The 47,693-nt window shown below is 67.0% G+C and carries 39 protein-coding genes and 1 other RNA gene; 9 read left to right on the top strand and 31 right to left on the bottom strand.

Going from position 1 to position 47,693, the window contains the following annotated elements:
* From KQI11_RS10275 to KQI11_RS10240, 8 genes are all read right to left on the bottom strand, one after another.
* Positions 1–258 (bottom strand): nucleoside hydrolase (locus KQI11_RS10275; protein WP_216402055.1); only part of this gene is annotated, 258 nt, incomplete at its 3' end.
* 19 nt (positions 259–277) lie between these two features.
* Complete coding sequence (locus KQI11_RS10270; RefSeq protein ID WP_216402054.1) at positions 278–1,249, bottom strand: nucleoside hydrolase; 972 nt, start codon at positions 1,247–1,249, stop codon at positions 278–280.
* A 256-nt stretch (positions 1,250–1,505) separates the two neighbouring features.
* Positions 1,506–2,648 (bottom strand): RNA polymerase sigma factor RpoD, encoded by a 1,143-nt coding sequence (rpoD, locus tag KQI11_RS10265; protein WP_059003991.1) that lies wholly within the window; start codon positions 2,646–2,648, stop codon positions 1,506–1,508.
* Between the two features lie 11 nt (positions 2,649–2,659).
* Positions 2,660–4,414, bottom strand: a complete 1,755-nt coding sequence (dnaG, locus tag KQI11_RS10260) for a DNA primase (RefSeq protein WP_216402053.1) — start codon at positions 4,412–4,414, stop codon at positions 2,660–2,662.
* 153 nt (positions 4,415–4,567) lie between these two features.
* Complete coding sequence (locus KQI11_RS10255) at positions 4,568–5,575, bottom strand: deoxyguanosinetriphosphate triphosphohydrolase (RefSeq protein WP_216402061.1); 1,008 nt, start codon at positions 5,573–5,575, stop codon at positions 4,568–4,570.
* A 156-nt stretch (positions 5,576–5,731) separates the two neighbouring features.
* Positions 5,732–6,358 carry an IMPACT family protein gene (locus KQI11_RS10250; RefSeq protein WP_059003995.1) on the bottom strand — a complete coding sequence of 209 codons (627 nt, stop codon included), beginning with the start codon at positions 6,356–6,358 and terminating at the stop codon, positions 5,732–5,734.
* A gap of 84 nt (positions 6,359–6,442) precedes the next feature.
* Positions 6,443–6,646 (bottom strand): 50S ribosomal protein L31, encoded by a 204-nt coding sequence (gene rpmE, locus KQI11_RS10245; RefSeq protein WP_044992125.1) that lies wholly within the window; start codon positions 6,644–6,646, stop codon positions 6,443–6,445.
* Between the two features lie 120 nt (positions 6,647–6,766).
* Positions 6,767–7,801 carry a threonine aldolase family protein gene (locus KQI11_RS10240; protein ID WP_216402052.1) on the bottom strand — a complete coding sequence of 345 codons (1,035 nt, stop codon included), beginning with the start codon at positions 7,799–7,801 and terminating at the stop codon, positions 6,767–6,769.
* 281 nt (positions 7,802–8,082) lie between these two features.
* On the opposite strand from KQI11_RS10240, the gene KQI11_RS10235 reads away from it, so the two are divergent.
* A complete protein-coding gene (locus KQI11_RS10235) occupies positions 8,083–10,713 on the top strand; it encodes a cation-translocating P-type ATPase (protein WP_216402051.1) in 2,631 nt (876 codons plus the stop codon).
* 1,190 nt (positions 10,714–11,903) lie between these two features.
* Here the strand turns inward: KQI11_RS10235 and KQI11_RS10230 are convergent.
* On the bottom strand, positions 11,904–15,152 hold the full coding sequence (locus KQI11_RS10230; protein ID WP_216402050.1) for a hypothetical protein: 3,249 nt from the start codon (positions 15,150–15,152) through the stop codon (positions 11,904–11,906).
* A gap of 166 nt (positions 15,153–15,318) precedes the next feature.
* Here KQI11_RS10230 and KQI11_RS10225 point away from each other — a divergent pair, with 166 nt between their 5' ends.
* On the top strand, positions 15,319–16,470 hold the full coding sequence (locus tag KQI11_RS10225) for an RNA polymerase sigma factor (protein WP_216402049.1): 1,152 nt from the start codon (positions 15,319–15,321) through the stop codon (positions 16,468–16,470).
* A 1,244-nt stretch (positions 16,471–17,714) separates the two neighbouring features.
* On the opposite strand, the gene KQI11_RS10220 is transcribed toward KQI11_RS10225, so the two are convergent.
* A complete protein-coding gene (locus KQI11_RS10220; protein ID WP_216402048.1) occupies positions 17,715–18,551 on the bottom strand; it encodes a metallophosphoesterase in 837 nt (278 codons plus the stop codon).
* 208 nt (positions 18,552–18,759) lie between these two features.
* On the opposite strand from KQI11_RS10220, the gene KQI11_RS10215 reads away from it, so the two are divergent.
* Positions 18,760–20,286: a YifB family Mg chelatase-like AAA ATPase gene (locus KQI11_RS10215; protein WP_216402047.1), complete on the top strand. Its 1,527-nt coding sequence runs from the start codon at positions 18,760–18,762 to the stop codon at positions 20,284–20,286.
* 69 nt (positions 20,287–20,355) lie between these two features.
* Here the strand turns inward: KQI11_RS10215 and KQI11_RS10210 are convergent, their stop codons facing one another.
* The 9 genes from KQI11_RS10210 to KQI11_RS10170 form a co-directional block, all read right to left on the bottom strand.
* Positions 20,356–20,619, bottom strand: coding sequence for a hypothetical protein (locus KQI11_RS10210; protein ID WP_021660245.1), 264 nt, complete (start codon positions 20,617–20,619; stop codon positions 20,356–20,358).
* Between the two features lie 35 nt (positions 20,620–20,654).
* Positions 20,655–21,509: a GNAT family N-acetyltransferase gene (locus KQI11_RS10205; RefSeq protein ID WP_216402046.1), complete on the bottom strand. Its 855-nt coding sequence runs from the start codon at positions 21,507–21,509 to the stop codon at positions 20,655–20,657.
* A 1,645-nt stretch (positions 21,510–23,154) separates the two neighbouring features.
* Positions 23,155–23,619, bottom strand: a complete 465-nt coding sequence (locus tag KQI11_RS10200; RefSeq protein ID WP_185916463.1) for a 23S rRNA (pseudouridine(1915)-N(3))-methyltransferase RlmH — start codon at positions 23,617–23,619, stop codon at positions 23,155–23,157.
* A gap of 1 nt (position 23,620) precedes the next feature.
* Positions 23,621–24,421: an MBL fold metallo-hydrolase gene (locus KQI11_RS10195; protein ID WP_021660249.1), complete on the bottom strand. Its 801-nt coding sequence runs from the start codon at positions 24,419–24,421 to the stop codon at positions 23,621–23,623.
* Between the two features lie 31 nt (positions 24,422–24,452).
* Positions 24,453–25,709, bottom strand: coding sequence for a UDP-N-acetylglucosamine 1-carboxyvinyltransferase (murA, locus tag KQI11_RS10190; protein WP_185916464.1), 1,257 nt, complete (start codon positions 25,707–25,709; stop codon positions 24,453–24,455).
* A 401-nt stretch (positions 25,710–26,110) separates the two neighbouring features.
* On the bottom strand, positions 26,111–27,316 hold the full coding sequence (locus tag KQI11_RS10185; RefSeq protein WP_216402045.1) for a M20 metallopeptidase family protein: 1,206 nt from the start codon (positions 27,314–27,316) through the stop codon (positions 26,111–26,113).
* Between the two features lie 157 nt (positions 27,317–27,473).
* On the bottom strand, positions 27,474–29,249 hold the full coding sequence (locus KQI11_RS10180) for a M23 family metallopeptidase (RefSeq protein ID WP_216402044.1): 1,776 nt from the start codon (positions 29,247–29,249) through the stop codon (positions 27,474–27,476).
* Positions 29,250–29,482: 233 nt separating this feature from the next.
* Complete coding sequence (locus KQI11_RS10175) at positions 29,483–30,403, bottom strand: RluA family pseudouridine synthase (protein ID WP_216402043.1); 921 nt, start codon at positions 30,401–30,403, stop codon at positions 29,483–29,485.
* Positions 30,404–30,559: 156 nt separating this feature from the next.
* Positions 30,560–32,878, bottom strand: coding sequence for a beta-glucosidase family protein (locus tag KQI11_RS10170; protein ID WP_216402042.1), 2,319 nt, complete (start codon positions 32,876–32,878; stop codon positions 30,560–30,562).
* Between the two features lie 190 nt (positions 32,879–33,068).
* Between KQI11_RS10170 and KQI11_RS10165 the strand changes: the two genes are divergently transcribed.
* Both KQI11_RS10165 and KQI11_RS10160 read left to right on the top strand, forming a co-directional pair.
* Complete coding sequence (locus KQI11_RS10165) at positions 33,069–33,977, top strand: AraC family transcriptional regulator (RefSeq protein ID WP_216402041.1); 909 nt, start codon at positions 33,069–33,071, stop codon at positions 33,975–33,977.
* A gap of 19 nt (positions 33,978–33,996) precedes the next feature.
* Positions 33,997–34,302: a hypothetical protein gene (locus KQI11_RS10160; RefSeq protein ID WP_216402040.1), complete on the top strand. Its 306-nt coding sequence runs from the start codon at positions 33,997–33,999 to the stop codon at positions 34,300–34,302.
* 61 nt (positions 34,303–34,363) lie between these two features.
* Here KQI11_RS10160 and KQI11_RS10155 read toward each other — a convergent pair whose 3' ends face one another.
* The 3 genes from KQI11_RS10155 to gdhA all read right to left on the bottom strand — a co-directional run bounded on the left by KQI11_RS10155 (position 34,364) and on the right by gdhA (position 37,451).
* Positions 34,364–34,825 carry a YbhB/YbcL family Raf kinase inhibitor-like protein gene (locus KQI11_RS10155; protein WP_216402039.1) on the bottom strand — a complete coding sequence of 154 codons (462 nt, stop codon included), beginning with the start codon at positions 34,823–34,825 and terminating at the stop codon, positions 34,364–34,366.
* Positions 34,826–34,937: 112 nt separating this feature from the next.
* Positions 34,938–36,011 (bottom strand): branched-chain amino acid aminotransferase, encoded by a 1,074-nt coding sequence (locus KQI11_RS10150; protein WP_185916472.1) that lies wholly within the window; start codon positions 36,009–36,011, stop codon positions 34,938–34,940.
* An 87-nt stretch (positions 36,012–36,098) separates the two neighbouring features.
* The gene (gene gdhA, locus KQI11_RS10145) at positions 36,099–37,451 is read right to left on the bottom strand and encodes an NADP-specific glutamate dehydrogenase (protein WP_216402038.1); all 1,353 of its coding nucleotides are present in this window, start codon (positions 37,449–37,451) and stop codon (positions 36,099–36,101) included.
* A gap of 335 nt (positions 37,452–37,786) precedes the next feature.
* On the opposite strand from gdhA, the gene KQI11_RS10140 reads away from it, so the two are divergent.
* Both KQI11_RS10140 and rnpB read left to right on the top strand, forming a co-directional pair.
* On the top strand, positions 37,787–38,284 hold the full coding sequence (locus KQI11_RS10140) for a TM2 domain-containing protein (RefSeq protein ID WP_185916474.1): 498 nt from the start codon (positions 37,787–37,789) through the stop codon (positions 38,282–38,284).
* A 14-nt stretch (positions 38,285–38,298) separates the two neighbouring features.
* Positions 38,299–38,645, top strand: an RNA gene (gene rnpB, locus KQI11_RS10135) — RNase P RNA component class A.
* A 59-nt stretch (positions 38,646–38,704) separates the two neighbouring features.
* Here rnpB and KQI11_RS10130 read toward each other — a convergent pair.
* From KQI11_RS10130 to KQI11_RS10110, 5 genes are all read right to left on the bottom strand, one after another.
* Positions 38,705–40,009: a hypothetical protein gene (locus KQI11_RS10130; protein WP_216402037.1), complete on the bottom strand. Its 1,305-nt coding sequence runs from the start codon at positions 40,007–40,009 to the stop codon at positions 38,705–38,707.
* Positions 40,006–40,533, bottom strand: coding sequence for a sigma-70 family RNA polymerase sigma factor (locus KQI11_RS10125; RefSeq protein ID WP_216402036.1), 528 nt, complete (start codon positions 40,531–40,533; stop codon positions 40,006–40,008). The genes KQI11_RS10130 and KQI11_RS10125 overlap by 4 nt, the downstream gene beginning before the upstream one ends.
* 120 nt (positions 40,534–40,653) lie before the next feature.
* Positions 40,654–41,730, bottom strand: coding sequence for a nucleoside hydrolase (locus KQI11_RS10120; RefSeq protein ID WP_216402035.1), 1,077 nt, complete (start codon positions 41,728–41,730; stop codon positions 40,654–40,656).
* Between the two features lie 70 nt (positions 41,731–41,800).
* Complete coding sequence (locus KQI11_RS10115) at positions 41,801–42,781, bottom strand: ATP-binding protein (protein ID WP_216402034.1); 981 nt, start codon at positions 42,779–42,781, stop codon at positions 41,801–41,803.
* Between the two features lie 3 nt (positions 42,782–42,784).
* Positions 42,785–43,732 carry a DnaD domain protein gene (locus KQI11_RS10110; protein ID WP_216402033.1) on the bottom strand — a complete coding sequence of 316 codons (948 nt, stop codon included), beginning with the start codon at positions 43,730–43,732 and terminating at the stop codon, positions 42,785–42,787.
* Between the two features lie 217 nt (positions 43,733–43,949).
* On the opposite strand from KQI11_RS10110, the gene KQI11_RS10105 reads away from it, so the two are divergent.
* Together KQI11_RS10105 and KQI11_RS10100 are read left to right on the top strand one after the other, a co-directional pair.
* Positions 43,950–44,795, top strand: coding sequence for a PHP domain-containing protein (locus tag KQI11_RS10105; protein ID WP_216402032.1), 846 nt, complete (start codon positions 43,950–43,952; stop codon positions 44,793–44,795).
* A 1-nt stretch (position 44,796) separates the two neighbouring features.
* Positions 44,797–45,051 carry a TIGR03905 family TSCPD domain-containing protein gene (locus KQI11_RS10100; protein WP_021661194.1) on the top strand — a complete coding sequence of 85 codons (255 nt, stop codon included), beginning with the start codon at positions 44,797–44,799 and terminating at the stop codon, positions 45,049–45,051.
* A gap of 124 nt (positions 45,052–45,175) precedes the next feature.
* On the opposite strand, the gene KQI11_RS10095 is transcribed toward KQI11_RS10100, so the two are convergent.
* The 4 genes from KQI11_RS10095 to KQI11_RS10080 all read right to left on the bottom strand — a co-directional run bounded on the left by KQI11_RS10095 (position 45,176) and on the right by KQI11_RS10080 (position 47,340).
* Entirely contained in the window at positions 45,176–45,358 is a 183-nt protein-coding gene (locus KQI11_RS10095) for a hypothetical protein (RefSeq protein WP_216402031.1), read from the bottom strand.
* Positions 45,355–46,062 (bottom strand): SDR family NAD(P)-dependent oxidoreductase, encoded by a 708-nt coding sequence (locus KQI11_RS10090; protein WP_286172720.1) that lies wholly within the window; start codon positions 46,060–46,062, stop codon positions 45,355–45,357. The genes KQI11_RS10095 and KQI11_RS10090 overlap by 4 nt, the downstream gene beginning before the upstream one ends.
* A gap of 289 nt (positions 46,063–46,351) precedes the next feature.
* Positions 46,352–46,882: a hypothetical protein gene (locus tag KQI11_RS10085; RefSeq protein ID WP_216402029.1), complete on the bottom strand. Its 531-nt coding sequence runs from the start codon at positions 46,880–46,882 to the stop codon at positions 46,352–46,354.
* A complete protein-coding gene (locus KQI11_RS10080) occupies positions 46,879–47,340 on the bottom strand; it encodes a hypothetical protein (protein ID WP_216402028.1) in 462 nt (153 codons plus the stop codon). Before KQI11_RS10080 ends, KQI11_RS10085 begins: the two co-directional genes overlap by 4 nt.
* Positions 47,341–47,693 lie beyond the last annotated feature (353 nt).

Below are 47,693 nucleotides of genomic sequence, written 5' to 3'. Positions count from 1 at the left end.
CATCCCGTCGGCCCCGTGGATCTGGTCGGCCGTCTCCAGCTCGCAGAGGAGGGGGCCGGGGGCCCCCACATAGACCGGCGGCCGATAGGTGCCCGCCCGCTCCACCGAGAGGAGGGCGTTTTTGACCGCCAGGGGCAGCTCCACATTCCCCGCCACGGCGGTGATGGCCAGCACCTGCAGGGTGGGGTCCCGCAGGGCCGCCACCAGGGCAACCGCGTCGTCGGACGCGGTGTCGGTGTCGATGATGATCTTTCTCACTGCGCATTCCTCCTTCACGCTATTTCACCAGCTCGTACAGGTATTGGAAAAAGCCCTCCGGGTCCATCTCGTAGACCACCTTTGCCTGGAAGGGCTGGCGGGGCCCCTCGTGTTTGGAGACCGCCCCATACTCCGGCGGGCGGCGGTCGCAGACCATCATCCCGTAGGTCAGGTCCGACCCCTGGGTCTCCACCCGCACGTGGGCGTCGAAGGAGCCGGTGATGAGTTCGGGCCGGGTGAGGGCCGCCAGGGCGATGGGGTCGGGCAGCCCGATCTGGGGATAGCCCCGGCTCCGGATGCTGTTTTGCAGCATGGTGTCGTTGCAGGTCACGCAGAACCACCCCCGCTCGGAGGCGGCCTCCAACTCGGCCATCTGCTGGGGGCCGAATTCCCCCGCCCCGTGGCAGGCCTCGATGGTGGCGATGGTCAGGGGGATGCCCGAGCGGCAGACGATGTCCGCCGCCTCGGCGTCCACCCAGAAGTTGAACTCGGCCGTAGGGCTGGTGTTGCCGTAAAAGGCCGCGCCCCCCATGGCGGTGATCCGCGGCACCCGCTTCATGGTCTCCGGCTCCTGCAAGATGGCCAGGGCCAGGTTGGTCAGGGGACCCAGGGTCACGATCTCAACGTCCCCCTCCCCCTCTCTGACCAGCCGCAGGATGGCGTCCACCGCGTGGGTGCGCTCGGCCTCCACCTCCGGGGCCCGAAAACAGGTCTGGTCCCCCATCCCGTCTTTGCCGTGGATCCCCTCGGCGCAGCGCAGGGGGCGGCAGAGGGGCCGGTCCGCCCCCGGGTAGATGGGCGGGCGCGCCCCCCCGGCGTAGGTAACGCTGAGGCAGGCGTTCTTGGTGGCCAGCTCCAGCGGGACGTTCCCCGCCACCGTGGTGATGGCCAACACCTGTAAGGTGGGCTCCCGCAGGGCCATCACCAGGGCAACCGCGTCGTCGGACGCGGTGTCGGTGTCGATGATGATCTTTTTGCGCGCTGTCTGCATGTGCACTTGCTCCTCTCAAAACCACTTTGTCAGCCAGAGGGTCCTCCTCCCCCGCCGCAAGGGGGGAGGAGGACCCGGCAGCTCTGTGCCCCGGCTGCACTTACAGTATAAAGGGGGGCCCGCGAAAAGAAAAAGACCGCCGTCTATTTTTTTGCAAAATAAAAGGCGCTCTTTTTGTGCATTTTTTCTGCGCCCCCGGCGCAAAAAAAGCCCCTCTCCGCCGGGGCGGGAGGGGCTTGCCGGGGGGAGGGGCCCCCTAGTCCAAAAAGTCCTTGAGTTTTTTGCTGCGGCTGGGGTGGCGGAGTTTGCGCAGGGCCTTGGCCTCGATCTGGCGGATGCGCTCGCGGGTGACGTTGAACTCCTTGCCCACCTCTTCCAGGGTGCGGGAGCGGCCGTCCTCCAGGCCAAAGCGGAGGCGGAGGACCTTCTCCTCCCGGGGGGTGAGGGTCTGCAGCACCTCGCCCAGCTGTTCGCGCAGCAGGGTGTGGGAGGCGGCTTCGGCCGGGGCGGGGGCGTCGTCGTCGGGGATGAAGTCGCCCAGGTGGCTGTCCTCCTCCTCGCCGATGGGGGTCTCCAGGCTGACCGGCTCCTGGGCGACCCGCATGATCTCCCGCACCTTGTCGGCGGGCATGTCCAGCACCTTGGAGATCTCCTCGGCGGAGGGCTCGTGCCCGTTTTGGTGGAGCAGTTGGCTGGAGACCTTTTTCACCTTGTTGATGGTCTCCACCATGTGCACCGGGATGCGGATGGTGCGGGCCTGGTCGGCGATGGCCCGGGTGATGGCCTGGCGGATCCACCAGGTGGCGTAGGTGGAGAACTTGTACCCCTTGGTGTAGTCAAACTTCTCCACCGCCTTGATGAGGCCCAGGTTCCCCTCCTGGATCAGGTCGAGAAACTGCATCCCCCTGCCCACGTACCGCTTGGCGATGGAGACCACCAGCCGCAAGTTGGCCTCGGAGAGGCGCTTGCGGGCGTAGGGGTCGCCCTCGGCCATCCGCTTGGCCAGCTCCACCTCCTCGGCGGAGGTGAGCAGCTGCACCCGGCCGATCTCCTTGAGGTAGACCTTGACCGGGTCGTCGATGTTGGCCCCGTCGGCGGCGGTGGCGTAGCGCTTGCCCTCCTCGATCTCCTTGGAGGAGATCTTCTCCTCGGGGAGGGCGGTCTCGGCGGCAGCCACCAGCTTGAAGTCCTCCTCCGGGTCGATGTCCTGGTCGGGGACCAGGTCGTCCATGATCTCGACCTTTTTGGATTCGAGCAGCTCGTAGAGCTTGTCCACCTCCTCCACATCGAAGTCGTACTTCTCGATGAGGTCGGTCAGCTCCTGGGTGGTGAGCTTTCCCTTTTTGACCGCCATTTCGGCGATGGTGAGCATGGCTGCGGCGTTTTCGGTTTTCGACATATTCGCTTCTCCTATTTCTTTTTGTCCTTCAAACCGGCGATGAGATCGCCCAGTTGGGTTTCCGGTGTCTGCGCGATGCGCTCTGCCGTGAGCTTGCGGCTCTCCTCTTTCAGGTTGCGGATGTTGAAGTCCACGTCCTCTTTCCCCACCTTGAGCCCGGCGCTCTTGGCCAGCATCCGGGAGACCCGGGCCAGCTCTTCGGGGGTGAGGAATTTGGTCAGATAGGTCAGATCCGGCCCCTCGGGCAGGGGGCAGCTCTTGAGCAGGCCGTAGAGCCGGCGGTCAAAGTCGGTGACAAAGTCCCCCTCCTCCACCGCGGCAAAGATATACCTGGCCCACTGGCCGTCCCGCACGGCGGTGGCGATGAGCATCTCCTCGGCGGTGGCGGCCCGGGGGTTGGCGGCCGCCTGGGGGTTGACGGTGTCCCGCCGGTCGAGGACGGTGTTCACCAGCTCCTGCCGCTCCCTCTTTCGCTCCTTGCGGTTGCGGGCGCGGCGGATGTCCTCGACTTGCAGGAGGACGTTGTCCTTTTTGACCCCGCTCTTCTCGGCGGCGACCCCGGCGTAGACGTCCCGCTCCCCCGGGGTGGGGAGGGCGGCGATGGCCTGGGCGGCCTCCCGCAGGTAGGCGATGCGGCCCTCGGGGTCCTCCAAGTTGTAGCGGCCCTCGATGCGGGAGAGCTCGTGCTCGGTAGAGCCCTTGGCCTCGTCCAGCAGCCGCTGGAAGCGGTGGGCGCCGTTTTTCTTGATGAACTCGTCCGGGTCCTTGGCCCCGGGGATGGTGAGGATGCGGATCTTCAGCCCGGTCTGGGCCAAAAAGCCCACCGCCCGCTTGGTGGCCACCTGCCCCGCCTCGTCGGCGTCGTAGGAGACGATCACCTCACCGGTGTACTGGGCGATCAGCCGGGCCTGGCTCTCGCCGATGGCGGTGCCCAGGGTGGCCACCGCCGTGGGGAAGCCCGCCTGGTGCATGGCGATGACGTCCATGTACCCCTCGGCGAGGATGAAGGGTTCGCCCTTGTGGTTTTTGGCAAAGCCCAGGGCGAAGAGGTTGCGGTTTTTGTGAAAGACCGGGGTCTCGGCGGTGTTGAGGTACTTGGGCTTTTCGTCCCCCAGGTTGCGCCCGCCAAAGGCGATGACGTTGCCCCGCACGTCGATGATGGGGAAGATGACCCGATTGCGGAACTTGTCGTAGGTCCCGCCCTTTTTGGAGCGGGCCACCAGGTCGGCCGCCAGCAGTTCGCTGTCGGAAAAGCCCTTTTGGCGCAGGGCGTCCCGCAGGGACGACCAGCTGTCGGGGGCGTAGCCCAGGCCGAAGTGCTTGATGGTCTCGTCGGTGAGGCCCCGGCCCCGCAGGTAGTCCAGCCCCGGCTTTCCGGCCGGGGTCTTGAGGACGGCGTAGAAAAAGCGGGCGGCGGCGCGGTTTGCCTCGAGGATGCGGAGCTTGAGCTTGCCCATGGAGTCGTCGACCCCCTGCTCGGGCACCTGCATCCCGCAGCGCTGGGCCAGCCACTTGACCGCCTCCACGTAGTCGAGGTTTTCGATGTTGCGGATGAAGGTGATGACGTCGCCCCCCGCCCCGCAGCCAAAGCAGTAGTAGGACTGGGTGTCCTTGTAGACCACAAAGGAGGGGGTCTTTTCGGAGTGGAAGGGGCAGAGGCCCTTGACGGTGTTGCTCCCCGCCCGCTTGAGGGGGACATAGGGGGAGATGACGTCCTCGATGTCGTTTCGGAATTTCAGTTCGGTGATAAAGCTGTCTGGGATCAACGGTCTCTCCCCTCCTTTTCTGCCATATTTTGAACCGTTTTGGCGCTATGATGTAAGCGCAATCCCCCGCGGGCCAAAAAGGGGCCGTCCAGCCCACCCCGCGGGAGAGGGGGCGCGGCCGCGCGGCTCTCTGCAAAGAGCGGGGGGCGGGCCCTAGAGGCTGTCCTCCAGCCGCCAGGAGCGGGGCACAAAGATGCGCTCAAAGGCGGTGACGGCAAAGCCGTCGGTCATGCCGGAGATGTAGTCCACCGCCGCCCGCTCGGCCCCCTCGTCCCGGGCGATCTGCCGGTAGAAGTCCGGCATCTTCTCGGGGTGTTTGACCAGGTGGCCGTAGAGGAGGGCCACCAGTTCGCAGGCCTTCCCCTCCTCCCTCTTGGCGGCGGAGTTGGTGTAGACCACCTGGTACATGAACTGGTGCAGGGCGTCAAAGGCGCGGTAGACCTCCGGGTCCATGCGGATGTCCTCGCCGCTGTTTTCCAGCAGGGAGCGGACCATGGTGGTGATGCGGGGATTCTTCCCCCGGCCCAGCACCGCCACGCAGTCGTAGGGGAGCTCGTTTTCCTCCAGGATGCCGGCGGTGATGGCGTCCTCGATGTCGTGGTTGATGTAGGCGATCTTGTCGGCAAAGCGGACCACCCGCCCCTCCAGGGTGCAGGCGTCCTTGCCGCGGGTGTGGCAGGCGATGCCGTTTTTGGTCTCAAAGGTCAGATTGAGGCCCCGCCCCTCCTTCTCCAGCCGCTCCACCACTCGCACCGACTGCAGGTAGTGCTTGTAGCCGAAGGGGGCCAGCTCGTTGAGGGTGCGCTCCCCGGCGTGGCCGAAGGGGGTGTGCCCCAGATCGTGCCCCAGGGCGATGGCCTCGGTCAGGTCCTCGTTGAGGCGCAGGCCCCGGGCAATGGTGCGGGCGATCTGCGACACCTCCAGGGTGTGGGTGAGCCGGGTGCGGTAGTGGTCGCCCTGGGGGGAGAGGAAGACCTGGGTCTTGTGCTTGAGCCGCCGGAAGGACTTGCAGTGCAAGATCCGGTCCCGGTCCCTGGCGTAGGGGGTGCGGATCCCGTCCTCCGGGGCGGGGGCGCGCCGGCCCCAGCTCTCCTCCGACAGGGAGGCGTGGGGGGACAGGGTCTCCCGCTCGATCCTCTGGGTCATCTCGCAAACGGTCATCTTCATTCACCCCTTTACCTCTATATACGCCAACTGCCGGGCGGTTTCCTTCTTTCCGGGACCCTTTTTTTGCAAATTTTTCTCCCCCCGCGGCGCCCCTCCCCCTATTTAAGAGGGCGAAAGGGGTCGATTTCTGTCACCCGGCCGCGAGAATTTTTACAGGTGGGAGAAGACGACCTCCCCCAGCTGGGGGGTCACCCGGCCTCCACTGCGCTCCACCAAGTCGGCGCAAAGGCCCTCGGCCGCGTCGGCGCGGACGGTGAGGCGCAGGGTCACCTGCTCCAAGAAGTCGCACCCCTCCTGGCGCAGGGGGTAGTTTGGCAGCAGGTTCTCCACGATCGGGTAGAAGTCGTAGGGCAGGGCGACCACCACCTGCCTGCAGGCGCAGACGGTGACGATGTCGGCCGCCGCCACCGCCAGGGAGGCGGCTTTGGAATAGGCCCGCAGCAGCCCCCCGGCCCCCAGGAGGACGCCCCCGAAGATGCGGGAGACCACGATCACCGCGTCGGTGATCCCCCCCTTTTGCAGCACCTCCAGGGTGGGCTTGCCGCCGGTGCCCTGGGGCTCGCCGTCGTCGCTACAGCGCTGGCCGTTTTGGCAGCGCAGGTCGTAGGCAAAGACGTGGTGGCGGGCGTCGCGCAGCTCCCCCCGCACCCGCTCGACAAAGGCCATGGCCTCCTCCGGCGAGGAAGCCGGGGCGATCTGCCCGATGAACTGGGACTTTTTGATGGTGACGCTGTCGCCCGCCTCCCCCGCCGGGGTGCGGTAGCTCTGCTGGTCCACGCTGGGCCCTCCTCCCCTCTTTGGCGGGACAAAAAGAAAGGCGGTGTGAACCACACCACCCTCATTTTTTGGACACGCCAAAAGCTATTTATCCAGATTAAAACGCCGTTTGAAGCGGTCAACACGTCCGCCGGTATCAACCAGTTTCTGTTTGCCGGTATAGAACGGGTGGCATTTGGAGCAGACCTCGACGCGGATGTCGCCCTTCGTGGATCTGGTCTCGATCACTTCGCCGCAAGCGCAACGGATGGTCGCTTTGTCGTAGTTCGGATGAATCCCCTGTTTCAACGCAGTCACCTCTTTCACCAAAGAAACGTTACTCTCAAGATAATAGCACAACCGTTTTTAAAATGCAAGACGGTTTGTCCCACTTTTTTGAAAAAAATCGCCCTCCCATGGGCTTTTTTGCTAGAGGGCGGCGATGGCCCCCACCAGGGCCTGCACGTCCTCGTCCCGGGTGGCCCAGCTGGTGCAGAAGCGGACCGCCGTCCGCCCATCATCCAGCTCCCCCCAGCTCTCGAAGGCAAAGTCTTGCCCCAGGGCCTCCCCCTGCGCGGGGGTGAGGACGAAGAACTGCTGGTTGGTGGGGGAGTCGAAGTAGAGGGGCACCCCCGCGACGAGGAAGGCCTTGCGGATGGCCATGGCCTGCTCCACCGCCCGCTCGCAGATGGAGCGGTAGAGCCCGCCCTCGAAGAGGACGTCGAACTGGATGCCCAGCAGCCGCCCCTTGGCCAGCAGCCCGCCCCGCTGCTTGATGAAGTAGCGAAAGTCCTTTTTGAGGGCCGGGGCGGCGATCACCACCGCCTCGCCGAAGAGGGCGCCGCACTTGGTGCCGCCGATGTAGAAGACGTCGCAGAGCCGGGCCAGGTCGGGCAGGTCCAGCTCGCTCTCCGGGCTGGCGAGGCCGTAGCCCAGCCGCGCCCCGTCCAGGTAGAGGGGCAGCCCCCAGCGGCGGCAGACGGCCGCCAGCTCCTCCAGCTGGGCTTTGGTGTAGAGGGTGCCGTTTTCGGTGGGGTGGGAGATGTAGCAGGCCCCCGGCTGCACCATGTGCTCGCTGACGTCGCTCGTGAAGTGGGCGCGGCAGTAGTCGTCCACCTGGGCGGCGGTGATGGTGCCGTCGCGCGAGGGCAGGGGCAGCACCTTGTGGCCGGTGGCCTCGATGGCGCCGGTCTCGTGGCAGGCGATGTGCCCGCTCTCGGCGCAGAGGGCCCCCTGGTGGGGCCGCAGCAGGGCGGCGAGGACGGTGGTGTTGGCCTGGGTCCCCCCCACCAGGAAGTGGACGTCCAGGTCCTCCCTTCCGCAGGCGGCGCGGATCTTTTGGCGGGCGCTCTCGCAGTAGTGGTCGGCGCCGTAGCCGGGGGTCTGTTCCAGGTTGCTCTCGCACAGTTTTTGGAGGATGGCCGGGTGGCAGCCCTCCACGTAGTCGCACTGAAAGTAGGTCATGGTCTCTCTCCCTCTCCGGTGGGGCGGGGCGCGGGGCCCTCCCCTCGTTTTTCCTATATAAGAGAGGATACCCGCCCCGGCCGGGGCTTGTCAACACGGGCGGGGGCAAAAGGCGGAAAAAAGGGCCGACAGAGCCCGCCAATAGTTGCCAAAAGGAGAAAAGAAAGCTATGATGGTGGTATTCCCCCGCGCCAACCTTTGCATACTGATAACAGCCGGTTTTCCCCCGCGCCCCCGGGGCGCGGCGGGGCGGCGGACAGCAAAAAAGGAGTGTTGTAAACGTGACATGGCACAGCCAGACCCCGGAGCAGATCGCCGGGCAGCTCGACTCCGACCTGGAAAAGGGCCTCTCCCCCAGCCAGGCGGCCGACCTGCTGGGCCGGGTGGGAGAGAACAAGCTGCAGGGCAAAAAGCCCAAGACCCTGCTGCAGCGATTTTTGGCCCAGCTCAAAGACACCATGGTCATCATTCTGATGCTGGCGGCGGTGGTCTCCACCGTGATGGCCTTTGTGGATGAACACGGCGACTTTTTGGAGCCGGTGGTGATCGTGGGGATCGTCCTCCTCAACGCCTGCCTGGGGGTCGCCCAGGAGAGCAAGGCCGAAAAGGCGCTGGAGGCCCTCAAGGACATGAGCACCCCCCACGCCCGGGTCATCCGCGGCGGCCAGGCGGAGGTCATCTCCTCCACCGAGCTGGTGCCCGGCGACATCATCGTGCTGGAGGCGGGGGACTTTGTCCCCGCCGACGCCCGGCTGATTTCCGCCTCCAGCCTGCAGTGCGAGGAGTCGGCCCTCACCGGCGAGTCGGTGCCGGTGCAGAAGGAGGCGGCCGGCACCGTGCCGGAGGACGCCCCCCTGGGCGACCGGCACAACATGGTGTACAGCGGCTGTAGCGTCAGCTACGGCCGGGGCACCGCCATCGTCACCTCCACCGGCATGTCCACCCAGATGGGGAGCATCGCCGCCCTCCTCTCGGGGGAGGAGGACGGCCAGACCCCCCTGCAGCACAAGCTGGAGCAGATGGGCAAGATCCTGGGGCTGGTGGCCCTGGCCGTCTGCGCGGTCATCTTCGTCATCGGGCTGCTGGGGGGCACCCCCATCGGCGAGATCCTGCTGACGGCCATCTCCCTGGCGGTGGCCGCCATCCCCGAGGGGCTGCCCGCCATCGTCACCATCGTGCTGGCCATGGGCGTGTCGCGGATGGTGAAGAAAAACGCCATCATCCGCCGGCTGCCCGCGGTGGAGACCCTGGGCAGCGCCTCGGTCATCTGCTCGGACAAGACCGGCACCCTGACCCAAAATCGGATGACCGTGTTGCAGACCTGGGTGGACGGCGAGGACCGGGCCGAGGACATCTCCCGGGAGGAGCGGCCCTCCGACCCGGCGGTGGCCCTGCTGAAACTGGGCACCCTCTGCTGTGACGGCACCGTCTCCGCCCAGCCCGACGGCACCCTCAAGCACATTGGCGACCCCACCGAGACGGCCATCGTCGCCGCCGCCCTGCGCGCCGGCGAGGAGCAGGAGGCCCTGAACGCCGCCTACCCCCGCCAGTTTGACCTGCCCTTCGACTCGGACCGCAAGCTGATGACCACCGTCAACCTGATCGACGACCAGCTGCACGTCATCGTCAAGGGGGCCTTCGACATCCTCAGCGAGCGCTGCGTGGCCGGGGACGTGGAGACCGCCCGCCGCATCAACGAGGAGATGGGGGGCGAGGCCCTGCGGGTCATCTGCGTGGCCCACAAGGTCATCTCCCTCCTCCCCCTGCCGGAGGACGCGGCCGAACTGGAGCAGGGGCTGACCCTGATGGGCCTCATCGGGATGATCGACCCGCCCCGGGAGGAGGCCAGGGACGCCATCGCCACCTGCCTGAAGGCGGGCATCCGCCCGGTGATGATCACCGGCGACCACGTGGTCACCGCCTCGGCCATCGCCCGGCAGATGGGCATTTTGAAGGAGGGCGAGCGGGCCATCACCGGCGCGGAGCTGGCCGCCATGAGCGACGAGGAGCTGGACCGGCGCATCGCCGAGTTCTCGGTCTACGCCCGGGTCACCCCGGAGGACAAGATCCGCATCGTCAAGGCCTGGCAGAAAAACGGGCAGATCGTCTCCATGACCGGCGACGGGGTCAACGACGCCCCCGCCCTCAAGGCCGCCGACATCGGCTGCGCCATGGGGATCACCGGCACCGACGTGGCCAAGGGCGCGGCGGACATGGTCCTCACCGACGACAACTTCGCCACCATCGTGGTGGCCGTCAAAGAGGGGCGGGGCATCTTCCAGAACATCGTCAAGTCCATCGAGTTTTTGCTCAGCTGCAACATCGGCGAGATCTTGACGGTGCTGGGCTCCATGCTCCTCTCCTTCGGCTCCCCCCTCACTGCCATCCAGCTGCTCTGGGTCAACCTGGTGACCGACGGGCTGCCGGCCCTGGCCCTGGGGATGGACCCGGTGGACAAACACGTCATGGACGAGCCGCCCCGGCCCAAGAGCCAGGGGATCTTCAACCCCGCCCTCTGGGTGCACATTGTGTTGCAGGGGCTGATGATCGCCGGGCTCACCGTCACCGGCTACGCCCTGGGCCGCTACGTCTTTGGCAGCGACCTGGTGGAGGAGGGGCGGACCATGGCCTTTTTGGTGCTGGCCTGCAGCCAGTTGGTGCACGTCTACAACATCCGCGCCAAGGGCTCCCTCTTCGCCCAGAACCCCTTTGCCAACAAGTACCTCAACGGCGCGGTGCTCTGCAGCCTGGCGCTGATTTTGCTGGTCTCCCTGATCCCGCCGGTGGCGGGGGTGTTCGGGATGTACCTGCTGCCCGCCAAAGCCTGGTTGGCCGTGGCGGGGCTGAGCCTGCTGCCCATCCCCCTGGTGGAGCTGGCCAAGCTGGTTTCCAGGGTGTTTGCCAAAAAGTAGGGCGGTTTTCCCCTCCGCATTTGATAGAGGGCCCGGCCGGGGCGTTTCCCGGCCGGGCCCTCTTTGGATTTTACCTTTTTGCGGGGGGTGGCAGGGGGAGATTTGCCGGTTTTGTCCCCTGTATTCTGTAAACTGTGGCTTCGGCGGGGGGCAATTGGCGGGGAACGGAAGGCGGGTTTTTGGGGGCGCGGGGGGGCCGGGCCGCGGCGGCGGAGGAGGATATTCCTGCCGCCGGTTTTTTGCCTCTCATTTTTTGCCCCGCATTTTATAAGCTATCGATTCGGCGGCGAGAGCAATTGATGGGGAATGGAGGGCGGGTTTTCGGGGGCGCGGGAGGGCCCATGTCGGCGGAGGATGTCCCTGCCGCCGATTTTTTACCCCGTATTCTGATAACTATTGATTCGGCGGGAGGGCAATTGGCGGAGAATGGGGCGGGTTTTCGGGGGTGGTGGAGGTTTGGCCCACGTCGGCGGAGGGGGGAGGTCCCCGCCGCCAATTTTTTGCCCCGCATTCTGACAACTGTCGATTCGGCGGGGGGCAATCGGCGGGGAATGGGGGCAGGTTTCCGGGGGCGCGGGGGGTCCGGCCCACGTCAGCGGCGGATGTCCCTGCCGCCGATTTTTTGCCCCGTATTCTGACAACTGTCGATTCGGCGGGAGGGCAATTGGCGCGGAATGGGGGCGGGTTTCCGGGGGCGTGGGAGGGCCGGGCCGCGTCGGCGGCGGAGAGGGAGGTCCCCGCCGCCGGTTTTTGCCTTGCATTTTAAAAAACTGTCAATTCGGAGGAAGGGCAATTGGCGGGGAATGGGGGGCGGGTTTTCGAGGGCGGTGGAGGTCCGGCCCGCATCGGCGGCAAAGGGATATCTCTGTTGTCCATTTTGTCCCCTACATTTTGCAAGTCGCTCCTTCGGCGGTAGGGGGCGAGGACAGATTGCCCGGCCCGCCTTTCGCCTCCAGCCCCTGCAAAAGGGAAATGAGGAGGAAGAGGGCCGCCCTTCGGCGTTCATCCGTCAAAACTGCCCGCTTCTCTGCGGAAACACCCCATCCGCGTCTTGGGGGAGGAGGGCGCACTGGGATGGGAGAAAAGGCCTGGCTGCCGCGGTCCCTTTTCCGGCGGAAAGAAGGGGCCCCCCTCCCCCGATCTGTTGGGTGGCAACCCAAAAAGAGAGGCCCCTTGAGGGCCTCTCTTTTTTACTGGCGCAGGGGGCGGTCTTCGGCTTGGCGGCCGGCCGATTCGGCCAGCAGGGCCGCCAGGGCCACCAGGAAGGCGCCCAGCACCACTGCCGGGAGATCGAGGGGGCAGCGGGCCAGCAGGAGCACCAGCCCCTCAAACCCGCCGGCGGCCAAAAGGGCCAGGTTGTCCCACCAGCGCAGCCGCTCCCTCCCCCGCCGCAGCAGCAGGGCGTAGAGCAGGGAGACAGCGCCCACCAGCAGGGCCAGCCAGTGCAGCCCACAGCTGGAAATCAGAGCGCCCTCCCCGGTGTAGGGGCCTGTCCCCTCTCCGCCGCCCTGGCCCCCGCCGTTGCCGCCGTCGGGCAGGGGGGTCACGTCGCCGGAGGCGCTGCCGTCGGTCAGGGTGTAGGTCAAATAGAGGGTGGCGGTGTTTCCCTTTTCATCGCTCACCCGGTAGGCGATGAGGCAGGAACCAGCCCGGTCGGTGGCAAAGCCCTGGGAGGTGATATCCTGCCCGTTTTGGGAGAGGGTGAGCCCCTCCTCCCCCAGGCCCGCGCCGCCGGGGAGGATATGGTAGTTCTGCCGCACCCAGTCCAGCGCCTTTTCGGCGGTGAGGGTCCCGTCAAAGGCCGGTGGATAGGCCACCGGCTCGGTGACGCTCTGCCGGTAACTGTGGTGGACCGCGCCGCCTTTGTCCACCGTCTCCTCCGGCGCGGGCAGGGGGCGCTCCGGGTCGGCCGGTGCGATGACCGGCGGCTCGGTGCGCTGGGCAAAGGCGTAGGTGAGGACGAGGGTGGTGGTGTTGCCGCCCCGGTCCTTCACCGTGTAGGTGATGAGGCAGGAGCCGGGCACGGCGGTGGAGATCCCCTCCACCGGCGCGCCGCCCTGCTCCATGTGCAGGGTGTGGTCTATCAGGCTGCTGCCCTGGGCGGCAAAGTCGTAGTGGTCGCGGATGTACTGCAGGGCGTCGCTGCGGGTGAATCTGCCGCCGTGGGCCGGCGGGTCAGTGATCAGCTCGGTCACCCGGTCGGTGTAGGTGTGGTGGACGGTGTTGTCCGGGTCGATCACCTCCTGGGGGCCCTGGGGCGGGTCCTCCGGGTCGGTGGGGAGGATGGCGGGCGGCTTGGGTTTCTCCACAAAGGCGTAGGTCAGCTGGAGGGTGGTGGTGTTGCCGTCCGCGTCGGTCACGGTGTAGCTGCCCAGGCAGGCGCCGGGGGCGGTGGTGGGCAGGCCGATCGCCGAGATGTCCCGCCCGTCCCGGGTCATGGCGAGGGTGGCCGATCCCGCGCCGAAGGTGTAGCGGGAGGCGATGACCTCCCGCAGTTTGTCCGCCGTGAGGGTGCCGCCAAAGGCCGGCGGGTCGGTCACCAGTTGGGTGATCTGGTCGGTGTAGACCGCGTGCACCAGCCCCTCCTCATCCGTCTCGGTCTCGGGGCCGCAGGGGCCCGGCCGGTCCGGGTCGGCGGGGTCCACCGACGGCGGGTCGCTCACCGTCACCGCCAGGGGGGCGGAGGGGTTGCCCGCCGCGTCCAGCACCCGGTAGAGGCCGTTTTTGGCGGGGGCAACAGTCTGGGTGGCGGCCCCGCTGCCATCGGTCAGGGCAAAGGCCTGCACCGTCTCCCACGCCTTGGTGGCGGGGTTTTGCCGCTCCAGTTTCCAGACGCCGGAGAGGCCGTCTGTCAGGGTCAAATCCCCGCCGGCGGCGGTCAGGGCGGGGGCGGTGACGTCCACCCGGATGGTGTCGCTGGCGGTGGTGGAGACGGCCCCGGACCCGCTGTCCCGCGCCTGATAGGTCACCGAGATGCCGTCGGTCTCCTCCGCGTACTGCTTTTGGGGGGTGGCGGCGTCGAGGGTGGCCTCCAGGTCGGTCCCCCTTTTGATGTGGAACTGGTCAAAGGTGCCGGGGCAGAAGGTCACCTCCACCGGCCCCCGGTTCCAGCCGTTTTCGTTGGCCGGGGTGCGGGTGTAGTGGTAGTCGGTGCCGGGGACGGGGGTGGGCTTGTCCGGCTCCGGCTCGGCGTTCGGGTCAAAGGGCACCAGCTCCACCGCCGGCACCAGCTCGGCCTTGGAATAGCACCGGGACTGAAAGAAGGTGTCGGCAATCTGCTGGCCCACCGTCACCGCCGCGCCGGTGGGGTTTTGGATCTTGGCCCTGTAGGTGATGACGTTGTTTCCCGCGCCGGTCATCTTGAAGGGGATGCCCGCGTTGGCGATGTCGGTCCCGGCGTCCACCGCCGCGCCGTTGGCCTTGATCTCCTGCCCCTCGGCCTTGGTCAGGGGGACGATGCCGGCGGTGGGGTAGTCCTTGTTGCCCTGCAGCAGCTTGAGGGTACAGGGGACGGCCTGGCCGGCGGTGTTTTTGTTGATATTTCTCACCGTGGCCTGGACGACGACGGTGTCGCCGTCCACCGGCACCTCGCCCTCGTCGAACGCGCTGCCGTCCGCCTTGAGGAGCTTAGTCTCCACAAATTCCGGGTAGTAGCGGGTATAGGCCGCGGAGTTGAATTTCATCGAGAGTTCAAACCCGCCGGGAAAGGTGAGTTCTTTGGGGTAGTCCACCCCGCCAGTGATGGCGAGCTGGGCCGTCTCCGTCCCCGCCGGCAGGATGACGTAGGGGCTGCAGGAGAGGGTGGCTTTCTGCCCGCCGCTCTGCAGGGTGGCTGTCACCTGCTGGGTTGCGCTGCTGTACTGCAGCTGGAGCTTGCCCGGCTGGTTGAAATAGTCTTTCGTCAAGTCGACCTTCTTCACCAGCGTCTGCGGCTGGGTGGGACTCGGCATACTGTAAAAGGCCATCTCGTAATTGCCGTTTACCTTCCAGACCAGGAGGGAGAGGATCTTTCCATTGGGCACCGCGAGGGCGATGCTGATGTGCTCACTGCCGGTAGTGAGGGCGGTCATGATCATCGTGAAGTCAACGTCCACCGTCCAGTCCGATTGGAGGGACAGCCACCCCTTGCTGTGCACCTGGCTGATGGAGGTCTTGAGTCTATCCGGCGCGCTTCCGTGCGGCGTCCAAACGGTGGCGTCTGAAATATACACGTTGTTGTCGTGCACCCCGTATTTGTCCCCCACAAAGCCGCTGACGTTGTTCCAGGTAAACACCTGAGTCAAATCCGTCGCGCCGATAAACTGGTCGGTGGTCTCACCGGCGGCGCCCGCCGTCCCCCGCCCGCCGGTGAGGGAGAGGGCGCCCAGCAGGGTCAGGGCCGCCAAAGAGGCGGCGAGCGCCTGCCCGCCCCTCCGCTTTGCCCGCTTTTGTTGTCGCATTGCAATCGCTCCTTTTCTCTGTCTGCACTACACCTTACTTATTTATAATGTCTGAAGGCGACAGAATGCGACAAAATAAAAAGGAAATTTTTGATCCTCTTTTTCCGGCCGTAAAGCTGCTATAATGGCAGTTGAAACGATGTCGGGAGAGAGGGGAAATGAAGCGATGCTGTCACACCGGGAACTGGGGGAGCTGCTGGACCGGGCCAAGGCCGGAGAGCAGGCCGCCTTTGACCAGCTCTACCGGGCCACCGCCCCCATTCAGCTCAGCCAGATCCGCCGCTATTTGGGAGAGGAGGAGGGGGCCGAGGACCTGTTGCAGGAGGCCTATCTGGTGCTGTGGAAAAACCTTCACAAGCTGCGCCAGACCGAGGGGCTGGTGGCCTATCTCAACCGCGTCACCTACAACCTCTGCATGAACCGGCGGCGCAGCAAGTCCAAGGAGCGGGCGCGGCTGCGCTCCCTGGAGGAGCTGCCCCCCTACCAGGAGAGGGCGGAATCGGTCAGCGCGCTGGAGGACTGGGAGGCCCAGGAACTGCTGCGGGAGGCCATGGGCTGGCTCGGGGAGGAGGAGTTGGAGGCCGTCTCCCTGCGCCACTTTCAGGGAAAGACGGTGCGCCAGATCGCCGAGGTCATGCACCTGTCGGAGCGGACGGTGCAGAGGCTGCTCAAATCGGCGGGCCAAAAGATGAAGAGGGGGGTCCTCCCCGCCTTCCTCCCCCTGCCGCTGGCCCTGGGGGGACGGCGCGCCCGCCCGCAGACCGGCCACAGCCGCTGGCTCCTCCCCGCGGCGGCGGTGGGGGCGGGGGTGCTGGTGGCCGCCGGGGGCGCGGCCCTCCCCCCGCCATTTTCGGCCGCCCTCTCCCCCGAGGGGACGGCGCGGGAGAAGGTCGTCTCGGTGGAGGGGAAAACCGCTCTCACCCGCGCCCGGCTCATCGCCCCGGACGGCGCGGCCCTCCCCCTGGAGCGGGGGGAGGACGGCGTCTACCGGGCGGCGGTGCGGGAAAACGGCCGCTACCGGCTCGAGGTCTCCGGCCCCCTCGCCACTGCCGCCCGAGAGGTGGCGGTGGCAGACGTGGACCGGGAGGGGCCCCGGCTGATTTCCGTCCGCCGGGAAGGGGGGCTGGTGAAGCTGACCTTTGCCGAAGAGAACGGGCTGGCGGAGGCCCGCTGCACCGGGGAGGACGGCGCCGTCTACCTGCCGGTGCGCAGCGAGGGGGACACCCTCTCCTTCGCCCTGCCCGAGGGCGCCTACCGCGCCGAGATCGCCGACGGGCTGGGCAACCGCTCGGCAGGCGAGGTGACGGTCGCCCCCTGAATGGCCGCAAAAGAGATGGAGAGCCGCACGGCCCAGACGGGCGGTGCGGCTCTCTCGCTGGATGGGGCGGCTCGGTTGGGCGATGGGGTCTCTGTTTTTTAGGGAGAGGGGGGGCGGATGTTTGGGCAGCAGAGGGGGTCGATTCCCTGCACCCAGGAGGAGCGCAGGGAGTCCCTCTCTTCTAAAGGGGCGCAATCCGGCTTAGCGGTGCCTCTCCTCTTTCCCTGGAAAGAGAGGACAGGATGCCTCTGGACGTGCCGAGGGGGAAACGGTCTTTTCCCCGTACCCGGCAGCGGGCATGGCCCCTTCTTGCGGAAGAAGAAGGGGGCTGCCCTCTGCTGTGGAGGAGGCTGCGGGGGTGGATGTTTGGGCGGTGGAGAGGGGCGATTCTCTGCACCCAGGAGGAATGCAGGGCGTCCCTCTCTTCTTAAAGGTCACAATCCGGTTTGGCGATGCCCTCTCCCCTTCCCCTGGAAAGGGGGGACAGGATGCCTCTGGACGTGCCGAGGGGGAAACGGTCTTTTCCCCGTGCCCGGCAGCGGGCATGGCCCTTCTTGCAGAAAAAGAGGGAGACAGCCCTCTGCTGTGGAGGAGGGAGGCTGTGGGGGCGGATGTTTGGGCAGTGAGGGGGACCGGTTTTCCTCGTACCTGGGACGCTCCCCCCTGAAAGGAGCCACTCGATTTGGCGATACCATCTCTGCCTTTTTAGAAAAAGGGGCGGAACGTCCCTCGGTGCGATGGGGAACGGGTGGTCCTCTCCCGGCGGGCAGCAGCGGGACAAGCGGGTTTGGCGGCGCCACTCCCCTTCCCCCGGAAAAAGAGGGAGCGCGCTCACCGCGCGCCGGGCGGAGGGGCCATCTCTCCCGGCGCCCGGCCCGACGGCGGGCGACCCTCTCCGCGGGGCAGGCGGTTGCTCCCGCCAAACGGGCAGGGGGGATCACCGCCTTTTCAACGGTGGGCGGTCTCTCTCCGCGCGGGGGCGGCGGGAGACGGGAAAAACCGGTTTGCAAATCACGGGCCCGGCGGGGGTGTGCTGGCGGTGCGACCGTGTGCCACCCCATCTCGCACGCCGTTTTCGGCTTATCCATCCCCTTTTTCCCCACCTGTGCAACTGTGCCACCGATGAAAAGGGGTATATAGGGGAGTTTTCTCTTTGTGGCTTTCCCCCTCTGCGCAGATTTTTGCTTTCTGTATACAGACCCCCTGTATTTGGTGGCACAACTCGCACAGTGGCACACCGCCCCCTACTCTGCGGGGCGGACGGTGATGCGCACCACCTCGGGGCGGTTGAAGAGCCGCAGGGGCAGAGGGTAGTTGCCCAGCCCGCTGGAGATGAAGAGGTTTGTCTCCCCCTTGGTGTAGAGGCCCTTGTCGTAGATGGGGCCGCCCTGGAGCCGGGGGAACCAGCGGCCGTCCACCTGGGCCGGGCCCAGCAGGGGCAGCCGCACCTGGCCGCCGTGGGTGTCGCCGCAGAGGGTAAGGTCGGCGCCAAAGGCGAAGAAGGCCCGGGCGTTGGGGATGTGGGCCAACAGGATGCTGAAGCGGTCCTCCGGCGGGGAGGGGAAGGCGTTGTGCAGGTCAAAGGTGCCGGTGTAGGACTGGTTGTCGATGCCGTAGAGCAGGATCGTCTCCTCCCCCACCGTCAGCTCGGCGGTCTCGTAGTCCAGCACCGTGACCCCCCGCTGCCGCAGGGCGGAGAGAAAGCCCTCCTCCCCGTCGTGCTCGCCGGGGACAAAGTAGACCGGGTACTGCCCGGCCAGCTCTCCCAGCAGGGCCAGGGCGGTGGCCCTGCCCCGCTCGTCGTCCCGGGTGTACATGTCGCCGGTGACCAGGACGGCGTCGGGCTCCTGCCGCTCCACCCGCGAGAGCAGGGCGCGGTTGCCCCCGCCAAAGGTGGCCCCGTGCAGGTCGCTGAGCTGCACCAGGGTCAGGGGGGCGCTCACCTTCCCGCTCTCGATCGCCACCTCGGTGGTGACGAGGGCACAGGTCTGCTGCCACCAGAGGGCCAGCAGCAGCAAAAAGGCCAGCAGGGCCCCCATCCACCAGCGAAAGCGAAATCCTCTCTTGCCGCGTTTTGTCACCGGGCACTCCCCCTCTCTTGCTCCCCCCAGGATAGCGCCAAAGGATGACGGAGGGCCGCACAAATTTCTTACGATTTGCAAAACCTCGGCCCCCTCTTGCTGTCCCGCCGCCCCCCTCCCTTTCCTTTCGACAAATTCTGCGCTATAATGGAGCCAACAGCGCGGCCGGGCGGCGGCCCGGTGCGCGCGAGGAGAGGAGGCGAGGCGGTTGTTCTGCGCACTTTCCAGCTTTGGGGTGTACGGGATGCACGCCTACCCGGTGTCGGTGGAGGTGGACGCCGCCCGCGGACTGCCCGCCTTCGACATCGTGGGGCTGCCCGGCGCGGCGGTCAAAGAGGCGCGGGACCGGGTGCGCGCCGCCGTCAAAAACACCGGCTTTTCCTTCCCCGTCAGCCGGCTCACCGTCAACCTGGCCCCGGCGGACGTGAGAAAGGCCGGCTCGGTCTACGACCTGGCCATCTACCTGGGGGTGCTCTGCGCCTCGCAGCAGCTGAGGGCGGACCTGTCCGGGTCGGCCTTTCTGGGGGAGCTCTCCCTCAAGGGCGACCTGCGGCGGGTGGCCGGGGTGCTGCCCATGGCCATCGAGGCCAAGCGGCGGGGGTTCGTCCGTCTCTTCCTGCCCCGGGAGAACGCCTGGGAGGCCGGGGTGGTGGAGGGCATTGACATCCTGCCGGCGGCCACGGCGGGGGAGGTGGTCGCCCACCTGACGGGGGCGGCCCCCATCGCCCCCTTTGCCGGCGGGCGGGAGAGCGTTCCGGAGGGGGAGGAGATGCTCCCCGACCTGGCCGACGTCAAGGGCCAGTACCTGGCCCGCCGGGCGCTGGAGGTGGCGGTCTGCGGCGGACACAACCTGCTGATGGTGGGGCCGCCGGGGGCCGGCAAGTCGATGCTGGCCAAGCGGCTGCCCTCCATCCTCCCGCCCATGACCTTTGCCGAGCAGCTGGAGACCACCATGGTCCACTCCATCGCAGGGCTGCTGCCGCCCGACACCGCCTTAGTGCGCCGGCGGCCCTTTCGCGCCCCCCACCACACCATCAGCCCGGTGGGGCTGACCGGGGGCGGCCCCACCCCCCGGCCGGGGGAGATCTCCCTGGCCCACAACGGGGTGCTGTTTTTGGACGAGCTGGCCGAGTTCTCCCGCGGGGCGCTGGACGCCCTGCGCCAGCCCCTGGAAAACGGCTCGGTCACCATCACCCGGGCCCAGCACACCCTGACCTTCCCCTGCGAGATCATGCTGGCCGCCGCCCTCAACCCCTGTCCCTGCGGCTACCTGCACCACCCCACCCGGCCCTGCACCTGCACCGCCGGCCAGATCGCCCGCTACCGCGGGCGGGTCAGCGGCCCCATCCTCGACCGCATCGACCTGCACCTGGCGGTGGAGCCGGTGGAGTACAGCGACCTCTCCTCCCGGGAGCGGGGGGAGTCCTCCGCCGCGGTGCGGGCGCGGGTGGCGGCGGGCCGGGAGCGGCAGCTGGAGCGGGCGGAGCGCACCGGCGCCCTCTGCAACGCCCGGCTCTCCCCGGCGGCGGTGGAGGCCGTCTGCCCCCTGACCCCCGGGGCCGAGCGGCTGCTGAGGGAGGCCTTTGACACCCTGGGGCTGTCGGCCCGGGCGCGGGACAAACTGCTCAAGCTGGCCCGCACCGTGGCCGATCTGGACGGCTGCGACCAGATCGCCGAGGCCCACATGGCCGAGGTCATCCAGTACCGGCAACTGGACCGGCAGGGCGGCTGGTAGGCGCAAAAAAGAGGGCCCGGCGGAAGGGAGTTTCCTTCCGCCGGGCCCTTTTTTGCCGCGGGATGGGGGTCAGCGGCCCCTCTGTTCCCGCCGCACCTGGGCGACGATCTGCTCCGCCGCCTCCTTGTCCTGCTTTTTGACGTAGATGTAATAGGGCTTTTCAAAGCGGGAGCCGCTGCCGTCGCCGCCCCAGTCCCAGCGGCCCATCCGGTCGCTGTTGGGGGTGCGCCAGCAGTAGGGGATGCCGGCTTTCGTCAGAGCCCGGGTGATGGCCGTGCTCTCCGCCAGGGAGTAGCCCATGTAGATCTCCGGCCGCCCGATCCAAAAGAGCATTGCAAACGCCTCCTTCCGGCGCAGTGCGCCCGCTGCTAGGTGTGGCTGCACAGGGGGATGCGCCCCTCGGGCAGCCAGTCAAAATCCCCCTGCACAAAGAACGCGTCCTCCCCCGCGCAGGGGATGGGGACAAAGCCGGGGGCCCGGTCCCGCCAGAAGCCCAGCTCCACCCGCCGGGTCGCCGGCCCCGCCAGGGCGGCCACCGCCTCGTTCAGGCTGTCGGGGCCCCAGTGCTGCCAGAGGGTGAGGGTCTCCCCCGCAAAGGTGGCGGCGGCCACCCCGCCCCGCGGCAGGCGGTAAAAGCCGTTTTGCAGGGGGCCCAGGGCGTAAAACAGGCAGAGCGGGCCCCCGCCCATCTGCCAGATGTCGGCCCCTGTCGGGGCGCCCTCGGCCAGGGAGAAGAGCTCCCGCTGCACCGCCGGGTCGCCGGTGTCCAGGGGGCGGGCCGTCCCCTCCCCCGCCCCGCGCAAGGGGCGAAAGAGGAGCTGCTCCTCTGCCCGGACAAAGCCGAATTTGGGGTAGAAGTCCAACACGCTGGGGTTGGCAAAGAGGAAGAGGCCGTCGCACCGCCCCGTCCAGTCGGCGAGCACCCGCCGGAGCAGCTGGGCGGAGAGGCCCTGCCCCCGGCAGGCGGGGTGGGTCTCCACCGTGCCCAGTTGCAGGTAGCGCCGCCGCTGCCCCCGCACCCAGAACTCCATGGGGCTGACCGAGACGTTGGCCACCACCCGCTCCCCCTCCACGAAGGAGTAGGGGATGTAGCCCTCCCCCCAATAGCCGGCCCGATACCACCCCTCAAAGGAGAGGCCGAAGACCGCCTCGGTGAGGGCGTTCAGGCTTTGGCGGAGGGCGTCGTTCTGCCGGTAGCCCACCGCGATTTTCCGCTCCGGCATGGCGATCCCCCCTCTCTGCCCCCATCATACCCGGCGAAAACGGCCCTGTCAATGGGGAGAGGGCGTTTGGCGGGGTTGTGCGGCGGGGGTGCTGTCCTCGCCCGAAAGCCCCCCAGCCGTTCGGCCTTGGCCGGGATGCCCTTTTCCTCCCCTCCTCTGAAAACAGATGGCGGTGCGGCAGCTTGCCGGGGAGGCGCGCCGGCTTTTCTGGCCGCCTTTGCCTCGGGGCGCGCCCGGCCCTACTCTCCGCCCGCGCAAAGGCCCCGCTCGGTTTTCCGCCCCAGTGCTGGGGGAAGGGCCAGGGAGGGAAGGCCTGGAAATTCGCCCTTTCTATCGCCTGCCATCCGGTTTCGTCTTCTCCCCCGTTCCTGCACTGGGCAGAAGACTTGGGGTATGGGCGCTGAAAATCCGCACTGCTCGAAGGGGAGCGAGGGCGGGAAGGCCCCTCTCCTTGCCACCCATCACCTACTCCCTTAGCCCTCCATCCCTGCCTCGGGAGTGGGGCATGGGAACCGCACACCTCCCGGAGGGGGGAACTCGGAAAGCCGCCCGGCGGGGGGCCCAGTGGGAACTTGCTCCCGCCTATCGCCCAGTTCCCCTCACCCTCCTGTCCCGGCGCCGGAGACAGGCCTGGGGGCAAGGGCAAGAGCTGGAAATCCGCACTGCCGGAAGGGCGGACAGCCCGGAAAGTTGCCCTGCGGGGAGAGCAGTGGGGGACTTGCCCCCGCCTATCGCCCGGTTTCCCTTGCTCCCCTGTCCCGGCGCCGGGGGTGGGCCTGGGGCATGGACAAGAGCTGAAAATCTGCACTGCCAGAAGGGCGGAGAGCCCGGAAAGCCGCCCTGCGGGGGGAGCGGTGGGGGACTTGCCCCCGCCTGTCGCCTGGTTTCCCTTGCCCCCTGTCCCGGCGCCGGGGGTGGGCTTGGGGCATAGACAAGAGCTGAAAATCCGCACTGCCGGAAGGGCGGAGAGCCCGGAAAGCTGCTCTGCGGGGAAGCGGTGGAGGACTTGCTCTCGCCTGTCGCACGGTTCCCCTTACCCCCTGTCCCGGCGCTGGAGATGGGCCTGGGGGCGAGGACAAGAGCTGGAAATCCGCACTGCCGGAAGGGCGGAGAGCCTGAAAAACCGTTTTCCTCGCCTCTGCATCGGAAGTGGGCGGAGGGCTCCGATAGAGGGCCGGAAAGCGCGGGAGCCTGCTCTCCTCCTCCCCCCATCCCCCCACCTCTGTCCTGCCCATTGCCCTCTGCCCTCTGCCCCTATGCCGGGAGGGCCAACGGGCTTCCCCCCTCGCTCCTCTCCCCGGCGCGGGGGCGTTTTGCCCGGCCGCGCGGTGGTTGTGGGGGATGCGCCAGATACTGTGGCACCCCCCAAGAACTCCCCGGCCATTCGACTTTTGCGCCGGGCGGAAGGCGGAGGCCCCGCTCCCCCTGCGCCCGCCCTCCTGTTCGGGAACAGGCGCGCCCCTCCCCGCTGCAACAGGACGTTTTCGACCAGCGTTCCCCGGTACAATGGAGAAAAGGGGACCGCGCAGCAAGGCCCCCCGGCCAGGGTCCCCTCCCCTGCGCCGGGGCCTCTCTCCCCCACCCGTCCCGCGCCGGGCGACAAAAAGCGCCCGCCCGACTCGTTCGCCGGACAGGCGCTCCTCTCTCACTTGTGGTATTTGATGTTGCCGCCGATGCAGAAGGCCCGGTAGAGCTGCTCCAGCAACATCACCCGGAACAGCTGGTGGGGGAAGGTCATCTCCGAGACCGAGAGCCGCAGCTGGCAGGCGGCCTTGACCCGCTCGTCCAGCCCGTAGCTGCCGCCGATCACCAGGTCCAGCGAGCTGTGCCCCGAGAGGGGCAGGCCGGACAGCAGCTCGGCAAAGGCGGGGGAGGACATCTGCCGCCCCTCTACGCAGAGGGCGATGGCGTAGCTGCCGCTCATCTTGGCCAGCAGCCGGTCCCCCTCCCCGCGGATCACCCCGTCTATGCTGTCGTGCAGCCGCTCCTCCGGCAGCTCGATCACGTTCAGCTTGCAGAAGGCCTGCAGCCGCTTGGCGTACTCCGCACAGCCCTGCTGCAGGTAGCGCTCCTTGCACCGGCCCACGCAGAGCAGATTGACCCGCATCATCTCAAAACGCCCAGAGGAGGGAGGCCTCGTCCCGGGGCATGACCTCCAGCATCACGTCCTGCCCGGCGCCCACCAGGGCCCCCATCTGCCGCAGCTTGGCGGCGCTGGTCTCGAAGGCCAGCCCGGGGAAGTTGGAGTTGATGCTCAGGTGGGCCAGCAGAAAGCGGCTGACCCCTCGGCGGGTCAGCTCCTCCACCGCGTCGGCACAGCAGTCGTTGGAGAGGTGCCCGCTCTCGGAGATGATGCGCCGCTTCAGGTAGTAGGGGTAGCCGCAGGCGCGGAGCATGTCCTCGTCGTAGTTGGACTCGATGAGCACCGCGTCGCTGCCCTCCACCCGCTCGTAAAACCGGTCGGGCAGCACCCCCATGTCGGTGGCCACGGTGATCTTGCGCCCCTCGTCGGTGGTGACGATGTAGCCCTGGCTGCCCTCGCAGTCGTGGCTGGTGGCCATGGCCTCCACCGAAAAGCCGGGCAGCCGGGCCGGGCAGCTCTCGTCTATGTAGCGGACCTCCACCTCGGGGGGGAGGGCGTCCTTCTGGCGCAGGGCGGCGGCGGTGGCCGGCGAGGCGTAGAGGGGGACCGGCCGGTTTTTCAAAAACACCTTCAGCCCCCGCACGTGGTCGATGTGCTCGTGGGTGATGAAGACCCCAAGCAACCCGGCGGGGTCGATCTCCCGCCGGGCCATCTGCTGCAGGGTCTGGCGGCAGCTCTTGCCCATGTCCACCAGGATGCCGCCGCTCTCGCCGCCGATGTAGGTGCTGTTGCCGCTGCTGCCGCTGTAGAGCGAACAAATGGAAGTCATAAAATCTCCTTTTTCAAAGGGGGACGGGAGGTCACTCCTCCACCTTTTTGATGTCTGCCCCCAGGTCGCGGAGCTTGGAGATGATCTCCTCGTAGCCGCGCTCGATGTGGCGGATGTCGCTGATCTCGCTGGTGCCCTCGGTCATCAGGGCGGCGATGACCACCGCCGCGCCAGCCCGCAGGTCCACCGCCTTGATGGCGGCGGCGTGGAGGGCGGGCACCCCGCTGACCACCGCCACCCGGCCGTCCACCTGGATGTCGGCCCCCATCTTCCGCAGCTGCTCGGTGTAGGCAAAGCGGTTGTCCCACACCCCTTCGGTGATGATGCTGGTGCCGTCGGCCACCGAGAGCAGGGCGGTGATCTGGGGCTGCATGTCGGTGGGGAAGCCCGGGTGGGGCAGGGTCTTGACGTTGCACTTGCAGACCGGGCCCTCTCTCTTGACCCGCACCGCCTCGTCGTACTCGGTCACCTGCACCCCGGCCTTTTGCAGGGTGGCGGTGATGGATTCCAGGTGCTTGGGGATCACCCCGCTCACCAGCACGTCGCCGCCGGTGGCGGCGGCGGCCACCATGTAGGTGCCCGCCTCGATCTGGTCGGGGATGATGCCGTACTCGGTCTGGCCCAGGTGCTCCACCCCGTGAATCTTGATGACGTCGGTCCCAGCGCCGCGGATGTCGGCCCCCATGGAGTTTAAAAAGTTGGCCAGGTCCACGATGTGGGGCTCCTTGGCCACGTTTTCCAGGATGGTGACCCCCTGGGCCTTGACGGCGGCCAGCATCACGTTGATGGTGGCCCCCACCGAGACGATGTCGAAGTAGACGTGGGCGCCGATGAGCCGGTCGGCCTTGACGTGGATCACGTCGTCGTTGATGGTGGCCTGGGCGCCCAGCGCCTCCAGCCCCTTGAGGTGCTGGTCGATGGGGCGCACCCCGAAGTTGCAGCCCCCCGGCAGGGCGACCCGCGCCTCGCCGTACCGGCCCAAAATCGAGCCGATGAAGTAGTAAGAGCCCCGCATGTACTTGGTCAGCTCGTGGGGCACGTCGGTGCAGTTGATGGTGGTGGGGTCGATCTGCAGGGTGTTTTTGGTGATGGGGGTGACGGTGGCCCCCATGGACTGCAAGATGGCCACAGTGGTGGCGATGTCGCTGATGGCGGGCACGTTTTCAATGATGCAGGGCCCCTCGGCCAGCACCACCCCGGGCAGGATGGCCACCGCCGCGTTCTTGGCGCCGCTGATGTTCACATCCCCCATGAGGGGCTTTCCGCCCCGAATAACGATCTTTTCCAAATCCAAACTCTCTCCCTTTATCTGCGGGCAGATCCCCGCTTCCCAAACCCGCGCCAAGGGCCCCGAAGGGGGTGGGCGCGGTGGCCAAAAAGAGGCGGCCGCCTTCGCCCGCCCGGGCGGGACAGCCCCTCTGTATCATCTGCAGTTGTTTCTGCTCTGGCCGCCGGGCGGCCTGCTGCGTCTGTTGGTCGGCAAAAGCCAGTGACGTCCCGGGAAAAGGGCGCAAACCCCTCCCCGGTAAATCAAATTATAGTATATCATCTTTGCCGTTTGTTGAAAAGAGAGTGCGGCGCATTTTTCGGCGGCTCTTCCCGGGCGGGAGCGGCAGGGGGCTCCCTAGTAGAATGCCCCAAAAAATTTTCCAGATTCCGGTTGTCGGGCGGCGGGAGAGGGGAATTTTGTCAGCCCGGCAGGCGGTTTTTGCGCAGCCACTCCAGGGCGCAGTTGGCGTAGAGGGCCGCCCCGGTGGGCAGGGCCCGGTCGCGCAGGAAGAGGGCGGACTTCTCGGCCCCGTCCGCCCCGCCGTCCCCCGGCTCGCCAAAGCCCAGGTAGAGGTGGGCGGTGGGCACCCGGTTGGAGAGAAAGGAGAAGTCCTCCGACGGCATCACCGGGCCGGCGGCCAGGTCCGTCTTCTCGGGGCGGACGATCTCCCGCACAAAGGGGGCCAGTTCGGCCAAAAGGGCGCTGTCGGTGTGGATGGAGCCCAGTTTCAGCTGCTGCTCGATGGAGGCGGTGGCCCGGTAGAGGGGGGGCAGCTTCCAGCACAGCTCCTCCATCCGCCGCAGCAGGTGGGTGCGCAGGTCCGGGTCGTAGGCCCGCAGGGCTCCCCACATCTCGCAGCTGGAGGGGATGATCCCCCCCGGCCCCCCGGCGCGGATGCCGCTGACGGTGAGCACCGCCGTGGCGGAGGGGGGCGTCTCCCGGGCCACCAGCTCCTCCAGGGCCTGGTAGAGGCGGACGGCCACGGCGATGGGGTCGGCGCAGTTGTGGGGCATGGCCCCGTGGCCCCCCAGGCCGTTGACGGTGATGTGGAAGCTGTCGGTGGAGGTGAGCACCCGCCCCGGGTGGGCGCAGACCGCCCCCAGGGGATAGGGCGCCAGGGCGTGCAGGGCCAGGGCCGCGTCCACCGGGGGGTCCTCCAGCACCCCGGCGTCCACAATGGCCTTGGCGCCGGGGCAGCTCTTGTCCACCCCCTCCTCGTTGGGCTGAAAGACCAGCTTCACCGTCCCCTCGATCTGGTCCTCCACCCGCTTGAGGAGGCGGGCGGCCCCCAGCAACATGGCGGCGTGGGCGTCGTGCCCGCAGGTGTGGGCCGCCCCCGGGTTCTGGGAGCGGGCGGGGTGCCCGGCGGGCTCGTCCACCGGCAGGGCGTCGTAGTCGGCCCGCAGGAGGATGGTCTTCCCCCGGCCGCTGCCCACGGTGGCCACCAGGGCGCAGGGGCAGATCTCCCTGGGGGCGTAGCCCTCGTGCTCCAGCTGGCGGCGGATGTAGGCACACCCCTCCTGCAGGTCAAAGCCCAGCTCCGGGTGGGCGTGAAAAAAGTCGCGGTCGGCGGCCATGGCGTCCATCATGTCGCCGCGAAAAGCCCGCGCGGACAGCTCGTACATCGATCGACCCTCTCCTCTTCCCGCCGGGCGCGCCGGCGGCCGTTTCTGTCTCCCACTATACCATCCCCTCCGCCCCCCTTACAAGGACAACCGCCCCTGCAAAAAAAGCGGGGCAGCTCTTTTGAGCTGCCCCGCTGGGGAAAAGGCGATCGGGCGCTTAGACGTAGCTGGCCGGGTTCCTGGCCGAGCCGCCGACGCGCACCTCAAAGTGGCAGTGGTTGCCGGTGGCGTTGCCGGTGCGGCCCACGGCGGCGATCTTCTGCCCGCGGGAGACCGACTGGCCGGCCGACACGTAGAGGGCGCTGCAGTGGGCGTAGAGGGTCTGCATCCCGTTGCCGTGATTGATGATGATGTGGTAGCCGTAGGGCCCGCTGGTGCTGACCTTGGAGACCACCCCGTCGTCCGCGGCGTAGATGGCGGTGCCGCTGGGGGCGGCGATGTCCATGCCGGTGTGGCCGTAGTAGCCCCAGTAGCCGCAGCTGACATAGCCGCCGGCCACCGGCCACCGCAGGGAGCCGCTGCCGGTGGGGCCGCTGCCGTTATAGGTCTGGGTGCTGCCCGAGTAGGAGGGGGCGGGGACGTTGGTGCCCACCACCTTTTTCTCGGTCACCGGCTCGGAGAGGACCTTGGACGCGAGGATCTCCTTCTCGGTCTCCTCGCCGCCGATGAGGGTCTGCTTGGCGGTGATCTCCTTGACCCCCTCCTGGCCCTGGACCACGACCTTCTCGTAGCCCTTGTTGTAGCTGTTGGTCTCGCTGGTCTCGGTCTCGTAGGGGATGGACTCCTCGTAGGTGATCTCCCGCACCACCTTCACCTGCAGGTAGGGGACCGAGCGCTGCACCCGCACCGGGGTGCCGGCGTAGAGGCTGTCTTCAATGGTGGGGTTGAGGGCCACCAGCTCCGAGAGGGTGACGTTGTTCTTGGCGGCGATGCCGATGGGGGTGTCCCCCGACTCGGCGGTGTAGGTCTTTTCCGCCTGCTCCTCCGAGTGGAGCAGGGCGATGATCTCCTCGTCGCTCTTGACCGTCTCGTTGGGGTAGAGGCCGGGCTTGATCTCCACCGATTTGGAGAAGTCGACGGTGCCCTCGGGGTACTCCTCCACGTAGGGGGCCTTGATGGCCGCCAACTCGGCCTGCAGGGCGGTGGCGTCCACCACGGCGCCCTGCAGAACCCCGTCCACATAGAGGCCGGCGGCCTCGGTGATCTCCTCGCCGGAGGAGGCGATCAGGGTGTCGGCCAGGGCCTCGGTGGTGACCACCTCGGCCTTGGGGACCACGGCGATGGAGTAGGTGGGGCTCTTGATGAACTCGCTCCCCTCCTCGTCCTTGATGGCGATGCGGTCGTTGACCACCTTTTTGGCCTCGTTGAAGGTGGTCTCGCTGTCCACGTAGCCCACCACCTGGTCGTTGTACTCGACCTTGAGGACAAAGTTGAAGTTGAGGATGAGGGCGATGACCGCGGCGCTGACCCCCAGGGCCGCCACCGGCATCAGGTAGTTGAGCACCTTAAAGAGGGTGGGTTTGGTGCGCCCATACCAGTGGCCCAGCTGTTCGCGGCCGGAGCGGTTGGGGTCCTTGTGGGCCCGGTGCACCTCTTTGGCGCCCTGCACCACGTGGTGAAAGGCCCGCTCCAGGGGGTAGGCGATATGCTTTTTCGCCCAGACCAAAAAGAGGGCGAAGCTCTTGCGGATGTTGTGGGGGAGGCGGCGGAGGGCGATCCCCAGGGAGGTGAAGAACTTCTTCATCACCTTGGTGAACCGGGCCCACCGGTGTATGGCCACGGTGCCGACATAGCAGCCGTAGCGGTCAACTCGTTGGAGGATGTATCGACAGGTGCGCTTCCAATCTCTCTTCTCTTTCCCGGTGCCCCCGCTGTGGTCCTGCTCGCCAACGGAACGCTTCTTGCCAAACAGGCCGCCAGACAGATGCGACATCCAATCACTCCTTACTCGCTGTAGTGGTTGCAAATCTTACAGAAAGGTTACAACTTGGTTACTATTATACCTCTGTGCTGTAAGATTTCAACCCCCTTTTCCCGATTTCAAGTATCTACCAGCGAGTCAAAGATGGCAAAAACGGCTTTGCCATGCGGTTTTTTCGTCTTTTAAAAAGTTACAAACTCTGTAACTTTTTGTGATTTCCCCTTGAAAAGGAGCCCATTTTTCCCCTATTCCGGCACTTCCCGCCGCCAAAAGGGGAGGGTTTCCTCCCCCACCGGGCCGCAGAGGGCGGCCATGTCCGCCGGCAGGGGGGCAAACAGCCGCACCCACGCCCCCCTCTCCGGGTGGAAAAAGGCCAGCCCCGCGCAGTGCAGGGCCTGGCGGGAGAGGGCGGCGCAGTCCCCGCCGTAGAGGGCGTCGCCCAGCAGGGGGTGGCCCAGGTGGGCCATGTGCACCCGGATCTGGTGGGTGCGCCCGGTCTCCAGGGAAAAGGCCAGCAGGCTGCGCCCGCCGGGCAGGGGGCGCAGGGTGCGGTAGTGGGTCACCGCCCGCTGCCCGGCCGGGTCCACCCGGCGCAGGCCGCTGTCCTCCCCCGCCCGGGCGATGGGGGCGTCCACCGTCCCCGCAGGGGGCTGGGGGGCGCCGGACACCGCCGCCAGGTAGACCTTTTTCACCCAGGCCGGGCGGGCCACCAGCAGGGAGGCCGCCAGCTGGTTTTTCGCCACCAGCACGCAGCCGGTGGTGTCCTGGTCCAGCCGCCCCAGCACCCGAAAGGGGGCCTGCACCCCCAGCCGGTCGCAGTGGGCGGCAAAGACGTTGGCCAGGGTGTCGGCCGGGTGGGCCCAGGAGGTGTGGCAGGGCATCCCCGCCGGCTTGTCGAAGGCGACGAAGTCCTCGTCCTCCCAGAGGATGGGGACCGGGGTGTCGCAGCGGGCGTAGGTGTTGGCCTCCTCCCGCAGGGTGACTTCCAGCCTGTCCCCCTCGGCCAGCAGGTCCACGGTGCGGACGTGCGCCCCGTTTCGCAGCAGCCCCAGGGGGTCCTTTTTCAGGCGGGTCAGGGCCCGGCTGGAATACCCCTTTCCCTTTAAAAGGGACTTGACCGTCCGCCCGGCCTCCGCCGGGCCGATGGGGTAGACAAATCGGCGCACCGCTCTCCCCTCCCCTCTCTGCGCGCGGCGCAAAACAAAAATCAGTATAGCGCATCCGGCCGAAAAAAGCAAAACGCCGCCGCCCGGGTGGCCGGGCGGCGGCGTTGACGCGGTTTGGCAAGACTGCATATCTGCCCTCGCGGGGGTCCTTTTGGCCTACCTCTCGGCGGCCAGGGCGGCGTTGATCTTTTCCGTCAGCTCCTCGGCCATGGCCGGGGTGAAGCGGTCGCCGGTGGCGCCGTCCAGGTGCTGGGCCATCCCCCAGAAGATGACCTTGAAGTGCTCGTCCAGGGCGGGGCCGATCTGTTCGGGCAACAGCAGCCCCTTCTCCACCAGGTAGTCGTAAAAGACCCGGCGGGCGGTGGGGTTTTCCAGCAAGTCGGTGTAGTGGGTGTCGGTGGTCATAACGAAGGGGGCCGCCCGGTCGCTGACAAGCTGCAGCCGCTCCTCCAGGCGGATGTCCCGGGAGTGGAGGCCCACCTGCAGCAAATATTCGCCGCTGTCGGCCACCCAGCCGCAGGCCGGGTCATAGTAGCAGAAGTCCCGGCTGTCCAGCCAGAGCTCCACCCGCTTTTTCTCCCCGGGGGCCAGCTCCACCCGGCAGAAGGCCTTCAGCTCCCGCTCGGGGCGGGGCAGCTTGGAGCAGCGGTCGCACAGGTAGAGCTGCACCACCTCGGCCCCGGCCATGGAGCCGGTGTTCTCCACCTGGCAGGAGAAGCAGACCCGGCCGGGCAGCGCCAGCTCCCGGGTGGAGAGCTGGGGCTCGCTGTAGGCAAAATCGGTGTAGGAGAGGCCGTAGCCGAAGGGGTAGAGGGGCTCCACCCGCTTTTTGTCGTAGTAGCGGTAGCCGGCGTAGATGCCCTCGCAGTAGAAGTGGCTGTCCCCCGCGCCGGGGAAGTTGAGGTAGGCCGGGGTGTCCTCCAGCCGCTTGGGCAGGGTCACCGGCAGCCGGCCGCTGGGGTTTTGCAGCCCCCAGACGATCTCGGCGGCGGCGCGGCCGCTGCCCTCGCCGGAGAACCAGAGGTCCAGCACCCCGGCCACTCGGTCGATCCAGGGCATGGCCACCGACTCGCCGTTGTAGAGCAGCACCACCGTGTTGGGCTGCACCGCGGCCACCGCCTCCACAAGGGCCTCGGTGGCGGGTTCCAGGGCCATGGTCTTGCGGTTGAAGTCGTCGTCCTCGGGGGGGAGGAAGGCGCCGGCAAAGACCAGGGCCACCTCGGCCTCGGCCGCCGCCTTGGCCGCCTCGGCCAGCAGGGCGGGGTCGGTCTGGTAGTCGGCGGTGTAGCCGGGGGCAAACTGCAGCTGGCAGCCGGGGGCGGCCAGGGCGGCCAGCTCGTCAAAGGGGATGTCGGGGCAGCGGGCGTTGATGGCGGCGCAGCCGGTGCCGTTGAACTGGGGCTTTTTGGCCAGGTTGCCCAGCACCGCCACCTTTTTCACCCCTGGGCCCAGGGGGAGGACCCCGTCGTTTTTCAGCAGCACGGCGCACTGGGCGGCCGCCTTGCGGGCCAGCTGGTGGTGGGCCTGCCAGTCGACCTGGGGGCGCTCCTTCCCCTCCTTGCTGTAGCGCAGCACCAGCTTGAGGATCTGCCGGCAGCTCTCGTCCAGCCGCTCGGCGGGGATGCTGCCGTCCTCCACCCCGGCCACCAGGGCGTCGACGCAGCTCTTGCTGGGGGGCATCTGAAAGTTGAGCCCGGCCCGAAAGGCCTCCTTGGAGTTTTTGACCGCCACCCAGTCGCTCATCACCAGGCCGTCAAAGCCCCACTGCTCCCGCAAGATGTGGGTGAGCAGCTCCTCGCTCTCGCAGGCCTGCACCCCGTTGACCTTGTTGTAGGCCCCCATCACCGCGCAGGGGCGGGCCTTTCGCACCGCCCGCTCGAAGCCGGCGAGGTAGATCTCGTGCAGGGCGCGGGGCTCCACCACCGAGTCGATCCAGGTGCGCTTGTAGTCGGCGTTGTTGCAGGCAAAGTGCTTGATGCAGGCGGCCACCCCGCCGCTCTGGATCCCCTCCACCATCCCGGCAGCCATCTCCCCCGAGAGGGCCGGGTCCTCGGAATAGTACTCGAACCCACGGCCGGCCAGGGGATGGCGGCGCAGGTTCATCCCCGGGCCCAGGAGCATTCCCACCCCCTGGGCCTTGCACTCCTCGGCGATGGCGGCGCCCACCTCCCGGGCCAGCTCGGGGTTCCAGGAGCAGGCCAGGGCCGAGCCCGCCGGGTAGCAGGTGCTGGGGATGGTGCGGGCCAGGGCCTCTTCGCTGTCAAAGGAGAAGAACATCACGTTCTCATAGAGGTCGTTTTCCTCCTTGTCCTCGCTCCCCTGCTGCAGCCGCAGGCCGCTGGTGCCGTCGGCCATCACCAGGCTGGGCACCCCGTACTGGGGCATGGCCACCGTCTTCCAGTGGGTGGCGCCGGTGCAGAGGCGGGCCTTCTCCGCCAGGGTCATCTTCTGCAGGATCTCTTCGATTTGGTGCATTCTTTGCCCTCCCTTTCCCTTGGCCGCCGCGCCCCACGGCGGGCGGACGGCTGTCTCTGACTGCATTGTACCGCAGCGGGAGGGGGACTTTCCTTCCCATTTTCTGAAAAAAATAGGCAAAACTTGCGTTTTTCCATTGCAGTTTCGGGGCCAATCGGCTACCCTGAGAGGGAGGAGAGGAGGATGCGAGATGGCGGAGGCGATCTGGGAGCAGATGCGGCCCACCGGGCGGCTGCTGGGCAACCTCTACATCCACGGGGAGTCGGGCATCCACCCGGTCCCCGCCCACTGGCACCCCGAGCTGGAGGTCAACTGCTACCTCTCCACCCCGGTGGAGCTGGTGCTCAAGGGGGAGAGCTTCTCCCTGCCGGCGGGGGCGGTGGCCCTTGTGCCCGGGGGCGAGGTGCACAGCCTGACCCCCCACAAGACGGACGCGCCCGAGGGGATCTCGGTCTTTTTCACCCCGGCCCTGCTGCGGCAAAACGACGCCGGGTTCGACCGGACCGGCTTCCTGCGGGGGCCGGTGGAAAACCCCGCCCTGGCCGGGGCGATGGCCGCCCTGCTCGCCCAGTGGAGGGCGGCGGCGGGCGACCCCCTGGGGCACCTGCTGCTCAACGCCCGGTTTTGCGAGCTGCTGCACTGCCTGCTGCGCGACTGCCGGACGGCGGACGCCCCCCCGGGGGAGGGGAGCGTTCGCCAGTGGGAGCGCTGCCGCCAGGCCCTGGACTTTCTGGCCGGGCACTTTCGGGAACCGGTGAGCCTGGAGGGGACGGCGGCGGCGCTGGGGCTCTCGGCGACCCACCTGTCGCGGCTGTTCCGGCGCTGCCTGGGCACCGGCTTCAAGGCCCACCTCCAGTCCCTGCGGCTGGACTGGGCCCTGGGGCAGCTGGACGGCTGGGAGGGCGGGCTGCTGGACCTGGCCCTGGCGGCGGGCTTTGCCGACTACCGGGCCTTCTGCGCCGCCTTCCGCCGCCGCTTCGGGGTGACCCCCCTGCAGTACCAAAAGGGGCGGCAGATGGGGGAGGAGCCCTTCTCCCGCGCCCCCTGGATCGGCTGGGAGCGGGGCGGGGGGACGACCACCGGCCCGGGCGACCGGTGATATAGAAGGGGGAAGGACAGTGAAGAGATGGTGTGCCCGCTGTGGGTTTTGGTTTCCGGCAATCGGCATTCTGCTGGTGTTGGCGAGGGAGTGCGCCCTGCCCTCCTCCCGCTGGCAAAACCTGCTGCCCCTGGCCAACCTGCCCCTCACCGCCCTGCTGCACTGGCTGGCGCCGGGGGTGCTCTCCCCCCTCTCCGACGGGGTCTCCCTCACCCGCTGGCAGACGCTGGCGCGGTGGCTGCCCTACTACCTGCTCTTTGTGCTGAGCTATCTGGGGTACGGGCTGCTGTTGGACTGGCTCCTGCGGCGAAAAAAGCGCCGCTGACGGACAAAACAGGGGACCGCTGACAGCGGTCCCCTGTTTTTCTTCCCCATCCAAACGGAAATCAGAGAAAGTGCCCGGTGAGGGCCGCCTCCTGCAGGATGTGCCCCCGAATGGCCGCCAGCAGCTGCCGCTTTCGCGCCGTGGGGGGCAGTTCCAGCCGGCAGTCGAGGGCAAAGACCCGGAAGCGGTAGCGGTGGGACCAGCGAAAGGGGGGCTTGGGGCCCCGGTACCTATTTTTGCCGTAGCCCACCCCCTGCACCGCCTGGTCGAGGGGGCCCACCGCCCCGCCCCCGGGCAGGCCGCCGGGGAGGCGGGCGGCGGGCGGGATGTTCCAGACCACCCAGTGGTTGTAGGCCGGGACGGGGTGGTCCAGGTCGTCCAGCAACAGGGCGAGGGTGACCGCCCCCTCGCAGAGCCCGGTCAGGACCAGTTCGGGGGAGCGGTCCTCCCCGTAGCCGGTGTGCTCGGTCGGGATGAGGCCTCCCTCTTCAAAACAGGGGGAGGAGAGGGACAGTTCCTTCACGCTGCAGTTCCCCTTTCTCTTTTCGCCCTTCGCCCCGCGGCAAAAGAGAGGCCCCGGCGCGGGTGGCCGGGGCCTCGCCTGTGCGCCCGGGCACAGGGGATCTTTGGGCTGTTTACTTGCAGACTTCCACCGACCAGCCGGCGGGGCCCTCGATCTTGCCCCACTGAATGCCGGTGAGGGTGTCGTAGAGGCGCTGGGAGACGGGGCCGATCTGGCCGCCGCCGATCTCCATCACCTTGTCGCCCCACTTGAGCTCGCCCACCGGGGAGACCACGGCGGCGGTGCCGGTGCCGAAGCACTCTTTGAGCAGGCCCTTGTCGTAGGCCTCGGCCACCTCGTCGATGGCCAGGCGGCGCTCGCTGACTTTCAGCCCCCAGCCGGCCATCAGCTCCAGGGCGGACTTGCGGGTGATGCCGGAGAGGATGCTCCCCTGCAGGGCGGGGGTCACCACCTCGTCGCCGATGACGAAGAAGATGTTCATGGCGCCCACCTCTTCAATGTAGCGCCGCTCGACCCCGTCGAGCCAGAGGACCTGGGCGTACTTCTGCTCAGACGCCTCCTCCTGCGCCTTGAGGCTGGCGGCGTAGTTGCCGCCGGTCTTGGCAAAGCCCATCCCGCCCCGCACGGCGCGGACATAGGACTTCTCGACGTAGATCTTGATCGGGTCGAGCCCGGCGGCGTAGTAGGGGCCGGAGGGAGAGAGGACCACCACGTAGTAGTAGCTGTTCGAGGCGTGCACCCCCAGCTTGCCCTCGGTGGCGATGATGAAGGGGCGGATGTAGAGGGAGGCGTCGGGGATGTGGGGCACCCAGTCGCGCTCGATCTCCACCAGCTGCTTCAGGGCCTTCAGGCAGAAGGCCTCGTCCACTTTGGGGATGCACAGCCGTTCGCAGGAGGTGTTGAGCCGCTTGAAGTTCTCCTCCGGGCGGAAGAGGAGGATGCGGCCGTCGGCGGCGCGGTAGGCCTTCATCCCCTCAAAGACCTCCTGCCCGTAGTGCAGGCACATGGCGGACGGGTCCAGCGGCAGGGGGCCGTAGGGCTTGATGACGGGGTCGTGCCAGCCCTGGCCCTCGGTGTACTCCATCACGAACATGTAGTCGGTGAAAATCGAGCCGAAGCCCAGCTTGCTCTCGTCCTGGGGTTTGGCTTTGAGGGCGGCGGCCCGCTCGAATTTGATCTCGGTCATGGTACTCTCTCCTTTTCTCGTGGCTTTCTTTTCATTGTAACACGCGGGGGGCGGTTGTCAATCGCCCGCCGGGCGGGAGAGACCGCCCTAGTAGGCGACCCCCTGGGCCAACATGGCGTCGCAGACCTTGGTGAAGCCGGCGATGTTGGCCCCCACCACCAGGTTGCCCTGGCGGCCGTACTTCTCGGCGGCCTCGTAGGCGCTGTGGAAGATGCCCACCATGATGCCCTGCAGCTTCTGGTCCACCTCTTCGGCGCTCCAGCTGTAGCGCATGGAGTTCTGGCTCATCTCCAGGCCGGAGGTGGCCACCCCGCCGGCGTTGGCGGCCTTGGCGGGCCCAAAGAGGACCCCCGCCTGCAGGAAGGCCTCCACGGCCTCGGGGGTGGAGGGCATGTTGGCCCCCTCGGCCACGGCCATCACCCCGTTTTTGATGAGGGCGGCGGCGCCGTCGGCGTCCAGCTCGTTCTGGGTGGCGCAGGGGAGGGCGATGTCGCAGGGGGTGTTCCAGATGCCGCGGCTGCCCTCGGTGTAGGTGGCGCCGGAGACCCGGGCGGCGTACTCGCGGATGCGCCCGCGCTCCACCTCTTTGATCTGCTTGATGACCGCCAGGTCGACGCCCCGCTCGTCGACGATGTAGCCGGCGGAGTCGGAGAGGGCGATGACCTTGGCCCCCAGCTCGGTGGCCTTCTGGGCGGCGTAGATGGCCACGTTGCCCGAGCCGGAGATGACCACCGTCTTCCCGGCGAAGGAGTCGCCCTTCATCTCGGCGAGCATCTCCTGGGTGAAGTAGCACAGGCCGTAGCCGGTGGCCTCGGTGCGCACCAAGCTGCCCCCGTAGGTGAGGCCCTTGCCGGTGAGGACGCCGGTGAACTCGTTTTTCAGACGCTTGTACTGGCCGAAGAGGTAGCCCACCTCCCGCGCGCCCACGCCGATGTCCCCGGCGGGCACGTCGGTGTCGGGGCCGATGTGGCGGTAGAGCTCGGTCATAAAGCTCTGGCAAAAGCGCATGATCTCCAGGTCGGACTTGCCCTTGGGGTCAAAGTCGGAGCCGCCCTTGCCGCCGCCCATGGGCAGCCCGGTCAGGCTGTTTTTGAACACCTGCTCAAAGCCCAAGAACTTGATGACCGAGGCGTTGACGGTGGGGTGCAGCCGCAGGCCGCCCTTGTAGGGGCCGATGGCCGAGTTGAACTGGACCCGAAAGCCCCGGTTGACCTGCACCCTGCCGCTGTCGTCCACCCAGGGGACGCGAAAGACGATCATCCGCTCGGGCTCGACCATCCGCTCGATCACGCCCCACTTCTCGATTTCCGGCCGGGCCTGGATCACCGGCTCCAGGGACTCCAACACCTCGCGCACGGCCTGCAAAAATTCCGGCTCCCCGGCATTTCTCTTGCAGACGGCGTCGTAGACTGTGGTGAGGTACTCGCTTTGAAAGGACATACTCATTTCCTCCTTCTTCTCCCCGCAGGGTGTGCTTTCATACTTTATATCGGTACAGTATGGAGTTATTGTACTGCGGGAAACCCCGCCAATGCAACTGTTTTTGCGAGAAAGCCGCCAATCGCCGCCACTTTCAGAGCATTTTATAGTTCACCGGGCGGCAAACCGGTTTTGCTTTGTGAAAAATTGCAAGAACCGGGCACCCAAAATTGCAAAGTGGCGGTTTGGCTTGCGAACGGGCCGAGCTCCTGCTATAATAGATACGCTCTAACAGCGCAACAGTGCAAACGACAGAACGGCGGGCGACAAGGCCCGCGCGCGAAAGGAACATCGCTATGACCTGTAAACAGTGCGGCGCATATCTCCCCGACGACGCCACCTTCTGCCCGGTCTGCGGCTGTGCCAAAGACCCCGGCCAGGGGGCCGGGGCCCAGCAGCAAGCCGGCGGGTACCAGCAGCAGGGGCAGCCCTACCAGCAGTCCTACCAGCAGCAGGGCCAGGGGTACTACCAGCAGGGCGGCCAGGGGCACTACTGCAGCACCTGCAACAACTTCCTGCCCGCAGGCACCGCCGTCTGCCCCTACTGCGGGGCGCGCCAGTACGTGCCGGGCTACCCCCAAAAGTCCAAGGTGGCGGCCGGGGTGCTGGGCATCCTCCTGGGCGGTTTTGGCGCCCACAACTTCTACCTGGGCTACACCGGCAAGGCGGTCTTGCAGTTGGTTTTGACCCTGTGCAGCTGCGGCATCGCCAGCCTCTGGGGCTTTATCGAGGGGATCTTGATCCTCACCGGCTCCATCGGCACCGACGCCAACGGCGTCCCCCTGAGCAACTGATCTTTGTTTTCTAGCGAGTAGACCATGTGGCGGCGCGCGAGGCTCGAAAGGGCCCGCGTGAGGAAAGTCCGGGCTCCATCGGGCAAGGGTAACTGCTAACGGCAGCCGAAGGCGACTTTAGGGAAAGTGCAACAGAAAGAAACCGCCGGGGTCCCCCCCGGCAAGGGTGGAAAGGCGAGGTAAGAGCTCACCAGCGCACAGGAGACTGTGCGGCTCTGTAAACCCTACCCGGAGCAACACCGCACAGAGGGCAGATGGGCGCCCGACCCGTCCTCGACAAGGTGGCTAGAGCTGCGCGGCGACGCGCAGTCGAGATAGATCGTCACACATGACAGAACCCGGCTTATGGTTTAGTCGCTTGAAAAAGGCCCGGCGCACAGCGAGAGCTGCGCGCCGGGCTTTTCTTCTGTGCGGCCGCCGTCAGTCAAACCGGGCGGCAAAGCTGCCCGCGCGCTTCAGGGTCGCCGAGAAGAGATAGAAGCGGACCGGCTCCTCCCCCTGTGCGGGGAAGGTGGCGCTGCCCCTGTCGCGCTCAAAGAGGGTGCACCGCCAGGGAAACAGCTCCTCGCTGGACAGGGGGCCGCCATCAAACAGGGCCTGGAAGGCGGCCTTCTGGCCGGTCAGGTCCGCGGCGCAGGCCTCCTTCAGCTCGCCCCCCTCAAACAGCTCCTGCTGAAACTGCACCGTCACCTCTTCGCCCCGGCGGTACATCTGGGTGAGGCGGAAGGGCACCCCCTCCACCACAAAGGGGATGTCGAGGGCGCGGCGCTGCCCCTCCTCCAGGGCGGGCAGGGCGATGAAGTCCTCGCCGCCGTCCCGCCCGCAGGTGACGGACAGCCCCCAGAAGCGGACGGCCGTCACCCGCTCCCCCGCAGGCATCCCCTGGGGGACATAGACCTCCGCCCCCGCCCCGTCGGGCGCACCGCTGTAGATCTGGCCGGTCTCGGACTCGAACTCCAGCAGGTCGGGGCGGTAGCGGATCCCCGTCCGCCCGGCGCGGTCCTCGATGGCGATGGCCACGGCGCGGTTGTCCTCCCGCAGGGGGAGGAAGGTGACCGCCACCTGCCCGTCCTCTACCCGGGAAACCGCCTCGGGCGGCTGCCGCGGGGGAGCGGTCATCTGAAGGGGATGGGCGGTCCCGCCGGCCAACCGCAGGGCCAACTGCTCCTCCTCCCCCACCCCGCGAAAGCGGAGGGCGGCGCCCATCCACTGCACCCCGTCCTCAAACCGGCCGGTACTGAAATGGGGCCAGTAAAAGTCCGAACTGCACCCGCCCTCCCAGGAGAGCTGCGGGGCCAGGGCGTCGAGAAAGGCAAACCCCTGCTCCTGGGAGGGGAAGGTCCCCTCCTGCAGGGGGGCCTCCATCTGCAGCGAGAGCTGCAAGGTCCCGTCAGGCAGGCGGTAGGCGCTCTCGATGCGGTAGCGGCGGCCCCCCTCTTCAAACGCCACCGGCTCCGCCAGCAACAGGTATCCCGCGGGCTGCTGGGTGCTGATGCCGCCACCGAAGAGGTAGGTGTAGAGCTGCCGCACGGCGGCCGAGACCTCCTCCCGGTAGTAGGCGGTGCACAGCAGCAGGAGCAGCGCCGCCGCGGTCGCCAGCACCCGGCGCAGGGCCGGTCGGGCCCGCCTTGCCGCCGCGGGGGCGGAGGGAGCAAAGGTCTCCTCGGTCAGTTGCAGCAGGAGGTCCTCCCCCAGCCAACCGTCCCAATCCCAATCGCGCATCATCGCTCCCCCTCCCCTTCCAGCTGTTCGACGAGGGCGGCGAGCTTCTTTTTGAGCCGGCTGCCCCTGGTGGTGACGGCGCTGTCGCTGATGTGCAGGCACCGGGCGATTTCGCGGGTGTTGTAGCCGTAGAGGTATTTGAGGGTGAAGAGGGCCCGCTCCTGGGGCCCGAGGGAGGCCACCAACTCCTGCAGCAGCTCCTTTTGCCCCTCGCTCGGCGCGGGGACCGGGCAGATCTCCTCCTGCAAGGGCAGTTGCGGGCGGGCCAGCAGCCGGCGGCGGCAGTCCAGCGCCCGGCTGCGGCTGAGCACCCGCACATAGGCCTCAAGGCTCGCCCGCGCGGCGTCGTACCGCTGCGGCCGGGCAAACAGCTCGGCCAGGGCGTCGGCCGCGCACTCCTCCGCGTCCTCTCTGCTGCCGGTCCCCCGCAAGATCCGCGCCGCCGTCTCTCTGGCCAGGGCGTAGCAGCGCCGGTAGAGGGCCTCCCGCTCGGGGCCCTCGGCGGGGATCGCCCACCGCTCCTTCATCGCGCACCGCCTCCTCTCACCAATGAATACGGATGCGGGGGGCTGTTTGTCACCGCCCGCCCCCCTCTCCGCCAAAAAAAGCGGCCTGTCCGCCGGACAGGCCGCAGGGGGCGCCGCCGCTCAACCGGCGGCATAGAAGTCCATCATTCGCAGGAGCATGGCCTGAAAGAGGGCGTTGTCCACCCTCAGGGCCAGCCGGCAGTTGCCCCCCTCCCCCTTCCTGGGGTTGATGGCGGTGGTCTTTCCGTCGTCTCCGGAGCCCGGTCTGGCCTGCACCCGCAGGTCGGCCGCCTGGGTGGTGACCACCGGCGGGTTGACCACGCTGGCCACGGCCAGGGCATCGTTGAGGGTGAGGCCGGACTGGCTGCTCCGGGTGGCGGCGTAGTCGGCGATCCCCTTTAGCAGGGCGGAGGCGCGCCCCTCCTTTTCCAGGAGGACCGCCAGGTTGTCCTGGCTCAAATAGGTCTTTGTGGTGACGTCGAGCCCCACGACGGTGAGGGGGACGCCGCTGGCCAGCACCACCTGCCAGGCCTCGGGGTCGCTGTAGACGTTGAACTCGGCCTGGGCGGTGATGTTGCCCCCGCTGAGGCTGCTGCCCATGACGGTGATCTTCGCCAGGTACTGGGGCAGGTCGGGGTATTTTTGCAGGGCAGTGGCGACGTTGGTGAGGGGGCCCAGGGCGATGACCTGCAGCTCTCCCCCGGCGGCCACCGCCTCCTGGTAGAGCCGGTCCCAGGCGGGCAGGCTGTCAAACGCCCTTCCGGGATCGGGCAGCTTGACCCCGCCCAGGCCGTTGCTGCCGTGGGCGTACTCGGCGGTGACCGCCTCCCTCGAGAGGGGGGCCGCCGCCCCCTGGGAGACCGGGCAGTCGATCCCCAGGTAGGCGCAGAGGGCCAGGGCGTTGGGGCCGGTGTGGGCGAGGGGGGCATTGCCCTGCACCGCGCAGACAGCGCGGATGTCAAGCTGCTCACAGCTGGCGGCCAGGGCCAGGGCATAGGCGTCGTCGGTCCCGGGGTCGCAGTCGATGACCACCGGGACGGGGCCGGTCACCGGCTTCCCCAGCGGCAGGTTTTGGCGATCGCCCCCCGCGTCCAGGGGAAGGGCGCCCTCCTTCGCCGGGGGGCCGCCGCAGCCGCTCAGCAGCAGCGCGCAGGTCAGCAGGGCGGCCGCCGCCCCTTTCCAGAAACTTCTCTTCATGGTGGGTCCCTCCTTTTGCAGCGGGGGCCGCCCTCTCCCGCTGGGGAAAAGGCGGCCCTATCCACGGCCTTTAAAGGCCGTTTTTCATGGCCAGCCGCACGTCGCTGCCCACAAAGCGGACGTCCACGTAGGAGCCCGCCAGGCGGGAGGTGATGCGGTCGGTGTAGGCTTGGGAGATCTCGGCAAAGGTGAGGTTGGTGTTGACGATGGTGGGCCGCCCGGCGGAGAGCCGGGTGTTGACCAGGGTGTAGAGGGTGGAGACGGCAAAGGGGGTGGAGAACTCGCTGCCCAGGTCGTCGAGGATGAGCAGGTCGCAGCCCAGCAGGGAGGCCAAGGTGTCCCCCTGCCGGTCGGCGCCGAACTTCTCTCGCTCCAGGATGGCGACAAAGTTTCCAAAGCTGCCGTAGAGGACGGAAAATCCCCTCTGGATGACCTGGCTGGCAATGGCCAGGGAGAGGTGGGTCTTGCCCAGGCCGGTGGCCCCCATCATCAGCAGGTTGGGGCTGTGCAGGCCAAAGTGGGCGGCGTAGTCCTTGCAGTAGGCCAGCACCTCCCCCATCACCTCAAAGGGGGTGTCGCCGGGGCGGCCCTCCCTGCTGTAATAGCGCAGGTCAAAACTGTCGAAGGAGCACAGCCGCAGCCCCGACTGGCGGTTGATGCGCTCGGCCTCCACCTGGCGCAAAAGGGCGCCGTAGCAGTGGCAGCGGCGGTTGCCCACCGCGCCGGTGTCCTGGCAGTCGGGGCAGGTGAAGGGGGGCTTGAGGTAGTCCTCCGGCCAGCCGTTTTCCCGCAGGAGGCGGGCCTTCTCCTCGGCGAGGGCGGCCCCCCGCTGGCGCAGCCCCTCCAGCAGTTCCCCCCGGTCGGCGCCGGCGGAGATGACGGCCTTGGCCACCCCGGCCCCGGTGCGGCGCAGCTCCCCGTCCACCTGGGCCAGGCGGGGGCACCGCTCGTAGCACTCCCGCCGGCGGCGGGCCTGCTCCTCAAAGGCGGCGCGGCGGCGCTGGGACAGGAGCTGGTGGACCCGGTCGTAGACGGCTTTTTCATAGGCCATGGGCTATTCCCCCTCTCTCTTTTTGGCGGTCGGCAGGCGGGTGCGGGACTGGTCCAGGGCGGCGACGTCGAAGGAGGGGGCAAACCCCTTCCCCCTGTTGCCGGGGGCGGCGGGCCGCTGCTCGGCCTGCACCTCCCCCAGGGTGCGGTAGCCCTTGAGGTACCAGGACTTGAGGATGGAGTGGATGTAGGAGAAGAGCACCTTGCCCTTGCGGTCGACGCAGATCTCATAGGCCGCCTTCACCACCTCGTCGGGGAAGCCGTACTCCTCCAGCCAGGTGTAGCAAAACTGCTCCTCCTTCTTGGTGAGGACCCGGTCGTGGATGCCGAAGAGGCTGCGCACCCGCTCCTGCGCATCCCGGCTGCGCAGCAGCTTTTGGATGTGGGCGTCCGCCTTCTCCACCGTGTCGATGCCGCTCTCCAGCCAGCCGATGCCGGTGCGCTCGATATAGCCCACCTTGCAGCGGCCCACCGAGCGGCAGTAGCCCACCAGCATGAGGATCACCGCCACCGGCAGCCCGTGCAGGGCGTGGAGGCTGACGAGCATGTTGGCCTCGGTGGGGGAGATGGGGCGGCCGAAGACCGACTGGCACTCCCCCAACAAAAACTGCACCTCTTCGCTGTCGGCGGCGATGGCGTTGACCTCCTGCCGGGAGAGGCGGGTGGTGGTGCCGATGGCGGCGGTCTTGACCGGCTCGGCCTGGGGGGCCGGGGCCTCGCTGCGCACCAGCAGCCCCTGGCCGGCCCACCACTCCAGCGCCCGGTCCACCTGCAGCACGCTCAGCCCCAACTGCTGGGAGAGTTCCAGCGGGGCGATGGTGGCGGGCTGGGCGGCGAGGATGTGGCAGAACACCTGGGCCATCTCCTGCGGGCAGCCGGCGGCCATCAGCTGCAGCGCCCGCTGCGGGACGGCGGCGGCCTGGGCGTAGGACTGGTAGTTGAGCTGGTACACGGCGGGCGACCCCCTTTCTGCTTGCATTGCGGGGCGGCGGCCCCGTTTATCTGCCTTCTATTATACGGGAGGGGGCGGGGTTTGTCCAAACCTATTTTTCCCTGCCGCGGCAAAGGAGGGGGGCGAAAAATCGGCCGCGCCCTCCCCCCTGGACTTTTTTGGGCTTTTGGCGTATACTTTTTGGGAAATCCATATCGAAGAGAGGGGGCGGGGCGCCGTGTCCGCCGATCTGCACTGCCACAGCCGGTTTTCCGACGGGGCCATGGAGATCCCGCAACTGCTGAAACTGGCCCGCCGGGCAGGGCTTGACCACCTGGCCATCACCGACCACGAGACCTTTCACGGCTACGACTACGCCGCCGAGCTGGCGGCGGGATACGGCCTGAAAATCATCAAGGGGATCGAGCTGTCCGCCCGGGACCCGGCCAACGGCCGCAGCGTGCACGTTCTGTGCTACCTGCCCCGGGACACCGCGGAGATCGAGGCCCTCTGCGAGCGGACCCGGCGGGCGCGGATGAAGGCCGGCTTCGTCATGGCCCGGCGGCTCTGCGCCCTCTACCCCCAGCTGACGCTGGAGGAGATCTTCGCCCGCAGCTACGACAGCGAGTGCCTCTACAAACCCCACATGATGCAGGCCCTGCAGCAAAAGGGGGTGGCCGAGGACGCCCGCTACGGCGGCCCCCTCTTCCACCAGCTCTTTGACCCCGGCACCGGCAGCTGCTTTGAGCCCATCGACTACCCCAGCGTCTACGAGGTGCTGGAGATCGCCCGCCGCAGTGGCGGCTGGGTGATATTGGCCCACCCCTCGGTCTACCGGAGCATGGAGCTGGCCGAGGCCCTCTGCCGGGAGGGGGCCGTGGACGGGCTGGAGATCGACCACCCCCGCAACACCGAGGCGGACAAGGTCCGGCTGCGGCAACTGGCGGCGGAATACGGGCTGCTGGTCACCGGCGGGACCGACTTTCACGGCCACGCCCCCCAAAAGGACAACCCGCTGGGCACCGGCAACACCGCCGGCGACCAGTTGGAAATCATACTGAAAGGCAAAAAGGAGAGACTGTAAAATGAAACACACCTATATCCCCAAAGGCGTTTGCTCCCGCCAGATCACCATCGACGTGGAGGACGGGATCATCAAGAGCGTGGAGTTCGTGGGCGGCTGCGCCGGCAACACCGCCGGGGTGTCCAAGCTCTGCGTCGGCCGCAAGGTGGACGACGTGATCGAGCTGCTGCGGGGCACCCAGTGCCGCAACGGCACCTCCTGCCCCGACCAGCTCTCCTACGCGCTGGAAGAGACCAAGGAGCTGGTGGGCGCCTAAAGGCGGCCCACAGGCGGCAAAAGGGGGCGGGCCCTTCTTCACAGGGGAGAGGGCCCGCCCCCTTTGTTTGCCCCGTTGGCCCCCCGCCCGGTCGGAGGCGGCGGCAGGGGCGGAGGAGCAGGGGTCACAGATACCGCTGCACCGACTTGGTCCAGCCCCACATCACCGCCCTTTGGGGGAGGCGTTTGGCGACCAGGTGCATCCACTCGACATAGAGGGTGCAGACCGACTGGTCCCGTTCAGCGTCTTTCAGGGCCTTTCGCGCCGCGGGGGCGGGGAGGACCAGGCGGGGATAGCGCACCTTCACGCCCCCATCTCCCGGGCCAGCGTCCCGGTGTCCACCCAGCCGGGGCAGACGGCGGCGGTAAGCCCCGTCCCCCGCGTCTCCGCGTGCAGCGCCCGGGTATAGCTGCGGACAAAGGCCTTGGACGAGGCGTAGAGGTTGAGGTAGGGCACCAGCTGAAAGGCCGACTGGGAGGCGATGTCGAGGATGTGCCCCCCGAAGCCATAAAGGGGAGGCAGATCGCGCAGAAGGAGACCACCGCCGTGCAGTTGACGGGCACCAGGCGGGCCCGCCTGCTCCGGCGAAAAGCGGCCGGTGGGGGCCAGTTCCTCCCCCACGCCGGCGCTGCCAATCAGGTAGGCGACAGCGCACCGCTGCTCCCGCAACCGGCGCTCCAGCGCCTGGGCGCTCTCCGCCGCGGCCAGGTCCAGGGACAGGGGGACGATCCGCTCCCCCCAACGGGCCCTCAAGGCGGCCAGCTTCTCCCCGTCTCGGGCGACACACCAGATCTCGTCCGGCGCCCTCTCCGTCAACTGCTCGACAAAGGCGCGGCCGAGGCAGTCGCTGGCCCCGGTGACAATGGCAATGACTGCAAAATCGCTTCTCCTCTCGCTCGGTGCGCCCCGCCGCCAACGGCCGGGGCCGGCTTTTCCCCCTATCCTACATCTGCGGGCCGAAAAAGGAAAACGGGGTCTGTCAAAGGGCCGGTCGGCTGGGCAGAGGGGCAATACCGCCGGGATGGCCAAGCCCTGTGTCGGCCGCAGGAGGGCAGCACAATCGAGCCGTTGCGGGACACCCTGCGTCGAAACGACATCGCCTTCTCCGACCAGTTCTCCTGCGCGCTAGAAGAAGCCGGGGAGCCGACTGGCAGCCCACAGGCGGCAAAAGGCGGAGCGCCCGGACTCCTCCCTGTAAAGTGAAATGGTCCGGGCGCTCTTTGTCGCCCATCTCGAGCTGGTGCAGAAGCGGCAGTCCACACTGAGAAAAAGGGCTCTCAAAAAGCGCGAAGATGCCCTCTCAACCCACGGCCAACCACTGGGAATTGTACTCCACAACGTTTCGTCTTAAAGCGGCGAGATACTTCTCCCAATCGCCTTCGGCAATGCTCCACTGTTCACAGATTTCCGCGCGGGTGTAGTTGTCGGAAAGCATTTGCGCCACCCCCAATAAACGGCTACTGACTCGCCCAAGAGAAGAGAGAAAATCGTGAAAGTCCACCGCATTTTCAAAACAGTTTGTAGCACAAAAAAGCCCTGAAATGGGAATGTCGTCATCCCTGCTGGCAGAGGCATCCAAAAAAACCCGCTCTGCACGTAGGATACGGTTGTTTTTCTTTCGCTCTTCTATGAGTTCCGCCTTTACACAGAATTCGGCATAGGGCAGAAAATCGGAACGGCTTTTTATCCATGTTCGCATAGCGCATAAAAATGCCGTCTGTGCGATCAAAAAGGCATCCTCTGTGCCAACCCCTTTGCCATATTGCTTACACCATGATCTCACCGTATCCGAAAAGGCGTCGATCACGTCTATTTCCTCTATTTTGTTCACTGGCTGTTACCCACAGACAGCATGGCCGCCAAATCGGTTTTTCTGGCCTTTCTCACCCGTTTAGAGACGGGAGACTGCGGAAGAAAATGGTGATTTGGATCGCATTCGCCGACCAATCTTCCCTCCCCTGCCTCTTTGAGCGGAAAAAAGGCAGGCAAAGAAATTTGAGCTTGCTCTAAAACATCTTTTAGCGCCCGGATAGAGACGGTTCCTCCTCTGGGGGTCTTGGATGCAGACCCATCGTTGTCCGGCAAAAATTCGAGACAGATCAACCGTTGCTTTGCCGAAAATAAAACCCGAACAAAGTGATTTTTATCATTTGAAAAGGCATATAAAATCGTTTTGCTGTTTAGTCGCAGTGTCCCGTCTGCCATCGCACTGACAGATAGAGATGAATATCTGCTGGCATTTGGCTGCACCACCTGAAATGACTGAAAATCGACTGAATCTATATTCATTTTAAAATTCCTTCTTTCTTGCCGCTACATCCATTGTACTGCAATAAATAAGGCATGGATACTGGCACAACCGCCATTCTTTTCGGTGGGATTCTATCTATTATTCATTTAGAATAATTATTTTTATCTACCTTATATTTATAAATCCCAAAATCAGATTGCCGACATAGGAAATCAACTTTGCCAGACTGCAGCCCATGAAAGCATTCCTGCAAACGGAGAGACTGCTGTGCGCTTCTGCCCTTTATCATCCCTACACAAGGTGCAAGGCATCTTCCAAAAAGGAGGGCGACAACCTGGGCAAAAATCAAATCGCTTATGAACCCTGGAAAAAACTGCTTCCAGCGAAGCAG

The sequence above is a fragment of the Acetanaerobacterium sp. MSJ-12 genome (assembly GCF_018917875.1).
Lineage (GTDB): Bacteria > Bacillota > Clostridia > Oscillospirales > Ruminococcaceae > Bittarella > Bittarella massiliensis.
The sequence above is the reverse complement of the archived record's forward strand: the minus strand, read 5'-3'. Positions and strand labels throughout refer to the sequence as shown.

Excerpts from the sequence above, each read along its gene's own strand:
- KQI11_RS10210 (WP_021660245.1), bottom strand. The coding sequence starts at position 20,619 with ATGCTCTTTTGGATCGGGCGGCCGGAGATCTACATGGGCTACTCCCTG.
- KQI11_RS10100 (WP_021661194.1), top strand. The coding sequence starts at position 44,797 with ATGAAACACACCTATATCCCCAAAGGCGTTTGCTCCCGCCAGATCACC.
- KQI11_RS10130 (WP_216402037.1), bottom strand. The coding sequence starts at position 40,009 with ATGATGCGCGATTGGGATTGGGACGGTTGGCTGGGGGAGGACCTCCTG.
- KQI11_RS10200 (WP_185916463.1), bottom strand. The coding sequence starts at position 23,619 with ATGATGCGGGTCAATCTGCTCTGCGTGGGCCGGTGCAAGGAGCGCTAC.
- KQI11_RS10150 (WP_185916472.1), bottom strand. The coding sequence starts at position 36,011 with ATGACCGAGATCAAATTCGAGCGGGCCGCCGCCCTCAAAGCCAAACCC.
- KQI11_RS10170 (WP_216402042.1), bottom strand. The coding sequence starts at position 32,878 with ATGCACCAAATCGAAGAGATCCTGCAGAAGATGACCCTGGCGGAGAAG.
- KQI11_RS10180 (WP_216402044.1), bottom strand. The coding sequence starts at position 29,249 with ATGTCGCATCTGTCTGGCGGCCTGTTTGGCAAGAAGCGTTCCGTTGGC.
- rpoD (WP_059003991.1), bottom strand. The coding sequence starts at position 2,648 with ATGTCGAAAACCGAAAACGCCGCAGCCATGCTCACCATCGCCGAAATG.
- KQI11_RS10165 (WP_216402041.1), top strand. The coding sequence starts at position 33,069 with ATGGCGGAGGCGATCTGGGAGCAGATGCGGCCCACCGGGCGGCTGCTG.
- KQI11_RS10195 (WP_021660249.1), bottom strand. The coding sequence starts at position 24,421 with ATGACTTCCATTTGTTCGCTCTACAGCGGCAGCAGCGGCAACAGCACC.
- KQI11_RS10080 (WP_216402028.1), bottom strand. The coding sequence starts at position 47,340 with ATGAATATAGATTCAGTCGATTTTCAGTCATTTCAGGTGGTGCAGCCA.
- KQI11_RS10205 (WP_216402046.1), bottom strand. The coding sequence starts at position 21,509 with ATGCCGGAGCGGAAAATCGCGGTGGGCTACCGGCAGAACGACGCCCTC.
- KQI11_RS10185 (WP_216402045.1), bottom strand. The coding sequence starts at position 27,316 with ATGTACGAGCTGTCCGCGCGGGCTTTTCGCGGCGACATGATGGACGCC.
- KQI11_RS10240 (WP_216402052.1), bottom strand. The coding sequence starts at position 7,801 with ATGACCTACTTTCAGTGCGACTACGTGGAGGGCTGCCACCCGGCCATC.
- KQI11_RS10230 (WP_216402050.1), bottom strand. The coding sequence starts at position 15,152 with ATGCGACAACAAAAGCGGGCAAAGCGGAGGGGCGGGCAGGCGCTCGCC.
- KQI11_RS10120 (WP_216402035.1), bottom strand. The coding sequence starts at position 41,730 with ATGAAGAGAAGTTTCTGGAAAGGGGCGGCGGCCGCCCTGCTGACCTGC.
- KQI11_RS10270 (WP_216402054.1), bottom strand. The coding sequence starts at position 1,249 with ATGCAGACAGCGCGCAAAAAGATCATCATCGACACCGACACCGCGTCC.
- KQI11_RS10115 (WP_216402034.1), bottom strand. The coding sequence starts at position 42,781 with ATGGCCTATGAAAAAGCCGTCTACGACCGGGTCCACCAGCTCCTGTCC.
- gdhA (WP_216402038.1), bottom strand. The coding sequence starts at position 37,451 with ATGTCCTTTCAAAGCGAGTACCTCACCACAGTCTACGACGCCGTCTGC.
- KQI11_RS10125 (WP_216402036.1), bottom strand. The coding sequence starts at position 40,533 with ATGAAGGAGCGGTGGGCGATCCCCGCCGAGGGCCCCGAGCGGGAGGCC.
- KQI11_RS10140 (WP_185916474.1), top strand. The coding sequence starts at position 37,787 with ATGACCTGTAAACAGTGCGGCGCATATCTCCCCGACGACGCCACCTTC.
- KQI11_RS10225 (WP_216402049.1), top strand. The coding sequence starts at position 15,319 with ATGCTGTCACACCGGGAACTGGGGGAGCTGCTGGACCGGGCCAAGGCC.
- KQI11_RS10255 (WP_216402061.1), bottom strand. The coding sequence starts at position 5,575 with ATGACCGTTTGCGAGATGACCCAGAGGATCGAGCGGGAGACCCTGTCC.